The organism is Pelagerythrobacter marinus, from assembly GCF_034375205.1.
GTDB lineage: Bacteria > Pseudomonadota > Alphaproteobacteria > Sphingomonadales > Sphingomonadaceae > Pelagerythrobacter > Pelagerythrobacter marinus.
The window spans coordinates 2,741,849-2,799,084 of sequence record NZ_CP139719.1 but is presented as its reverse complement, the minus strand read 5'-3'; the positions used below and the strand labels follow the sequence as shown (position 1 = coordinate 2,799,084).

The following is a 57,236-nucleotide window of genomic DNA, read 5'->3' as shown; positions in this document are numbered from 1 at the left end:
GCAGCGCCAGCCTGCCGGCATTTCGCGACGCGACCGCCTGGGCGGTCCACGTCCTCGCCTGCGACCAGCAGGACATGTCCGATCGCTTCGCCCGCCGCGGGGTGGACAAGTTCGCCGGCCTGACGGTGACCGACGGGCCCGAGGGCGCGCCGCTGATCGAAGGCTACGCCGCGCGGTTCGGCTGCCGCGCCCGGTTCGAATATGAAGGTGGCGACCACGCGATCTTCCTCGGCGAAGTGATCGATTTCGACCGCAGCGAGGCGGACCCGCTGATCTACCACGGCGGCCGCTACGGCCGGATCATGCCGCGGGGGGCGGACGAGGCCGAGGCGCAGGACCATGCCCGGCTCGCCGCGCTCGGGCTCGCGCGGGCCGATGGCGACAGCTGGCGGCTGACCGAACAGGGCCGGGCGCAGCTCGCCCTGCTCCAGCGGATCGCGCGGCAGGAATAGCGCGGACACCGGTTTCGCAAGGCGCTTGCACATATAACAATATCTTTATATGCGTTTCGAACCATGCGTATCGAAACGATCATGCGGGCGCTTGCCGACCCGACCCGGCTGCGGATCATGCGCCTGCTTTCCGCCATGGAGCTGGCGGTCGGCGAACTCGCGCAAGTCCTGGGGCAGAGCCAGCCGCGCGTGTCGCGCCATGTCGGCATCCTGTGCGATGCCGGGCTGGCCGAACGCCAGCGCGAGGGGAGCTGGGTGTTCCTGCGCGCCCGCGTCGGCAAGGAACGCGGCAGCCCGTTGGGCGAGGCAGTGGCGCGCCTGCTCGCCACGGCCGAACGCGAAGACCCCGATTTCGCCGCCGCCTGCGCCGACGATCGCCGCCAGCTCGCCGCGATCCGCGCCGCCCGCGAAAGCAGTGCCGAAACCTATTTCGCGCGCCATGCCGAGGTGTGGGACGAACTGCGCCGGCTGCACAGTCCGGACGAGCAGGTGGAGGCCGCGCTGGTCGAGGCGCTCGGCGATGCGCCGCTCGGCCGCCTGCTCGACATTGGCACAGGCACCGGCCGGATGGCGGAACTGTTCGCCGAACGCGCAGAGGGAGTCGTCGCCCTCGACAAGAGCCTCGACATGTTGCGCTTCGCCCGCGCCAAGCTGCAGAACCTGCCGTCGGACGCGGTCGAGCTGGTCCAGGGCGATTTTGCCGCCCTGCCTTTTTCCGCGCGCGGGTTCGACACCGTGTTGCTGCACCAGGTGCTCCACTTCGCGCAGGACCCTGCCGCCCCGCTGGCGGAGGCGGCACGGGTCACCCGGCCCGGCGGGCGGATCGCGATCGTAGATTTTGCCGCCCACGACCGCGAGGAACTGCGCGACCGGCACGCGCACGTGCGCCTGGGCTTCACCGACGCCGCGATCGCGTCGCTGCTGGCGGAGGCCGGCTTCGACCCTGCTCCGCCGATCGCGCTCGAAGGCGGGGAACTGGTGGTCAAGATCTGGATCGGCCAGCGCCTCGGCATGCCGGTCGGTACCCGCCAGAAGGCCAGCCGATGAGCCCGACTTTCGATCAGATGCAGGAAGCGCGCACGGCGCTCGACGCGCCGCTTTTCTCCGGCCTCGCGGGCGATATCGACGTGTCGTTCGAATTCTTCCCGCCCAAGACAGAGAAAATGGCCCAGACGCTGTGGGACAGCGTCCAGACCCTGGCGCCGCTGGGGCCGCGCTTCGTCTCGGTGACTTATGGCGCCGGCGGCACGACGCGCGAGCGCACGCACGAACAGGTCGTGCGCATCAGCCGGGAAGCGCACATCCCGGCCGCCGCGCACCTGACCTGCGTCGAGGCGACGCGCGAGGAAATCGACGATATCGCGCGGCATTACTGGGACAGCGGGATACGCCACGTCGTCGCCCTGCGCGGCGATCCGCCCGATGGCCAGTCGCACTATGCCCCCCATCCGGGCGGCTATGCCAATGCCGCGGAGCTGACCGCCGGCCTGAAGGCCGTCGCCCCGTTTGAGATCTCGGTCGCCGCCTATCCCGAGGTTCATCCCGACGCGCGCGACGCCGCGGCCGATCTCGACAACCTGAAGCGCAAGTTCGACGCCGGGGCGACCCGCGCGATCACGCAGTTCTTCTTCGAACCCGAATGCTTCTTCCGCTTTCGCGACAGGGCCGTGGCCGCCGGGATCGACGGCGAGATCGTGCCCGGCGTGATGCCGGTGATGAGCTTCGCCAGCGTCCAGCGCATGGCGACACTGTGCGGCACGGCGATCCCGGGTTGGATGGCCGGGCTGTTCGAGGGCCTCGACGAACGGCCCGCCGCGCGCCAGCTGGTGTCGGCCACGATCGCGGCCGAGCTGTGCCGGCGGCTCTATGCCGGCGGGGTGCGCCAGTTCCACTTCTACACCCTCAACCGCGCCGAGCTGAGCTATGCCATCTGCCACATGCTCGGCCTGCGCCCCGGCGGAGGTGGGCGATGAGCGCGCGCGAACGCCTCGCGGCCGAGGCGGCCCGCCGAATCCTGATTTTCGACGGCGCCTTCGGCACCCAGATCCAGGCCCGCTCGCTGGAGGAGGCGGACTATGCCGGCTCGCTCGGCCTCGATGCCGACCAGAAGGGCAACAACGACATCCTCGCCCTGACCCGGCCCGACGTGATCGCCGACATCACCCGCGCCTATCTCCAGGCCGGGTCGGACATCGTTTCGACCAATACCTTCTCCGCCAACCGCATCAGCCAGGCGGACTACGCGGCCGAATCGCAGGTGGGGGCGATCAACGTCGCCTCCGCCCGCATCGCGCGCAGCCTGGCCGACGAGTTCGAGCAGGCCGATGGCCGGCCGCGCTTCGTCGCCGGCGCGATCGGGCCGACGAACAAGACGCTCTCGCTCAGCCCCGATGTCGAAGACCCGGGCTTTCGCGAGATCGACTTCGATTTCCTGACCGAGGTCTATCGCGAACAGGCCGCCGCGCTGGTCGCGGGCGGGGCCGACTTCATCCTGATCGAGACGATCTTCGACACGCTCAATGCCAAGGCCGGGATCATGGCCGTGCGCCGGCTGGAGCGCGAGCTGGGGCGCGACGTGCCGATCATGCTGTCGATGACGCTGACCGACCTTTCGGGGCGCAACCTGTCGGGGCACACGGTCGAGGCGTTCTGGTATGCGGTGCGCCATGCCAACCCGGCGACGATCGGGCTCAACTGCAGCTTCGGCGCCGAACAGCTGCGGCCGCATGTCCAGTTGCTCTCGGGCATCGCCGATACCCTGCTGATGGCCTATCCCAACGCCGGCCTGCCCAACGAACTGGGCGAATACGACGAGGCGCCCGAGACGACGGCCGCGCTGGTCAGGGGCTGGGCGGAAAACGGGCGGGCCAATATCCTGGGCGGCTGCTGCGGTTCGACCCCCAAGCATATCGCGGCCATTGCCGCCGCGGTGGAAGGGCTTGCCCCGCGCGCGATCCCGGCCCGCGACACGAAGATGCGGCTCGCCGGTCTCGAACCTTTCTCGATCGCGGCATAGAGACCATGCACGACTGTATCATCCGCGAGGCCGGACCGGCCGATATCGAAACCCTGGCGATCGTCGGGGCGGCGACGTTCCTCGAGACCTTCGCCGGCGTCCTCGACGGCGGCGCGCTGATCGAACATTGCCGCACGCGCCATTCGGCCGCGGCCTATCGCGCCTACCTCGATGGCGGCGCGCGCGCCTGGCTGGCGGAGCTGGACGGCGCGCCGGTCGGCTACGCGCTCCTCGCCCGGCCCGAGCTCGAGGCGGCGCGCGCCGGCGACGTGGAGCTCAAGCGGATCTATCTCCTCTCGCGCTTCCACGGCAGCGGGGTCGCGCGCGACCTGTTCGATGCCGTCCTTGGCGCGGCGCGGGGGCACGAACGGCTCCTGCTGGGGGTCAAGGCGGACAATGCGCGCGCGATCGCCTTCTACGGCGGGCGCGGCTTCGCCCGGATCGGCACGCGCCGGTTCGACGTCGGCGGCAAGCTGTACGACGATGTCGTCATGGCGCGCGAGCTGGAGGGCGCGGGCCAGTGACCGATTCCGGATCGTCCCGCTTCGTCAATATCGGCGAACGCACCAATGTGACCGGCTCCGCCCGGTTCAAGAAACTGATCATGGACGGCGATTACGTCGCCGCGGTCGAGGTCGCCCGGCAGCAGGTCGAGAACGGCGCCCAGGTCATCGACGTCAACATGGACGAGGGGCTGCTCGACGCGGTCGAGGCGATGACCACCTTCCTCAAGCTGATCGCGGCCGAACCCGACATCGCGCGGGTGCCGGTGATGATCGACAGTTCCAAGTGGGAGGTGATCGAGGCCGGGCTCAAGTGCGTTTCGGGCAAGCCGATCGTCAATTCGATCAGCATGAAGGAAGGCGAGGCGCAGTTCCTCGAACAGGCGCGCCTGTGCCTCGACTACGGGGCTGCCGTCGTGGTCATGGCCTTCGACGAGGTCGGCCAGGCCGATACCCGGGAACGCAAGGTCGAGATCTGCACCCGCGCCTACGACCTGCTGACGGGGATCGGCTTCCCGCCGGAAGACATCATCTTCGATCCCAACGTCTTCGCGGTCGCGACCGGGATCGAGGAGCACGACCGCTACGCGCTCGATTTTCTTGAGGCCACGCGCGCGATCAAGGCCGCCTGCCCGCATGTCCATGTCAGCGGGGGACTGTCGAACCTTTCGTTCAGCTTCCGCGGCAACGAGACCGTGCGCCGGGCGATGCACTCGGTCTTCCTCTATCACGCGATTCCCGCCGGGATGGACATGGCGATCGTCAACGCGGGGCAGCTCGACGTCTACGACGCGATCGATCCGCAGCTGCGCGAGGCCTGCGAGGACGTGATCCTGATGCGGCGGCCGGACGCGACCGAGCGGCTGATCGCGCTCGCCGAAAGCTACAAGGGCAAGGACGCGAAGGCCGAGAAGGCGGCGCAGGAATGGCGCGGCTGGCCGGTCGAGCGGCGGCTCGAACACGCGCTGGTCAAGGGTATCGACGCCCACGTGGTGGAGGATACCGAGGAAGCCCGGCTCGCCTGCGCCGAGGCCGGGGGCCGCCCGATCGAGGTGATCGAAGGCCCGCTGATGGACGGGATGAACGTCGTCGGCGACCTGTTCGGAAGCGGCAAGATGTTCCTGCCGCAGGTGGTGAAGTCCGCCCGCGTGATGAAGAAGGCCGTCGCCCACCTGATCCCCTATATCGAGGCCGAGAAAGCCGAAGGCGCCCGGGCCAAGGGCACGATCGTCATGGCCACGGTAAAGGGGGACGTGCACGATATCGGCAAGAACATCGTCGGCGTCGTCCTCCAGTGCAACGGCTACGAGGTGATCGACCTGGGCGTAATGGTCCCCTGGGCGAAGATCCTCGAAAGCGCGAACGACAACCAGGCGGACATGATCGGGCTGTCGGGCCTGATCACACCCTCGCTGGACGAGATGGTGACCGTGGCGGAGGAAATGCAGGCCGCCGGCATGTCGATCCCGCTGCTGATCGGCGGCGCGACGACCAGCAAGGTCCATACCGCGCTGCGGATCGACCCGGCCTACGATGGGCCGGTGATCCACGTGCTCGACGCCAGCCGCGCGGTCGGCGTCGCCAGCCGGCTGCTGTCGGACACCCAGCGCGATGCCTTCGTCGGCGATACCGCCGCCGACTACGCGAAAGTGCGCGATGCGCGCGAGGGAAAGAACAAGAGCGTCCTGCTGAGCCTGGAGGAGGCGCGGGCCAATTTCTACGACGCCTATCTCAGCGACAAGCCGGCGCCGCCCGAGATGCCGGGGCTGCACGTCTTCGACGACTGGCCGCTGGCGGACCTGCGCGAATATATCGACTGGACGCCGTTCTTCCGATCGTGGGAACTGCACGGCACCTGGCCGTCGATCATGAACGACGAGGTCGTCGGCGAAACCGCGCGCAGCCTGAAGGAAGACGCCGACCGCCTCCTGGAGCGGATCGTGGAGGAAAAGTGGCTGACGGCGCGCGGCGTCGCCGGGCTGTGGCCCTGCGCGCGCGACGGCGACGACGTGACCGTGCACCTCGGCGACGGGGAGCGGCACGTCGTCCTGCCGTTCCTGCGCCAGCAGGTGAAGAAGTCGCGCGACCGGGCCAACATGTGCCTGGCCGACTTCATCGATCCGGCCGGCGACTGGATCGGCGGCTTCGCGGTCGGCATCCACGGGATCGACCCCTATTCCGCGCGCTTCCGCGAGGAGAAGGACGATTACTCCGACATCCTGCTCAAGGCCCTGGCCGACCGGCTTGCCGAAGCGTTCGCCGAACGGCTGCACCAGCACGTGCGGACCGAGTTGTGGGGCTATGCCCCGGGCGAGCAGCTGACCAACGAGGCGCTGATCAAGGAAGAGTATCGCGGCATCCGGCCCGCGCCCGGCTATCCCGCCTGCCCCGATCACAGCCTGAAACCGATCCTGTTCGACCTGCTCGACGCGCCGGCCAATGCGGGGCTGGAGCTGACGGAGAGCTTCGCCATGTGGCCCACGGCCGCCGTCAGCGGGTTCTATTTCGGCCACCCGGAGGCGCAGTATTTCGGGGTCGCCCGGATCGGGCGCGACCAGCTGGAAGACTATGCCGCGCGCCGCGGGGTCGATCTGTCCACCGCCGAACGCTGGCTGCGGCCCAATCTCGATTGACCGTGGCGCCGGGATCGCGCAGGGAATGATCCGTCGACCGGGGGAGCGATTCCCCGGTAACGTCGCGCGGGAGAGTTCGCGGGCCGGCCGGTCCGCGACGCCGAAGGAGCAACCGCCCCGGAAACTCTCAGGCACCCGGACCGCGCGCCGGACGACACTCTGGAAAGCGCCCTGCCCCGGCAGGGCCACCGAAGGTGTAAGCCGGCGCGCCGGCCAAGCTCTCAGGTTTCCCGACAGAGGGGGCAGGTGAAAGGGCGCTTCGCGGCGAAGCGTCGTCACGCCAGTCGGGACAAGAGATGAGCGAATCCGAAGACCATACCGATCCGGCGAAGCTGCCGCTCGATGCCTGGCACAGGGCACAGGGCGCACGCATGGTGCCTTTCGCGGGTTACGAGATGCCGATCCAGTACGAAGGGATCGTGGCCGAACACGAATGGACCCGCAGCCATGCCGGCCTGTTCGATGTCAGCCACATGGGCCAGCTCCTCGTCAGCGGCGAGGGGGCGGCCGATGCGCTCGAAGCCTTGCTGCCCGGCGACATCGCCGCTCTGAAGCCCGGGCGCCTGCGCTATTCGCTGCTGCTGGACGGGAACGGCGGCATCCTCGACGACCTGATGGTGACCAACGTTACCGCCGAAGGGGGCGAGCCGACCTATTACCTGGTCGTCAACGGCGCGACCAAGTGGGACGATATCGCCCACTTGCGCGAGCACCTGCCCGACGAGATCACCCTCACCCACCTGGAAGACCAGGCCCTGCTGGCGGTCCAGGGGCCGGAGGCGGAAACCGCGCTGCGCCGAGTGTTTCGCGATGCGATGGGCGATCTGAAGTTCATGCAGGGCACGCGCTTCGGCTTCGGCGACATCGATATCGGCATCAGCCGCTCGGGCTATACCGGCGAAGACGGCTTCGAGCTGTCGCTTCCGGCCGAACATGCCGAGACGCTGGCCGGCCGGCTCTGCGCCGAGATCGAGATCAAGCCGATCGGGCTGGGGGCGCGCGATTCGCTGCGGCTGGAAGCGGGCCTTCCCCTCTACGGCCACGACCTTTCGCCCGAGACCGACCCGGTCAGCGCCGGCCTGGCCTTCGCGATCGGCAAGCGCCGCCGGGCCGAAGGCGGCTTCCCCGGCGCCGAACGGGTGCTCCGCCTGCTCGAGGACGGAACCGATCGCCTGCGCGTCGGGCTGGCGCTGGAAGGCCGGCTTCCTGCGCGCGAGGGGGCCCGCGTCTTCGCGGGCGAGATCCCGGTGGGCGAGGTGACCAGCGGCGGGTTCTCGCCCACGCTCGGCCACCCGGTCGCCATGGCCTACGTCGCGCGCGAACGCGCCGCGCAGGGCACCGAACTGGAAATCGAAGTCCGGGGCAAGCGGCTGCCGGCGCGCGTTACGGCGATGCCGTTCGTTCCCCACAAGTACTACCGCGGAGACAAATGATGGCCCGATATTTCACCGAAGAACACGAATGGATCGACGTCGAGGGAGATACCGCCACGGTCGGCATCACCGATTACGCGCAAGGTCAGCTGGGCGATATCGTGTTCGTCGAACTGCCCGCGGTCGGTAGCCCGGTGGAAAAGGAGAAGGACGCGGCGGTCGTCGAAAGCGTCAAGGCGGCGAGCGACGTCTACGCCCCGATCAGCGGCGAAGTGACCGAGATCAACGATTCGCTCGACGGCGATCCGGCGCTCGTCAACTCCAGCCCCGAGGAAGACGGCTGGTTCTTCAAGTTGACCATCGCCGACAAGGCGCAGCTCGAAGGGCTGATGGACGCTGCCGCCTACAAGAGCTTCGTCGACGGTCTTTGAACGCGACAGGAAACCCCCGCCGCCGCGGGGCGCAGGAAAGCAGGACTATGCGTTACTTACCCCTGACCCAGGCCGATCGATCGGCGATGCTCGACCGAATCGGCGTTTCTTCGATCGACGATCTCTTCGTCGACGTGCCGGAAGAGGCCCGCCTGTCGGGGCCGATCGGGGGCCTGCCGCTCCACGCCGGCGAAATGGCGGTGGAACGGCACATGCAGCGCCTCTCGCGCAGGAACCTCGCGGCCGGCGATGCGCCGTTCTTCCTGGGGGCGGGCGCCTATCGCCACCATGTCCCGGCCAGCGTGGACCACGTGATCCAGCGCGGCGAGTTCCTGACTGCCTATACGCCCTACCAGCCGGAAATCGCGCAGGGCACGCTGCAGATGCTGTTCGAGTTCCAGACGCAGGTCGCGCGGCTTTACGGCTGCGCGGTGGCCAATGCCTCGATGTACGACGGCTCGACCGCCTGCTGGGAAGCGGTCGCGATGGCGGGACGGGTCACCCGGCGCAAGCGGGTCGTGCTCTCCGGCGCGCTGCACCCGCACTATGCCGAAGTCGTGCGCACGATGGCCAAGTTCACCGACGACGAGATCGCCGATGCGCTCCCCTCGCTCCAGGGCACGCCCGACAACGAGGGGCTGATTGCCCGGATCGACGACGAAACCTCGTGCGTGGTCGTGCAATACCCCGACATCCTCGGCCGTATTCCCGATCTCGCCGCGATTGCCGAGGCGGCCCATGCCAGGGGCGCGCTGCTGGTCGCGGTCAATACCGAGCCGGTGGCCCTGGGGGCGATCGAGGCACCGGGCGAACTGGGCGCGGATATCGTCGTCGGCGAAGGGCAGGCGATCGGCGTGGGGCTGCAGTTCGGCGGCCCCTATCTCGGCCTGTTCGCGGTGCGCGATGCCAGGCACGTGCGCCAGATGCCGGGGCGGCTGTGCGGCGAGACCGTCGATGCGGAGGGGAAGCGCGGGTTCGTCCTGACCCTCTCCACCCGCGAACAGCATATCCGCCGGGAGAAGGCGACCAGCAACATCTGCACCAACAGCGGGCTCTGCGCGCTGGCCTTCAGCGTGCACATGACCCTGCTGGGCGAGGAAGGGCTGCGCCGCCTGGCCGCGTGCAACCATTCGCTGGCTTGCGAGGCGGCCGACAGGCTGGCGCAGATCCCCGGCGTGGAGCTGCTGAACGACAGCTTCTTCAACGAATTCACCCTGCGGCTGGGCACCGACGCCCGCCAGGTCGTGCGCCGCCTGGCCGACGACGGGGTGCTGGCCGGCGTCTCGCTGGGCCGGCTCTTCCCAGGGGTCGATGCCCTGGAAGACGGGCTCCTGGTCGCGGTCACCGAAACCACAACGCGCGAGGACATCGAGACGCTGGCCTCCGCCCTGCAGGAGGCGCTGGCATGAACGCCCCGAACAAGTCCGGCTGGAAGCCCGAGATGACCGCTGCCGCCGACGGCATGCACGAAGGCCCGGCCACGGCCACCGGCAACCGCGCGCTGATGCTGGAAGAGCCGCTGATCTTCGAGATCGGCCATGCCGAAACGACCGGCGTCGACCTGCCCGAGATCGCGCCGGGCGGACCGAACCGGCTCGGCGGGATGGAGCGGCGCGACCCGATCGGCCTGCCGGGCCTTTCGGAGCCGGAGACCGTGCGGCACTACACCCGGCTCAGCCGGCAGAACTACGCGATCGACCTCGGCCTCTTCCCGCTCGGCTCGTGCACGATGAAGCACAACCCGCGCCTCAACGAGAAAGTCGCGCGCATGCCCGGCTTTGCCGACGTCCACCCGCTCCAGCCGGTATCGACGGTGCGCGGCGCGCTGGAAGTGATCAACGAGCTGGCCCACTGGCTGATCGAGCTGACCGGGATGCACGGCGTGGCGATGAGCCCGAAGGCAGGCGCGCACGGAGAGCTTTGCGGCATCCTGTGCATCCGCGCCGCGCTGGAGGCGCGCGGCGACGCGCGCGAAGTGATCCTGGTGCCCGAAAGCGCGCACGGGACCAACCCGGCCACGGCCGCCTTCGCCGGTTACCGGGTGGAGAACATTCCCGCCAATGCCGATGGCCGGGTGGACCTGGAAGCGCTGAAGGCGCGGCTCGGCCCGGATGTCGCCGGGGTGATGATCACCAATCCGAACACCTGCGGCCTGTTCGAACGCGACATGAAGGCGATTTCCGATGCGGTCCACGCCGCGGGCGGCTTCGTCTATTGCGACGGGGCGAATTTCAACGCGATCGTGGGCAAGGTGCGGCCGGGCGACCTCGGCGTCGATGCCATGCACATCAACCTGCACAAGACGTTTTCCACCCCCCATGGCGGCGGCGGGCCGGGTTCGGGCCCGGTCGTCCTGTCACAGGCGCTTTCGCCGTACGGACCGTTGCCGTTCACCGCGCGCACGGCCGACGGGGTCGTGCACCTGGTGGAGGAAGAGAACGCGGCCGAGTTCGACCATACCAGCGCCTTCGGCCGGATGACGGCCTTCCACGGCCAGATGGGCATGTTCACCCGCGCGCTGGCCTACATTCTCAGCCACGGGGCCGACGGGCTCGCGCAAGTGGCGGAAGACGCGGTTCTCAACGCCAACTACATCCTGCGCAGCCTGGATGACCTGCTCGATGCGCCGTTCGGCGACAGCGGGCCCTGCATGCACGAGGCGCTGTTCGGCGATGGCGGTTTCGCCGAAGGGCTTTCGACGCTCGACCTCGCCAAGTCGCTGATCGACGAGGGCTATCATCCGATGACGATGTATTTCCCGCTCGTCGTCCACGGGGCCATGCTGATCGAACCGACCGAAACCGAGAGCAAGGCCGGCCTCGACCAGTTCATCGAGGCTTTCCGCAGCGTGGCCGAACGGGCGAGGGCAGGCGACGGCGCGATGAAGCAGGCGCCCTACTATGCCCCGCGCCGGCGGCTGGACGAGACGCAGGCCGCGCGCAAGCCGGTCCTCGCGTGGCAAGGGGCGAAAGGGGACTGATCCTGCCGGGGCGCCGCCCTGCCCGCGCGGCTAGCCGATCCCGTCGCTCTTGCGCTCGACCGTGATCTTGATCTGCTGGAGCGAGATGATCGCGACCCAGAACCCGATCACGGCCAGCGCGCTGGAGCCGAGCACGGTGAAGGCCGCCCCTTTCAACCCGTTCCAGCCCATCGCCGTTTCCAGCAGCAGCAGGGCCAGTACCGTGGGCACCGCGCGCACCAGGAAGGCGGTGCCTGCGCGGCCGGCCGAGACGAGCAGCGATTCCAGGCTCGCGCCGACCAGTTCGATCGCGCCGGCAATGGCCAGGATCACCATGGCCCAGTAGACGACGCCGAATTCCGGCCCCGCGATCGCCTCCAGCCCCCAGCGGCCGAAGACCAGCGCGAAGAGCACGGCCAGCGCGCCGCCGATCAGCGCGATATTGGCCATGCGGCGGGCCATGTCGTGCGCCTCGTCCTGCGCGTGGACCAGCTCGGGATAGATCGCCTTCGACACCGTCTGCGCCAGTTGCACCAGCGCCTGGCCCAGTTGCGAGGCGACGCGGAACCCGCCCGCGAAGGCCTCGCCCCCGATCGCGCCGACCAGCAGGATCATCACCTGCTTGCCGCCGACCGTCAGGCTGCCCGACATGTTGGTCGACCACACGAAGCGCCAGGCGCCCGGGTGCTCGCGGGGGAGGCGCCAGAGGCTGATCTGCGAGAAATCGATCTTCTCGCGCCAGGCCGCCGCCGCCCACAGCGCCAGGGCCACGGCCACTTCCGCCGCCGCCCAGGCGAGGATGAAGCCCAGCACACTCGGCATGAACAGCGCGGCCAGGATCGCCCCGAGCGCGCGGATCATCGGCTGCACCGCCTCCGCCGCGGTGGCGCGGCCGAACTGGAAGCGCAGGCGCAATAGCCCGGTCGGGGTCGATCGCATCGAAAGCAGCGAGACGATGCAGTACCCGAACGCCACCCACAGGAGATCGCCGGGCAAGGGCAGCCAGTGCTGCGCGCTCCAGACCAGCGCGGCCGCGATCGCGGTGCCGATCACGACGCTGAGCATGTCGAGCGCGATCGCGAAACCGGTCGCCTCGCCCGCGCCGCGCGGCTCGCTGCCCCAGCGGACGACGAACTGCCAGGTCTGGAAGTTGGCCAGACCGGTGACGGTCTGCCCGATCGCGATGATCAGCGCGAAATAGCCGAATGCCTCCATCCCCAGCGTGCGCGTGGCCAGGGCGAGATAGACGAGGCTGAGCACGGCATTGACCGCGCGGCCGCTCAGCAGCCAGCCGATATTGCGCAACAGCCGACGCATGGCCCGTTACGGCGGCGTCAACCCGCCGCCGCCTCCCGCTTGGCCAGCAGGCGTTCGGTCACTTCGAACGTCCGTTCGTTGTCCACGTCCACCGCGTATTCCCCGCGCGAGAGGACGATGGGGACCAGCTTGAAGCCGAACCGGCGCGATACCTGCGCGAAGAGCTTCTCCTTCGAGCCCCAGCCAAGGTAGAAGCGAACGAGGTTGAGCACGCCGAAAGCCTTGGCGATCCGGCGCGGATATTTCACGAACTGCCCGCCGCCCCGCATGATCTCGGCCGCCGAAAGCGCGCGCTCGCCGCCGATCCAGTAGGTGTTGCAGTTGGAATAGCTGCCATCGGAAAACTGGTAGAAGCGCGATTGCCCTTCCGGGTCCGCCGCCTGGACGTCTTCCTTGCGCGCGAGCGCCGCGGCGGCACCGGCATCTTCTGCCAGGGCCTTCTCGATGAACTCGCTGTAGCCTTCGGGGGTGACGAGGCAGTTGTCGGCAGTGGTGATAAGGAGCGGGAACCGCGCATCCTCCGCGCCCGAGAACACGCTGTCGACCAGGTTGAAGGCGCCGGGCCGGAAGGCCAGCCGCCCGTCGTCCACCAGCTTCGCGACCAGCGGAATGGCGGCGATCTCGTCCGGCTCGTGCGCGACGATGCGGATTTCGCCGACTTGCGGGCAGGCAGATACCGCCTCCACCACATGTTCGATCATCGGCTTCCCGCCCACCGGCACGACGCATTTCTGCGCGACGCCGGCCCGCGCGGCCAGGGGATCGAGAACGCCGGAACGCTTGCCGGCCATGATGAGTGCAGTGACGGTCACGCCCCGCTCCCTAGACCCATGGGCCGGATTGGCAACCCTTGCCAGCCTGCGCGCCGCGCGGCAGGGGCGGCGAATGCGCGTGATCTTCAGCCGCAAGGGGTTCGACAGCGCGGCGGGTGGCGGCGCTTCGCCTATCGTCGATGGCCGCCCGGTCAGCCTGCCGATCCCGGCCGGCGGGCCGTCGCGCACGACCTATGGCGCGCTGGGGTTGGGCGAGCACGTGCGCCGCGCCAGCCGGGGGCGCCTCGGGGCCGGGGATCGCTGTCACCACGACCCGATGTTTCTGCCCGGCGGCACCTGCCTGTTCGGACAATGCGGCGCCGCCCAGACCCACCTGGCCAACCGCGGGGTGGGGCCGGGCGACGTGTTCCTGTTCTTCGGCCTGTTTCGGGACGAGCGCACGGGCGAGCCGCACCACCGCATCTTCGGCTATCTCGCGGTGGAGGAGGTCGTCGCCCTCGCCGATTGCGCGCCGGAGCGGCGGGATGCGCTGCTCCGCCACGATCACCCCCACGCGATCGGCATGAGCGCGACGAACGACACGGTCTACTGCGGCCCGGGGCAGGTGGCGGGGCGGGCCGGCGACGCGCTGCGATTGACCGTTCCCGAAGGCCCGCCTTCGCTCTGGCAGCGGCCGGGCTGGCTCCGCCGCGGGGGGCTCAGCTATCACGACCGCGCCGATCGCTGGTTGCGCGCAGGCCGCCTGAAAAGCGTCGCGCGCGGGCAGGAATTCGTCGCCGATATCGGCCGCCGCAAGGCCCCGCGCGAATGGCTCGCGCGGGTGCTGGACGAGATCAGAGCGACTTGATGATCGCGCTGAAGTCGAGCCCGGCATTGTCCTCGGCGAACTGCTCGTAGAGCTCCTTCGCATGGCGGCCCAGCGGGGTCGAGGCATCGGCGGTTTGCGCCGCCTCCATCGCCAGCTTCAGATCCTTGAGCATCAGGCCAGTGGCGAAGCCGCCCTGGTAGCCCTTGTCGGCCGGGCTTTCGACGCCGACGCCGGGCAGGGGGGTATAGGCATTCAAGGACCAGCAATAGCCCGAGGACTGCGAGCTGATCTCGTAGAACTTCTGCGGGTCGAGGCCGAGCTTCTCGGCCATTCTCATCGCCTCTGCCGTGCCGATCATCGAAATGGCGAGCAGCATGTTGTTGCAGATCTTGGCGGTCTGGCCGGCGCCTGCGTCGCCCGCGTGGATCACGGCCTTGCCCATCGCGTTCAGCACCTCTTCGGCGCGCGCGAAGGCCTTCTCGGTGCCGCCGACCATGAAAGTCAGCGTCCCGCCATTCGCCGCCGCGATCCCGCCCGAGACGGGGGCATCGACCATGTCGTATCCGGCCGCTTCGGCCTTGGCGTTAATCTCCTTGGCGGTGGCGACATCGATGGTCGAGCAATCGAGCAGCACCGCGCCTTCGGGGGCCTTGCCGATCACGCTGTCGGTATAGACCGATTTCACGATCGCGCCGTTGGGCAGCATCGTCACCACGCCTTCGACGCCGCGGACGGCCTCGGCGGCATCGGTGAATGTCGTGCAGCCGTTGTCGCCGGCCGTCGCCAGCGCCTCTTCCGACAAGTCGAAGGCGTTCACCTCGTGCCCCGCCTTCACGAGGTTCGCGGCCATCCCGCCGCCCATGTTGCCGAGGCCGATGAAGGCGATTTTCATGTTCTCATCCTCTTCGCAAACTGCTGCGGATCGTTTTCGGGCGGTTGACGAAGGTGACAGGGCGTCACCCAGATTGTGCCCCACAAGCCATTGATCTGGAGCGCATATTCGCCAAGGTTACACCCGAGCCGTTACCGCAGGTCCTTTCACTATCGCCCGGCCGGTGCCGGACCTATCAGCTGCCCCGCCGCGTAGGAAAGCGCTGGGCCCGGCGAAGCTACCGCCCCTTCCACTTGCCCTCGCGCTTTTCGACGAAGGCGGCCATGCCTTCCTTCTTGTCCTCGCTCGCGGCGAGGATCTGGAAGATGCGGCGTTCGATGACGAGGCCCTGGTCGAGGCTGGTTTCGAACGCGGCGTTGACCATTTCCTTGTTCGCGATCGCGGCCATCGGCGGCATGGAGGCGATCTGCGCGGCGGTCTTCAGTGCCTCGTCGAGCAGGCTCTCGTGCGGCACGACGCGCGCGACCAGGTTGCTGCGTTCGGCTTCTTCGGCGTCCATCATCCGGCCGGTGAGGCACATTTCCATCGCCTTCGACTTGCCCACCGCCCTGGTCAGGCGCTGCGAACCGCCCATGCCCGGCGCGACGCCCAGCTTGATCTCGGGCTGGCCGAACTTGGCGTTCTCGCTCGCGATGATGAAATCGGCCATCATCGCCAGCTCGCAACCGCCGCCCAGCGCGAAGCCGTTGACCGCCGCGATCCACGGCTTGCGCGTCTTCTTCACGATCTCGCTGGTCCAGGGGCTGAAGAAATCCTCCAGATAGAAATCGGCCGCGGCCTTCTCGCTCATTTCCTTGATGTCGGCGCCCGCGGCGAAGGCCTTGTCGCCCGACCCGGTCAGGACCGCGCAGAGCTGTCCCCGGTCCGCCTCGTAGGCGGCGAAGGCGTCGATCAGTTCTTCGAGCACCTTGCTGTTCAGCGCGTTGAGCGCCTTGGGGCGGTCGAGCGTTATCAGCGTGACCGCCCCGTTCGCTTCCGGGCGCTGTTCGACGGTGATGGTTTCGTAGTCGGCCATGCGGCTATCTCCAGTTCGGTCGTCCTGAACCCGCTAGCGGGTCGATGCTTCTATCTTCGCCGCCCCCGCATGGGGCGATGCCGAAAACGCGTTCAGCACGGCGATGTGGCTATTGCAGCGGTGTCCACTCCTCGCTCTCGGGGAGCGGGGCGAAAATGCTGTCGAGCAGTTCCTCGCTCACGTCCTCCGGGCGTGCCGGGTTCCATTGCGGGTCGTTCGTCTTGTCGACGATCACCGCGCGCACGCCCTCGGCAAAATCGGGGCGGGTCAGCACGCGGCTGGCGATGCGGTATTCCATGCGCATGTTGTCGGCGAAGCTCTCGAGCTTTTCACTCTCGCTCAACTGGCGCAGCGCGACCTTGCAGGTCTGCGGGCTCTTGCCGCGCAGCGTGGCAAGCTCCTTGGCCGCCCATTCGCCGTCGTCCGCTTCGAGGCTGGCGAGGATGTCCTCGTAGCGGTCCGAGGCGAAGTGTTTCTTGATCAGCGCGGCATTCTCTTCCAGCCGCGCGGGCGGCGGGGTGGTCGAAAGTTCGGACAGGATGCCGCCGATCCGGTCGGGATGCTCGATGATGCGCGCTTTCGCCTCGGCGAGTTTCTCGGCCGGCAGGTAATGCGTGGCAATGCCCGCCCAGACGCATTCGGCCCCGTCGAGCCGCGCGCCGGTGAGCGCGAGGAACTGGCCCAGCCGCCCGCCGAGGCGCGAGAGGTGCCAGCCGCCGCCGACGTCGGGGAACAGGCCGATGCCGCTTTCGGGCATAGCGAAGCGCGTGTTCTCGGTCGCGACGCGATACTTGCACGGCAGCGCGATGCCCACGCCGCCGCCCATCGTGATGCCGTCCATGAAGGCGACGATCGGCTTGGCATATTCGAACATCTGGTGGTTGAGCCGGTATTCGTCGTGGAAGAATTCGCGGCCGCTTTTCCCGCCGTCGTTCAGCGCGGAATGGCGCAGCAGGTTGATGTCGCCACCCGCGCAGAAGCCGCGCCCTTCGGCATGGTCGAGGATCACCGCCTCGATCGCATCGTCGCCGGCCCATTCGGCCAGCGCCGCGCTCATCGCGTGGCACATGTCGAGCGTCAGCGCATGCAGCGCCTTGGGCCGGTTGAGCGAGAGATGGCCGGTGCGGCCATGCGCGTGGATGTTGAGGTTCTCGGTCATTGGATTTCTCATGTTGCCGCGGGTCGCGGTTACTGGCGCAGCAGGTCCCGCCCCACGATCATGCGCATGACCTGGTTGGTCCCTTCGAGGATCGAATGGACGCGCAGGTCGCGCCAGAAACGCTCGATCGGGTATTCCTTCAGGTAGCCATAGCCGCCGAAGAGCTGCAGCGCGTTGTTGACGACATTGCTGCCGCTGTCGGTCGCGAGCCGTTTCGCCATGGCGGAAAACTTGCTCTTGTCGGGCGCGTTGTCGGTCACCTTGGCCGCCGCGAGGTAGAGCAGCGCGCGTGCCGCCTCCAGCTCGGTCGCCATGTCGGCGAGCATGAACTGGGTGTTCTGGAAATCGGCGATCGGCTGGCCGAACTGCTGGCGTTCCCGGGTGTAGTTCACCGCCTCGTCAAGACAGCGCTGCGCCCCGCCGAGCGAGCAGGCGCCGATGTTGAGCCGCCCGCCGTCGAGGCCCATCATCGCGAAGCGGAACCCCTCGCCCTCGTCGCCGACCCGGTTGGCCACGGGGATCCGCGCGTCCTCGAAGACGACCTGCGCCGTGGGGCTGGCGTTCCAGCCGAGCTTCTTTTCCGGTTTGCCGAAGCTGACGCCGGGGGTGTCCTTTTCCACCACCAGGCAGGTAATGCCCCTGGTCTTGTGCTCCCCAGTGCGGACCATGACGACGTAGACGTCGTTGAACCCGCCGCCCGAAATGAACTGCTTGGTACCGTTGAGCACGTAGTCGTCGCCATCGCGGCGCGCCGTGGTCTTGAGGCCCGCGGCATCCGAACCGCTGCCCGGCTCGGTCAGGGCATAGCTGGCGATCTTCTCCATCGTCACCAGCTGCGGCAGGTACTTTTCCTTCACCGCCTGCCCGCCGAAGCGGTCGATCATCCAGGTCGCCATGTTGTGGATCGAGACATAGGCGCTCGTCGCCGGGCAGCCATAGGCCATGGCTTCCATGATCAGCGCGGCCTCCAGCCGGCCGAGCGCGATTCCGCCGCTTTCTTCCGAGACGTAGATCGCGCCGAAGCCCAGTTCCCCCGTTTTCTGGATCACGTCGCGCGGGAAGTGGTGGTTCTCGTCCCACTCCGCCGCGAAAGGCGTGATATTGTCCGCGGTGAAGCGCTGCGCCATCTCCTGGATGGCGAGCTGGTCGTCGGTCAGCTGGAATTGTCCGGTCATTGGCAGGCTCTGGCTGCGCGGCGCCCGGGGGCGGCCGCGGCTGGGGAAGAAGGGGCGGCGCGGCACCGGCCGGATCGCCGGCCGGGCCGCAGCGCCCCGGTTCGAAACTGCGTCAGCCGCAGGTGACGTCGGTGATCGTCATCGCCTCGTCGTACATCACGTTGACCCGGTCCGGCCGGAAATCCATCGTGAAGGCGGCGCCGGGCGGGCCCCAGCGAAGCTCGCGGGCGCCGGTCGCCTCGACGATCTGCGTGCCGACCCGGCCCGTCGCCTTCTGGCCGACGAACCCGCTCGCGGCATCGGCGTCGCAGGTCCCGGGGGCGCTGCCGGGGTCGCCGGGGGTCGCGCAGGCGGCAAGCGCCGCGGCCGGGGCCAGGGCGGCGAGGGGGTAGAATTTCGACATCATGCGTCTCCTTCGCTCGGGCATTGGGTGTACCGCAGGGGTTCGGGCATCGCGCCTTCGCCATATTCGGTGCGGACCAGTTCGGCGCCGCCCCCGGCGGAAGCGAGCGCCATGTCGCGGGTCCATTCCATTCCCTCGCCGGTAAAGTCGAAGGTGGCGCGAATGGAATCGGCGTCCCGCTCCGCCACCTCGTCCAGCGTGGCTCGCGATTCGTAGAAGGTGACCGACCGGTCATCGATCTCGATCAGCCCCTTGGCATCGCCGCGGGTCGAGGTGCAGTCGGCCGCGACCAGGCCCCAGCGGCCGTGCAGCGCGGCGGGGATGCCGGTGCCGCCGGCCGCATCGAGCGGGGCGGCGCCGTCGCCTATCCCGCCATCGGGTTCGACGGGCATTGCTTCTTCGGAAGCCGCTGGCGCTTCGCCTTCGTCCGCGGGGTTGCCGCAGGCGGCGAGCGCCAGGGCGGGCAGGGCCGCAAGGAATGGAATCGATCGCATCGAATTCTCCTGTCTTCGCTGTTCGGCCGGTGCCCATCGCGCCGGCTGGCCGGCCCGTCAGCCCATCGTCGGGATCACGAAGGCGTTCGATCCGTCGCCCCCGCCGTCGGGCCAGCGCTGGGTGACCGTCTTCACCTTCGTCCAGAACTTCAGGCCTTCGGTGCCGTACTGGTTGGTATCGCCAAAGGCGCTGCGCTTCCAGCCGCCGAAGGAATGGTAGCTGACGGGAACGGGGATCGGCACGTTGATCCCCACCATGCCGACGTTTACCCGCGCGGCGAATTCGCGCGCCGCGTGGCCGTTGCGGGTGAAGATGGCGACGCCGTTGCCATACTGGTGTTCGCTCGGCAGGCGCAGCGCTTCCTCGAAATCGTGCGCGCGCACGATCTGCAGCACGGGGCCGAAGATCTCCTCCTGGTAGGATTCCATCTTCGGGGTGACCCGGTCGAGCAGCGTCGGCCCGACGAAGAACCCGTTCTCGTGGCCCTGCAGCGAGAAGCCGCGCCCGTCGACGACGACTTCGGCGCCTTCGCGTTCGGCCGTGTCGATCCACTGTTCGATCCGGGCCTTGTGCTCGGGGGTGACGACCGGGCCGTAATGCGCGTCGGGATCGTTCGATACCCCCACGCGCAGCCCCTCGATCGCGGGGACCAGCTTCTCGCGCAGGCGATCGGCCGTGTCCTCGCCCACGGGCACGACGACCGGCAGCGCCATGCAGCGCTCCCCCGCCGACCCGAAGGCGGCGCCGGCGAGGTCGTTGACCACCTGGTCGAGGTCCGCGTCGGGCATGACGATGCCGTGGTTCTTCGCCCCGCCCATGGCCTGGACCCGCTTCCCGTTCTCGACCCCGCGCCTGTAGACATAGTGCGCGATGTCGCTGGAGCCGACGAAGCTGACCCCGGCGATGTCGGGATGGTCGAGGATCGCGTCGACCATTTCCTTGTCGCCGTGGACGACCTGCAGCAGCCCTTCGGGCGCGCCGGCCTCCAGGAACAGCTCGGCCAGGCGGACCGGCACGCTCGGGTCGCGCTCGCTCGGCTTGAGGATGAAGGCATTGCCCGCCGCGATCGCCATGCCGAACATCCACATCGGGATCATCGCGGGGAAATTGAACGGGGTGATCCCGGCCCCGATGCCCAGCGGCTGGCGCATCGAATAGACATCGATGCCCGGGCCCGCGCCGATCGTGTATTCGCCTTTCAGCACCTGCGGGATGCCGCAGGCGTATTCGATCACCTCCAGCCCGCGCTGCACGTCGCCCTTGGCATCGTCGACCACCTTGCCGTGTTCGCTGGAAAGCATCTCGGCCAGGTCCTGCATGTTGGCCTCGATCAGTTCCTTGAAACGGAACATGACGCGCGCGCGCTTCTGCGGATTGGTCATGGCCCAGCCGGGCTGGACGTCCCTGGCCGCCGCGACCGCCCGGTCGAGCAGCGCGGCATCGCCCAGCGCGACCTCGGCCTGGACCTCGCCGGTCGAGGGGTTCCAGACCTGGTGCTTGCGCCCCGAGCCGCCGCCGGCGCCCCCGACTACGAAATGATCCACCTGGCGCATGGCTGTCTCTCCTTCCGGGCTATGGCTGCTGCTCGATCTGGCGCGGATCGTGCCGATTGCAAGCGGGCAGACAACCTTCAATCCTGCAGGTAGAGGCTGCAGGGATGCAGGATATCAACTGGAACGACCTGCGCGTGTTCCTCGCCGTGGCCGAGGCGGGGCAGATCGCGCGCGCCGCGCGGACGCTGCGGCTCGACCCGACCACGCTCGGCCGCCGGCTGCGGCGGCTGGAACGGCAGCTCGAAACCCCGCTGTTCGAACGCACGCGCGAAGGGCAGACGCTGACCAAGGCCGGGGAGGGCCTGCTGGCCAAGGCCGAGGCGATGGCGCGCGCGGTGCGATCGATCGACAGCGTGCGCCAGCGACGCTCGGGCCTCGGCGGCAACTTGCGCCTCAGCGTGTCGGAGGGGTTCGGCAGCCGCTTCCTTACCCGCTATCTCCCCGCCTTCGCCCGGAGCCACCCGGACCTGTCGATCGAACTCGTCGCCAGCAGCGGGTTCCTCAGCCCGTCGCGGCGCGAGGCCGATCTCGCGGTCATGCTGTCGCGGCCGCAGGCGGGGCCCGTCATCGCGCGCAAGCTGGCCGATTACAGCCTGCGGCTCTACGCCAGCCCGGATTACCTTGCCCGGCACCCGGCTCCCGCGCAGCCGGCCGACCTCGCGCGCGGCCATCGGCTCGTCAGCTATATCCCGGAACTGCTCTATGCGCCCGAACTCAACTATCTCGACGATTTCCACGCGGGCCTGTCGGCGGATATCCGATCGACCAGCATCAACGCGCAAAGCCGCCTGATCGAGGAAGGAGCCGGGATCGGCGTGCTCCCGTGCTTCATCGGCGACCAGGCCCCCGGGCTGGTGCCCGTCTGCCCCGACCGCGCGATCGTGCGCAGCTTCTGGATCGTCACCCATCGCGACATGCACGGCCTGCCACGGGTACGCATCGCGCGCGACTGGCTGCTCGAATGCGTGCGCGCGGGCCATTCGCTGCTTATCCCCGATTGACCGGCGCGCCACCTTCAGGCAAATGCGCGCCTTCCCGGAGCGCGGGTGTAGCTCAATGGTAGAGCAGCAGCTTCCCAAGCTGACGACGAGGGTTCGATTCCCTTCACCCGCTCCAGCCCATGGGGATCTTGGCGCGGCGGTGCATTGCGAAGAACTGCGGCGAGGTGGCTGGCCGCGGCGGTTCTGGGGATGCCACGGCCCCGGTGCAGAATCCTGCGCGTTCAGAACATGTCTGCGAAACGCCCGGCTATGCGGATGCGCTGCAGATGGCGCCGTTCCGGCGGTTCAGCCTGCCTTTCCGACCTTGCGGATGACTGCCACGCTCCCGATCGCGACCACGCGGTCTTCAACGTAGATCGTCGATTCGGCGACGACGCGGCGCCGGTCGTGGTGGCGCACCCGGCCCTCGGCGATGATGGTTTCGGTGTCCTCGCCGATCGGGGCGAGGTAGCGCAGCTGAAGATCGACGGTCAGCAAAGTTTCGCCCACGTCGATCATGGTCAGCGCGGCACCGGCGCCTGCGACGTCGATCAGCGATGCAGCGACACCGCCGTGGATCGTGCCGGTGAAGTTGGCCAGGTGGCTGCCCGGGCGGCAGGCGAACCGCATCCGTCCCCGCTCGGCCGACAGCGGCGTGACCCCGAGGGTTCCGACGAAGCCCGCGACCAGGCCGGCATCGACCCATCGCCGTGCGATTTCCAGCCCGCTGAGGCTGAGGTCGAGATCGAACTGCGGCAGAATGCCGGTGAGGCTCCCCGATGTCATCGCGGATCGATCCTGTGTCCTGCGGTCAGAGTTGCGAAGCGGTCCACGGCAGCTTCGTACTGCTGCTCCAGCTCGGCCACGATGTCGGCCACGGGCTGGATCGCGCGTATGGTCTGCAGGCCCTGCCCCGCGGCCCAGGTATCCTTCCACCGTTTGGCGGGCGACTGGCTGGAATCGTAATTGCGCTCGCCCGGCGGGCGGCCGAGATCGTCGGGATCGAGGCCGTTCGCCACCAGGCTGGGGCGAAGCCACGAGGCCGCCGTTCCGGTGATGGCGTCGCTGACCACGAGATCCCCCGTCCCGTGATCGACGATCATCTGCTTGTAAGCCTCGGGCGCCAGGCTCTCGCGCGAAGGGATGAACCGGGTGCCCATATAGATCGCATCGGCCCCGGCGGCGATCGCGCCGGCGATGCCTGCGCCGCTGGAAATCGCTCCGCCGACCACGATTGGCCCGTCGAAGAATTCGCGCACCGTCGCGATGAAAGCGAACGGCGACAATTGCCCGGTGTGTCCGCCCGCGCCCGCGGCGATGCAGGCGAGGCCATCGGCGCCGGCATCGGCAGCTTTCCTGGCCAGCGCGAGATTGACGACATCGGCGATCACCATCCCGCCGTAACCTTTGACCACCTCCATCACCGGGCGGGGCGAACCCAGCGCCGTGATGACGATCGGCGGACGATATTCGGCGACGAGCTTCAGATCTTCGGCAAGCCGGGCGTTGCTACTGTGGGTGATGAGGTTGACGGCCCAGGGCGCTGGCGTTCTCTGCGCCGTTTCACTGGCAGCGGCCGCCAGGGCGCCCGCAATCGAACCCATCCAGACGTCGAGATCGCCGACCGTGCGGCAGTTGGTGGTCGGAAAACTGCCGACCACGCCGGCCCGGCATGCGGCAACGACCAGGTCGACCCCGGACACGAGGAACATCGGAGCGGCGAACACCGGCAGCCGCAGCGAAGGCGGCAGCTGCGATCGGCCTGATTGCTGCGTGCCATGACGTGGCAGTTCGTGGTTCAACTCGTCACCCATGATGTTTCGCCTTGCAAAGCCGCTCGTCAGGCCGCGGAAGCCCAGGGGCCGCGTTCCAGGATGGTCACGACGGTCGCCGCTTCTTCGCCGCGAAGGAACCCGCCGCCATTTTCCGCAAGGCCCATACGCGCGCCTTCGATTTGCCCGCTGCCCGCTTCGCCCCGCAACTGCAGCGCCAGATCGTGCAACTGGATGATGCCCGTCGCACCGACCGGATGGCCTTTCGACAACAGGCCGCCCGATGCATTGACCGGCTGGCGGCCGCCCAGGGCGAAATCGCCCCTGGCCAGCCGTGCGCCCACCGTTCCCGGTTCGGCCAGGCCGAGATTCTCGATCTGCTGCAGTTCTGCATAAGCGGTCGCATCGTGGACTTCGACGCAGTCGATATCCTGCGGCTCGACGCCCGCCTCGCGATAGGCGGCAATTGCCGTCAGGCGGCCGATGTGCTGTTCGAAATCGTCCGTCTCCCGATCGACCCCGCTTCGCAAAGCGCTCGCGCGGATCGTTACGGCGCGCGCTTTCGCGCTTTCGAGGCGCTTCAGCCCGGCCGCATTGCACACCACCGCTGCCGCCGCACCGTCGCTCAGCGGCGCGCACATCGAGCGGGTGAAGGGAAACGCGATCGGCTTGTCCGCCATCACTTCCGCGACAGTCATGGGCTCGCGGTATTGCGCGCGCGGATTATGCCGGGCGTGGGTGTGGTTCTTGGCCGCGATCGCGGCAAAATCTTCCTGGCGCGTTCCGAACCGATCCATGTGCGCGCGCGCCTGGGCGGCGTAGAGATCCATGAATATGCTTCGGCTGCCCGCGCTCCGATCGTCGGCATCGCCGCCCAGGGAACGGACGAAGGCCTTGGTCGCGGGCATGTCGTGGATGTCCGTCCCGCCTTCGAATGCGGCGGCCATCGCTTCGGGGCGATCGGGAAAGACCATCTTTTCCGCGCCCACGACCAGCGCGATATCGGCCATTCCCGCCTTGAGGTGAGCCATTGCCTGGATCAGCGCGGAGGACCCGCTGGCGCAGGCATTCTCGATATTGACCACCGGTACGCTTTCGAAGCCGAGCGGTCGCAGCGCGATCTGGCCGCGCACGGTGTTCTGCCCTTCGAGCATCGGCTGGCGCGTGTTCGAGAACCAGGCCGCATCGATATCGCCGACGTCGGCGCCTGCATCTTTCAGCGCAGCCTCCACCGCCTCGCGCACCAGCGCCTTGACGCTGGTGTCGGGACGCTTGGCGAGGCGGGTGCAGGAAATGCCCGCGATATAGACCGGCTCGGTCATTCGGGGCGGCGCCGCTGGACGATGCGGAAGCGGGAGGCGGCGAACGCGAGATCGGCCAGGCAGGCATTGCCGGCCGGGTTCAGCCCGGTGACGTGATAATCGCTGTAAGCGGCCGCGAAGTTGATCCACATCGTGCCGTGCAGGTTGATCGACAGGTTCGCACCCGCTTCCTCGTAAGCGTCGGTCGAGCGGGCAATGAAGTCCTCGTCGGTCGAATAGAGATAAGTGGCGATCGTGCCGTTCTCTTTCGCGAGCCGCGTCGCCTGGGCAACGGCATCGTCGCCGTCGTCCGTGGGCACCACGAACAGCACGGGACCGAACTGCTCGTCGGCGTAGAGCGCCTCGGCCTCCTTCGGAATGATTGCGACCAAGGGGGACAATGTCCGCGCGTCCGGATAGTCGGGATGGGCATAGGGCGAAGCTTCGCGCACGATTTCAACATCGTCGCGCCCGGCCAGTTCCTCGCGCACCCGCGCCACCACGTCCATGCTCAATTCGGCCTGTACCGCGCCCATGACACTGGCGGCGGCAGCAGGGTTGCCGACGAGCGCGTCAATTTCCGAAGCCAGCGCCTCGGCAACATCGCGCGGGCTCGCTTGCGACGTACCGGCCGCGATCCCGTCACGCGGGACGAACACGGTCTGCGGGCTGGTGCACATCTGGGCCGAGAACAGGGCGGTCGAGCGGGCGATTGCGCGGGCGCTTTGCGAAAGATCCGCGACCGAATGCATGACGACGCTGTTCACGCCGCTGGTCTCGGTAAACAGCGCCTTGCGCGTTATCGTGCTTTCGAGATGCGAGCCGTAGCGCGCGCTGCCGGTGAAATCGATGATCTGTACCGCAGGATCGGCGATGAACTGTTCCGCCACCGGTTCTTCGACCGTATCGGTCGCGAGGGTCACGACGTTGGGATCGAAGCCGAAGTCTTCCAGCACTTCGCGTGCGACAGCGACGGTCATCGCCACCGGAAGGATCGCGATCGGGTGCGGCTTCATGATCGCCGGATTGCCTGTCGCCAGGTTGGCGAACAGCGCCGGATGCGCGTTCCAGGTGGGGAACGAGGCGCAGCAGATCACCAGAGCAAGCCCGCGCGGCATGATCGTGTAGCGCTTGTCCAGCGCCACGTCGTCGGGGCCGAACTTGCGGCGCCAGACCGCCTTCGGCGTCACGTCGCGCATCGCCTTTACCGCGTAAGCGAGCGCTTCGATGCCGCGGTCGAGAGCATTGGGCCCGCTGCCCGCGAACGCCTGGACATAGCTTTGGCCCGCGACGTGCATGATGCCGTGGGCCATTTCGAAGTTTCGATCGTACAGCCGCTGGGCGATTTCGAGGCAGACCATCGCGCGGGTTTCGAAATCGACCTTGCGCCAGCTGCGCAGGGCCGCGCTGCCGGCTGCGATGAGCGCCGCCGGTTCGCTGCGCGGATAGGTAATGCCCAGGGCTTCGCGCGTGTAGGGCGACACTTCGTTGCCGATCCATTCCGCGATGCCGGGCTGGTCGATCTCGTAGCGGGTGCCGAGAAGCCGTTCGAACGCGGCGCGTCCCGCTGCCGGCTTCTCCGCGCCGTGGATCTTGCTGGAGGGGGAATCCGAAAACGGGCTCCAGCTTTCGCGCGTGGCGACCGCTTCGATCGCGCGTTCCAGGGTGGCGCCATGTCGTTCCGCCAGCTGCTCGTAAGCCGCGTTGTCGGGTGCGGCGGACTTGCTCGCCATAATGCTCGGTCCTTCGTCAAATTCGAAAAATGGGGCGGTGCGCGGGGAGGCGGTGGCTACAGCCTTCCGCCACCCGTCGCGATCTCGCTCAAGCGGTGATCTTGTCTCCGTCGGCCCAGGTCGCGTGGAACCCCGCCGGCACGCGAGCGGGCAGCGGAATGCGGGCGATCGGTCCCTCGGAGAACCTCTTGGCATCGAGGATCAGCACTTCGGATGCGCCGCTTTCGATGTGCGTGACGTACGTGATGACGTAGCCGTCGTCTTCGTCCCTCGCGTTGGCGCGCGGGGCGAAGACGGGTTCCGATCCGCCCAGCTGGTCGCCGAAGAGGTATTCCTCCCTCGCGCCGGTTTCCAGGTCGTACTTGATCAGGCCCTCGAACCGCTGAAGATCCTCGTTTGCCATCGCGACGTGGTACGACCAGCGGGTCTTGCGCCCGGCATAGGCCTGGTTGATGGCGGGAAATTCGCTCAACCGGTCGTCGAGCTGACGCGAGGTGATCTCGCCCGTCTTCATGTTCATCCGCCATTCCCAGGCATAGGCGTGGAGCGCCAGGATGTTGACCATGCCGCCGAACTGCCCGTGCGCGGGGTTCGGCTTGAAGTTGTTCGGCGTCATCCGGCAGGCGACCATGACGACCTCGTCGCCTTCCTCCCACGAATTGGCGACGTGATAGAGATAGCAGGGATCAGTCTCGAACCATTTCACGTCTTTCGCAGTGCCATTGCGCGGCACGACGCCGAACCGGGCACCGCGCTGTTCGGTCCTGATCTGCCACATGCCGTTGCGAATCCCGCTGTCCGTGAACACGACCGGCAGATCGTGCAGGATCACGTAGTTCTCGGTGAACCCCATGTCGTGCGGCAGGCGCGGGCCGGGCAGATCGATCTTGGCGAAATGGGTAAGCTCGTTCTCGGCGCTGACCACGCCGAAGCTCATCCAGGGTTCGTAGAGCGAATAGTCGAAGAACAGGAACTCGCCCGTTTCGGGATCGACTTTCCCGTGCGCCGATACGTTGCGCGGCAGCTTCCCGCCGAAATCCTCGTTGCCGACGGTCTCCAGCGTGCGGGCGTCGAGTCGCACGGGTGTGCCGGAGATATACCACAGGGCCATCAGCTGCCCGTTGTGCATGACCAGGTCGGTGTTGGCCGTGTCCTTGTAGACCTTGTTCGGCCGGTCGCGATTTGCCGGCACCAGGACCCCGCGCGCATCCGCCCCGTCGCCCTTCATGTCGGCGACATTGTCGTCCGACAGGACATAGCGATTGCGATATTCGGCCTTTCCGTTTTCGAAGTAGATCGAATGCACCATGCCTTCGCCGTCGAACCAGTGATGCGGCACGTCGGGAATTTCGAAGGGGTTGGGGCCATTGCGCACATAGGCGCCCCACAGGTCCGTCGGCAGCTCACCGATCACGTCGAGGTCGGTCGCGGTAACCTCTTCCAGCTGAGGGGCATAGAAACCCTGGACGTAAGGGTTCAGCGCGTTGACGTTTCCCTCTGCGAGACTGGGGGCATTCATGGCGACTCTCCTTTGGAAGGCAAGTAACGAAAATGGTCTAGTAATGCAAGCTATGACGTCTTGCGCGGCCAGGGGAAGAAACGCGGGGTGCGCTCGCAGTAGGCTTTCCACGCCTCGCCGCGGGTTCGGCGCATGTGCGCTTCCTTGAACGGGCCGGCCGATCCGAACCCCATGAACCAGGTCGCGAACAGCGGGCCGACGATCGTCAGCCAGCCGAAGGGGTGGGCCAGTGCGCAGAGGAAATATCCCCACCACATCACCGCCTCGCCCAGATAGTTGGGCTGGCGAACGATGCTCCAGGCACCCGTGTCGAGAATCTTGCCGCGATTGCCCGGATCGGCGCGGAAGCGGGTCAACTGACGATCGGCGACCGCCTGCAGCGTGAAGCCCATCAGCCATACGCCGCCCCCGATGACCGCCCATACGAGCGAAAAGTCCGCCACCACGGCAAATGCAAGCGGGGCGGCCCATAGCCAGAGCGTCACGCCCTGCAGGGCATAGACCTGACACAGGCTCCACCACGACCATTGCGTGCCGAACGCCTGACGCCAGGCGGCATAGGGCTGCCGTTCTTCCGCGTGATTCTGGGCATGCGTCTGAACGACCAGGCGAACCGCCCAGAGCGATACCAGCGACAGAATCACCGGGGCCATCCCCGCGCCCGTACCCGCTGTGCCGGGAGACGAGGATAGAAACGCGGTCCAGGCAACGACGGTCGGCGCCAAGGGATAGGCGATGTCCATGAAGCCGTGGTTGCGCTTTGCGCTGCCGAGCACCCAGGTGACGAAAAGCAGCGTTGCGGCTGCCAGACCGCCCGCAAACCAGGCGGAAAGCGCTTCGCCAAGCGCGCCATCCCTGACGGCCATGCCAAGCGCGAACAGTGCGGCGGGGATGCCGGCCAGCGTGAAATGCCAGGCCTTGCCTTTGGTCTTCTTCGGCATCTTTGCCAGCCAGGCGACCGCCAGCAAGAGCAGGGCCCCAAGAACAATAGCGTCGATGGCTGGCAATGCACTTCTCCCGATAGCTTCGGCACGCATTAAACTTTTTAGGTCTTTTAATGCAAGGGACAATCTGGTGAAGTGTGCGGAGTTGCTTCTCACGCGCAAAGCGCTCTACATCGAAAGCGAATGACGAACCCTCCCTCTGTACGTGCGCTGATTACCGGCAATCCCGTGGCGCTCGCCCACGCAGTCGTCGGCGATGCGTGGACGCAGCTCATTCTGCGGGAGGCATTTTACGGGGTCCGCCGGTTCAACGAATGGTCCGACGCGCTGCACATTCCGCGCACAGTGCTGTCGGGACGCCTCAAGCGGCTGGTCGACAACAAGTTGCTGGAAAGCGTCGTGCCGGAAGGGCGCAAGCGTGCCGAATATCGACTGACCGCGATGGGGGTCGATCTTTTCGGGATCGCGCTGATGCAGGGCCGGTGGGAGCGCGATTACGCGCCGTCGCCCATGCAGTCGCGTTACGACATGGTGTTTTACGATGCGGCGAGCGGGGAGCGGCTCGACCCCGTGGTGCTCAACGGCGTCGGCGGCGCGACGATCGATCCCTATCAGGTGGGCTGGGAAGCCGGCCCCGGGCTGGTTGAGCGCGAGGCCCCGGCGCAGCGGCGCTGGAGAAGCAAGCCGCCGCCGATCGATCGGCCGATGATCGACCGCTCGGTCAAGATCATCGGCGATTACTGGAGCTGGCTGGTCGTCGGCTGCGCGTTCTTTCGCCTGCGCCGGTTCGAGGAAATCCTGTCAGCGGCCGGCATGGCGCCGAACATCCTCTCGGACCGGCTGTCGCGCCTCGTCGCAGGCGGCGTGCTGGAGAGGCACGCCTACCAGTCCGGCCCTGAACGATTCGAATATCGCCTGACCCAGTCGGGCAGGGGCCTCTATCCGGTGGTCCTGGCGACCCACGGGTGGTCGCTGCGCTGGCTGTGCGACGCTGCCGACCCGCCGCTCTCGCTGATCGACCGCAAGACCGGCGAGCGCCTTCATCCGGTAGTCTGCGACAGCCGCACCAAAATGCCGATAGCGGCAAAGGCCACGCGCTGGGTGATGCAGAACCCCGCATCCGCCCGCCGCGCGCTGCCTGACGCCGACTGACGCGCGCGCCGAGCGCGACCATCCGCCCGACCGCGGGCACCGCCATCCGCGATGGACATCCTGCACCGCCAGCCCGGAGCGAGGGGGCGGCGGGCGCTGCCGCTTCGTGCAGCGGGGTGCAAAGAGGTCGCTTGCAGTTAAGTCCATTTACGATATCTAACCCGCGGAAATCGATTCCGGTCCCAACGGAACGATCGAGGGAGAGCCCATGAAACGCGCGACCACATTGTATCTCGGAACGGCCCTGGCAACGGTTGCATGGCCAATGGCTGCAACAGCCCAGGACGCAGGGAATGCGGAGGTTGACGGCCCTGCGGAGCCCGCTGAGAGCGTGGCGGGCGAGAACGATCCCTTCACCATCGTCGTGACTGCACAGCGTCGCGAACAGGATCTCAACCGCGTCCCCATCTCGATAGAGGTGCTGGGTGGGGACAAGCTGGCCGACACCGGGATCAGTACATTGGAAGAAGTGACCCTTAGCGTCCCGAACTTCCAGATCACCCAGACCGGCCTGACCACCCAGACCTATATCCGCGGGATCGGGTCGGGCAACGACCCGGCTTTCGAACAGTCGGTTGCCCAATACGTCGATGGTGTCAGCTACGGCCGCGCCCAGCTGACACGCGCCCCGTTCTTCGACCTTGAGCGGGTCGAGGTCTTGCGCGGTCCGCAGTCGATCCTGTTCGGCAAGAATTCCACGGCCGGCGCTCTCAACATCATTACTGCCGAGCCGACCGACCTGGTGGAGGCCGGGCTCACGGCCACCTACACCCCGGCGTTCGACGGCGTTGAAGGGCAGGCGTTCGTTTCGGGACCGCTGGCGCCCAACCTGGCCGGGCGGATCGCGGTTCGTGGCCTGAGCGAAGACGGGTTCGTCTACAACACCGTCAAGGATCGCGACGAGCCCCAGCGCGAGGAACTGGCCGGTCGCGGCACGCTGCAATACGATGCCGGCGCGTTCAAGGCGACGCTGAAAGGCGAGTACTCGACCTTCGACGTCACCGGCAGGAACCTGCTGGTCAGCCAGGATGTCGCCACGCGCACGCTGCCCAATGGCGCACCGCTCGACTTTGCGACCGCGCTGGCGGGGGCGGGGCTCCCGGGCGTGCTGCAGGATACCTCGTTCAATTACCGCCGGCAGGCCGACGCGGACGATTACGACCGCACCGACTTCTGGAACGCGACGCTGACCACCGAGACCGAGCTGGGCGACTCGCTTCTGACCACGGTGACCGGCTATCTCGGGTATGACCGCACAACGAGCGTCGACCTCGACTTTACCTCGGCCAGCATCCTGGGCGCGCTTACCCGCGAGAATTACGAGCAGATCAGCCAGGAAGTTCGCGTCACCACGCCCGACGATCGCACGCTGAGCGTCGTGGGGGGTGCCTATTTCGAGCACAACCGGCTCGAATACTCGGACGTCACGAGCTTCGGCCCGAACCTCGCCAACCTCGGCTACGGCGTCATCTCGGACCTCGGCGTTGCACGCGATTTCGAACAGACCAGCACCACTTATGCCGTATTCGCGCAAGTCCAGTGGCGGGTGAGCGACAGGCTGCGGGTCATCCCCGGATTGCGCATCGCAATCGACGACAAGACCGCCAGCCGCACGCTCGTCGCGCGTCAGGGGGCCTTCAGCTTCGATGGCCCACTGGTTACCGCGCCGACACCGATCGTGGTCCTGCAGAGCGCGCTCGGCTTCTCGCTCAACAATCCCGGCGTGGGGACCGGGCATGACCTGTCCCGCAGCAGATCGGAAAGCAATGTCGTGCCTTCCATCGCGCTGGAATTCGACGTTACCGACGACGTTCTGCTCTTCGGGTCCTATCGCGAAGGCTACAAGGGGTTCGGGTTCGATGCCCGCTCGAACAACAACCAGTCGTTCGGTTTCGACGATGAATATGTGAACGCCTACGAAGCCGGTATTCGCGCCAGCTTTGCGAACAATGCCGCTTCGGTCGGCCTGACGCTGTATCGTTCGACATATTCGGACCTGCAGATCAGCCAGTTCGACGGCACGGTCGGTTTCAATGTCGGCAATGCGGGCAAGACGCGGACCCAGGGCGCGGAAGCGACTGCGCGCTACACCATTGCCCCGGGTATCGCCTTCAACCTGTCGGCGGCCTATCTCGACTTCGAATATCTGGATTTCCGGCGGGGCAACTGCGCGTTCGGCGAAACGCCGGATGGCGACGTCGTCAACGGGGTGCCGCTGTGCGACTATACTGGTGAACGCGGCCGTTTTACCCCGAAGTGGAACCTTTACGGCGGGCTGAACGTCGATCGGCCGCTGTTCGGCGATATTCGCCTGAAGGCCAATGCGGACGTATCCTATACCGGCGAACACAACGTCCACGACAATCTGGACCCGGCGGGGATCGTCGATGGGTACACGATGGTCGACGCGCGGATCGGGTTCGGCACCGACAGGTGGACGATCGCCGCGGTGGGCCGGAACCTGCTTGACGAGCGGTTCCGGACATATGCCGCACAAGTGCCTTTCGCCAGCAATGTCGGGGCGAACACGCAGTATGCGACGGCATCGCGGCCGCGTTCGGTGGCCGTGCAGTTGCAGCTTCGTTACTGACAGGCGGACGATGCCCTCGAAGGCGCTGACGTTCTATGGCCGCTTCCTGCCGTCGTTCACCCGTATCGGATATGTCGCCCGGGGGCTGCCTTTGCGGCCCCCGGCCGGCTCTCTCGCCGGGCAGACATGGCTGGTTACCGGGGCGACCGGCGGGATAGGCCGGGCCGTCGCGATGCGCGCCGCGCGACACGGCGCGCGCGTCATGGCCGCAGGGCGCGACCCGGCGAAGCTGGCGATGTTGGCGCGCGCATCGGAGCGGATCGAACCGGTGCAGCGCGACCTGTCGCGGGTATCGGAAAATCTCGGCCTGGCGGAAGAATGCGGCAGCATCGACGTGTTGATCAACAACGTCGGCGTGCTGGCGACGGCGTATGACACGACGGCAGAAGGGTTCGAGACGAGTTACGCCACCAGCCTGCTCGGCCACTTCGCGCTGACCGAGGCGCTGATCGATGCGGGCAAGCTCGATCGCGCCGCGATCGTCAACGTGACATCGGGCGGCCTCTATAACGCCCCGCTCGATACGGCGCTGCTGAATCTCGACCGCGGCGCCTACAACGGCTTTCTCGCTTATGCGGCGAACAAGCGGGCCCAGCTCGCGCTTGCCGATCATTGGGCCGGGCGCATGGGGTGTGCCTATGCGATGCACCCCGGATGGGTGGCGACCGCAGGCGTTTCCGATGCCCTGCCGTGGATGGATCGCTGGCTTGGCCCCCTGCTGCGATCGCCGGATCAGGGGGCCGACACGGCGATCTGGCTCGCCAGCAAGCGGCCAGCGCCCCGGCCTGACCGGGTCTGGTTCGACCGGGCCGCGCGTACCGCACACCATTATGCCCACACCAAAAACGCCCGTTCCGGGATCGACGATCTGCTGGCGAAGCTGCAGGCGGACGTTGCCCGGGCAAAGGACGGCGAATGACAGCCAACAGTGAACTGGTCGTACGCTTCTTCGACCACTGGCACGCGGCGCGGATCGACGACATGGTCGCCATGTTCGCGCCCGATGGCCGCTTCCATTTCTCGGCCACCACCAAGCCGCCGGCGGTGGGGCATGACGAGATTCGGAAGTTCCTGACGGATTACAGCGATCTGACCGTGACGAAGCGTCTGCGGATCAATGCGATCGCCGAGGCGGGACCGGACGTGTTCTACGAAGCGGTCGAAGACTTCGATCTCGCGAACGGGCGGCGGGTCATCACGCCTTATGCGGGGGTGGTGCGCGTGGAGAACGGCCGCTTCACCGACTGGCGCGACTACTTCGACCGGACGACGATCGACGGCCAGGCCGCGGGCGAACACGGCCTGCCGCCCTACGCGCACGAACTGCTCGAACGCCCGGGAGATCGATCGGCATGACCGTGAAGCCACCCGCGACCGTGCTGCTCGGCGATTTCATCCTTTATGCCATTGCGCGACATGGCGCTGCGCCAGCCTTCATCGACGATCGCGGGCAGACGAGCTACAGCGAATTCGGCGCCATGGTCGCCCAGGCGCTGGCACGGCTCGAAGCGCTCGGGCTGCCCGAAGGGGCAACGATCGCCCAGCTCAGCGAGAACTGCACGCGCCAGTATGCGCTCATGGCCGCAGCCTACATCGGCGGCTACCGCTCGCTCACCCTCCACGCGAAGGGCGGGCGCGAGGACCAGGCGTATATCCTGCAGGACAGCGGCGCGGCTGTTCTGGTTGGCGGAGAAACCATGATCGCCGCGGCGATCGAGCTTGCCGCGATGGCGGGCATCGCCTGCTATTCGCACGAGGCCTGCACCGGGGCGGAGCGCTTCTGGCCCGATGGGGCGTCAGCGCAGCCCCTTCCCGCGCGAGCGAAGGGCGAGGCAGAAAGCATCATCCGCTTCGCTTATACGGGGGGCACCACCGGGCGGCCCAAGGGCGTGATGCTGTCCAACCGCGCCCTGGCCGCCAACACCGTCATGGCGTTGACCCGGATCGACTTTCCCTCGCAGATCCGGTTCCTGTGCCCTGCGCCGATCTCGCACGGCGCCGGCTCGATCGTTCTGCCGACGCTGATCCGGGGGGGCACGGTCATCCTTCAGCGCGAATTCTCGACGGCCGGATTTGCCGCCGCCGCCAGGCGGCATCGGGCCACGGTGAGCTGGATGGTGCCGACGATGATCGGGGCGCTGCTGGACGATCCGCAGTTGCCGGATGACGCGCTGGAAACCATCGAAACGCTGATCTACTCGGGCGCACCGATGGAACCTGCCCGCGTGATCGAGGCGGTCGAGCGTTTCGGCCCGATCTTCGTGCAATGTTACGGGCAGAGCGAAGCGCCGAACACGCTGCTGATACTCGACAAGGCGGCGCATCGCGAGGCGCCGGACGCTGCGGGAACCCCGTTTCCCTTCATCGAGGTCGAATTGCGCGACGAACAGGGGGCAGTGGTCGAACCCGGCGAGGTCGGGGAAATCTGCGTGCGCGGCCAGCTTGTAATGAGCGGCTATCACGCAAGGCCGGAAGAAACGGCCGAGGCCCTGCAGGACGGTTGGCTGCGCACCGGCGATCTCGCCCGGGTGGGGGCGGACGGTCGGTATCGCATCGTCGGGCGGGCAAAGGACATGATCATCACCGGCGGGTTCAATGTCTTCCCCGCCGAAGTCGAAGCCATCATCGCGCGCGACCCGGCGGTATCCTCCGTCGCGGTGTTCGGCACGCCGGACCGCAAATGGGGCGAGAGGGTCACGGCGCTGCTGGTGCCGAGAGCGGGCTGTGATGTCGATCCCGACCGCCTGCGCGCCGCCGTTCGCGAGGCGAAAGGGCCGGTCCACGTGCCCAAGGCCATCTTCACCACCGACGCTCTGCCCAAGACCGGCCTTGGCAAGCCCGACAAGGTGGCCATGCGCCGCCTCTACGCCGAGGGGGCGGGCTAGGTCGTAGGCTCATAAATTTCGATCGGTGGGAAGCCCGATTGCGGACATTGGGACCAAACAGCTAGTCTGCTGGCTTCATTAGAATTTGGAGGGTGTTTGATGGAATTTCCGAAGGGGTCGCTCAATCTCTACGTTACAGAGCTTGGCGAACCATCAGAGAATGCACTTCGGATAGTGGTGGCGGAGGGACTGCTTGGAGAAACCACCGCCATAGAGTTTGCGGGTCACGACTTGGGTGAAGGGCGACCAATAGAAATTACAGATGCCTCCCGCCACTTCGAAATTTGGTGGGACAGCTATGTGGCCTATGCGGTTAGAGATGAAAGCTATTGGAAGGAAGAGAAGGGCGAACCGCCCTTAGGCGACCACCTTGACAGACGGTATGGCACCGCTTTTCAACGCTACGTTTCTGAGACTACCTTCGCAGATGACGAATACCCTGGCCCACTAGAGCACTGGTGCCTGACAACCCTAAATCACATTGTTGATGTGATTAGCGTCGGCCCTCCCAGAATAACCCAGCGCAGCTAGTGACCGCTTTCCACCCTATCTCTGCCGTTCGGCTAATGATTCTACGGGTTAGTCCCGCTCTCTGATACTGGCGTAAAAGTCCGCGAAGGCGGCTTCTCCTCCCTCCATCTCGCGATAGGGCGCAAGTCCCGAGATTCCTTTGGCGTTTCTGGCGAGCCAGGCCGTGTCGGCGTCCGCACTTCCGCCACCGGCCCCTTCGACCATCGCGGCCCGGCGGAAAATGCCGCCGCCGCAGACCCAGATCTGCCCGTTCACGTCGCAGCCGGGGGACGCGAGCCATGCCGCGGCCGGGGCGGCGCGGTCGGGGGACAGACGCGGGTCGGCCTCGCCGTCTTGCGCGCCGGTCATCTTGGTCGCCGCGTATGGGGCAATGATATTGGTTCGAATGTCGGTGCGAGCCAGTTCGAGCGCGAGCGAACGGCCATAGGCGATCAGCGCGGCTTTCGATGCGGCATAGGGGGCTCGTCCGCGCAATCCGTGCAGCCCCGCAGACGATGCGACCAGCACGATCCGCCCGGCTGGCGATTGTTGCAGATGGGGCAGCGCCGCCTGCACCAGAGCCGCATTGGCGAAGAAGTTGATGTTCAGGACATCGCGCAGATCGGCCGGATCGCTGTCCGCCACTTTGGCGGCGGGGCCGGAGATTCCGGCGTTCAGGATAATGGCGTCGAGCCTGCCGAACTGATCGATGGCGCTGCCGACGATGGCCGCCGCCGCGCCTTCGGGCTCGACCGAATGTTCGTCCAGCCCGGCGCGGTGCCCGGCAGCCTGCAGATCCTCGACCAGTGCGGCTGCCGAGCTGGGCCGGTCGGGATGGACCCGATTGTTGACCAGGACGGTGTCGCCCTCTGCCGCGCAGGCCCAGGCGAATGCCGCCCCCAGCCCGGCGCCTGCCCCGGTGACGAGCGTGACGCGATCGGAAGCGTCGGTGCGATCGGTGATTGCCATGTCCGCGCCCATCACAGCTTCGCCAGGACGATGGCGCGCAGTTCGTCGCGAACCACCTTGTTCATCGCATTGCGGGGCAGGGCATCGACCGTCACGAGGAATTCGGGCCGCTTGAAAATGGCGACTTCGCGTTCCTCCAGCCAGGCTGTCACATCGGTGAGGCTGGGGTTTTCGCCCTCGTGCGGGACGACGGCGACCGCGATGCGTTCCCCCAGCCGGTCGTCGGGCACGCCGACGGTCGCGGCTTCCCTGATCTGGGGGAGGCCGACCATCAGATCGTCAAGCTCGGCCGGGGAAATGTTGACCCCGCCGCGCATGATGATCTCCTTCGACCGGCCCTGGAACTGATAGAAGCGGTTGCCGGGCCCGGCGATTTCGAACAGGTCGCCGGTGCGATAATAGCCTTCGCTGTCGAACGCGCCCTGGTTCAGTTCGGGCGCGCGCCAGTATCCGTCGAACACCATCGCGCCGCCCAGCCGCAGTTCCCCGACCGATCCGGGCTCGGTAATTTCCTCTTCGGTTTCGAGATCCACCAGGCGCGATTTCATGATCTGCGCGGTGCGGCCTTCCCAATCCGCCCCTTCGGCGCCGAAGCGGGGGAAGAAGCGGGCGCGCTCCGCCGCATCGGGCACCGAATGCTGGTTGGAAAAGAGCGAGGCCCCTTCGTTCGATCCGAAGATGTTTGCGATTTCGATCCCGTAGCGATCGCGCCACCCCTCGATCAGCCAGGGCGAAAGCGGCGCGGAGCCCGAGCCGACGGTGCGCAGCGCCGAAAGGTCGAACTTGGCCAGCAGATCGGGTTGCTTCAGCAGGGCGCCCAGCACGGCCGGCGGGGCGATCGTGTAGCTGACTTTCTCCTGCTGCAACTGGGTCAGGAAGGTGCCCACGTCGAAGGGGTGGTGGAGCACCAGCGTGCCGCCGCAGCGAAGCCAGGGCATCACGAGGCCGCCGATCGACCCGATGTTGACGAGCGGGAACGGGTTGAGCACCGTATCGCCGCTCTGCATTGCGGTCGCTTCCACCATCACGTCCCCGTTGAGAACCCAGTGATTGTGATTGCGGGGCACGCCCTTGGGCTGGTTTTCGGTGCCCGAGGTCCAGCAAATGGTGAGCACTTCGCCCGCCTCGACGGGATTGTCGCTGCGATACCGGGCCAGCGCCGCGCGATCGGCATTGCGCATGGCCTCGTCCAGCGCGATCGCACCGGGGGCCTTTGCGCTATCGACGGCGCCGAACAGCATCAGCTTCACATCGCGGTCCGCGCAGATCTTCGCCGCCAGCGCGGCCTGGTCATGATCCTGAAAGCGGGGCACGGTCAGGAAAGCGGCGGGCTCTACCTTGCCGAACACGTGGGTCAGCTCGTGCTGGCGATACTGCATGACCACGGGGCTGAGGATCAGGCCCAGCCGCGCCGCGGCGAGGAATGTCACCACGGCATCGATCGTGTTGGGCAACTGCGAAACGATCCGGTCATCCTTGCGCAGGCCGTGATCGCGCAGCGCGGCGGCGAGCCGGTCGACACGCTCATCCAGTTCGGCCCAATCGACGCGTTGCGGTGCCTCGCCGTCCAGTGCCTCGCGGTTGGGCGGGTCGATCACCGCGAGCGGGGCATGCGTGCCGGCCATCGTCTGCAGCAGCAGCGCATCGACGGTGATGCCGGACCACCAGCCCTTGGCTTCATACTCGGCGATTCGCGTTTCGGGGGTGACGTACATCAATCTCTCCAGCTTGGCCGCCGGCATGCCTCGGCGTTATAGCAACTATTGTAAGCATACTAATTTGATGCCACAAGTAGGGTCGAGCATGCGCGATTTCGAACCGCGTAAAGCGCACGCGCGGCCGGCCTTCCTTTCCGCCGGGACCTAACCGAACCACAGAAGGCAATCGAACAGGAACGTAGTCATGGAAGTTTATATCGCCGATGCCGTCCGAACCCCGCGTGGCAAGGCCAAGCCCGACGGCGGGCTGGCAGAACTTAGCCCGCATGGACTGGCGACGACGCTGATCGACGCGCTGGGAGAACGGACCGGGATCGGCCGCGAGAACGTGGAGCGGCTTGCCCTCGGTTGCGTCGGCCAGGTGGGTGCCCAGGGCGGGCACCTGGCCCTGACGACGAAGATCGCCGCGCGCCTTCCCGAAGGCACGGTGACCCATACGCTCAACAACTTCTGCGTCTCGGGCCTGACCGCCATTGCCGAGAGCGCGAATGCGATCGCCGCAGGGCAGGCCGGCCTGGCCCTGGCCGGCGGGGTCGAGATGATGTCGCAAGTGCCATTCATGGCGGACAAGGCCGATTATTACACGGCGCGCGAGTTCGCCGCCCGCGATCGGTACATCCCCGTGGTCCTCGCGGCCGAACGGCTGAGCGTGCGGGAGAATATCGACCGTGAGACGATGGATCGCGCGGCGATCGTATCGCAAGGGCGGGCGGCCGCTGCCGAAAGCGACGACGCCCTCAACGCATCGCGTATCGCGCAGCCCTCGCTCGATCGCGACGAGACGGTTCGACCGATCGATGCGGACAAGGCGGCCGCGCTGCCCCCTGCCTTCGCTGCGATGGGGGAACAGTATGCCGAGCCGCTCGACGGGGAAGCGCTCGATTACCGGATGACCGTCGCCCATGCCCCGCCGATGGCGGACGGGGCGGGGATTGCCATGCTCGGCACCCGCGAGCAGGTGGCGAACCCGCGGGCACGGATCGTGGCCTTCGCCGAAGCGGGGGGCGACGTGCGCGATTCCCTCCTCGGCGGGTTTGCCGCGATGGAGCGGGCGCTCGAAAAAGCGGACCTGTCACTTGCAGATATGGACCGTATTGAGTTCATGGAAGCCTTCGCGGTTACGATCGCCAAGCTCGAACGGGACTATGCCGTCGACATGGACAAGGTGAACGTCGGGGGCGGCCATCTGGCGAAGGGGCATCCCATGGGCGCGACCGGCGCCATCCTGCTGTCGGCGTTGCTCGACGCGCTCGATGCGTGCGAGGGGCGATACGGGCTGGTGGTGACGACCGGCGCCCAGGGCGTGGGCGCGGCGATGATCGTCGAGCGGCTCGCGCGCTGAACAGGCGCATTCGCGCCCGGCTTTTCGGAGATTTGCGATGGTATACATTCTTGGCGGCGCGCAGACCGATTTCGCTCGCAACTGGGCGCGCGAAGGGACCGACATGCTCGGCGCCTTCGGCGAGGTGGTGCGCGCCGGCCTCGACAATGCGAAGCTCGACGCGGGCGAGATAGAGACCGGCCATGTCGGCAATTTCGTCGGCGAGCTTTTTGCCGGCCAGGGCCTGCTCGGCGGATTCTTCGCGATGGTCGATCCCGCCTTCGATGGCCTCCCCACCGCGCGGCACGAAGCGGCCTGCGCCTCGGGGAGCATGGCCATCCTCGCCGCGATGTCCGAGATCGAGGCGGGGCGCTACGATCTGGCATGTGTCGTCGGGATCGAACAGATGCGCAATGTCGGCGGGCGGCAGGCGGCGGATCACCTCGGCGCCGCCTGCTGGCGAGGGCACGAGTTCGAAGATACCGATTTCGTCTGGCCCCGCGCATTCTCTGACCTCGCCCAGGAATACGACGACCGCTACGGGTTGAAGTACGAACACCTGATGCGGATTGCCGAAATCAACTTCGGCAATGCGCGCGCCAACCCCAATGCGCAGACCCGCAAGTGGGAGTTCACCGACGACAGCTTCACCCCGAACGACGCGGCGAACCCCGTCGTGGAGGGGCGAACACGGAAGATGGATTGCGGCCAGATCACCGATGGCGCGGCATCGGTGTTTCTGGCTTCGGAAAGGCGGGCCGCCGAATATGCCAGCAGGCGCGGCATGGCTCTGGAGGATCTGCCGCGGATCAGCGGATGGGGGCACACCTCCGCCCCGATTTCCTATCGCCGGAAGATCGAGGCAAGCGCGCGGGACGACTATGTCTTCCCACAGGTGCGGCGGGCCATCGAAGCCGCACGCACCCGCGCCGGCGTTTCCGACATCGGCCAGATCGACGCGGTCGAGACCCACGATTGCTTCACCACCACCGAATACATGGCGATCGATCACCTCGGCATTACGGCGCCGGGCGAAAGCTGGAAGGCGATCGAGGACGGCAGTATCGAGATGGGGGGACGCATTCCGGTCAACCCCTCGGGCGGGCTGATCGGCCTGGGCCATCCGGTGGGCGCGACCGGCGTCCGCATGGCGCTCGACGCCGCGAAGCAGGTGACGGGCGCGGCCGATGGCTACCAGGTCGAAGGTGCGCGCCGCGTGCAGACGCTGAATGTCGGTGGATCGACGACGACAACTGCAAGCTTCATCGTCGAGCGTCCCGGGCGCGGCTGATCCCGAGATGTCACTGGCGCCGCCAGAACCGTTTGCGCCCAGGGCGGCGACGAGGGAGCGATTGCGCGCGGCTCGTCGATAGAGCGAGCCCGCCTGGCCCTGTCCGTCTTCGTGCCTGCCCATCTCCCCGGTGCGCGACCCCCTGACAACGTTGACAGAAAGCGCTCGCTCCCATAAATCGGTGTCTGTACGGCGCGCGGGGAAGCGGTCGGCGAGGGAGGGTAATGGTGGCGAGCGACACGGCGGCCGTGGCGGCGGAGCATGTTTCGGCGGGCGGTGCGCGGCCGGCGGAAGGGCAGGGGCACGTCCATGCGCCGAGCCTGCCGCCTTTCGTCTTCGCGCTGTTCTTCATCTTCGGCGGAATCACCAGCCTCAACGATGTGCTGATTCCCAAGCTGAAGGAGCTGTTCACGCTCAACTACACCCAGGCCATGCTGGTGCAGTTCTGCTTTTTCGCCGCCTACCTGGTGATCGGCATTCCGGGCGCGAAACTGGTCAAGCGGATCGGCTACATGCGCGGGGCGGTCGCGGGGCTGATGACGATGACCGCGGGCTGCCTGCTGTTCATTCCCGCCAGCACCACCGCCCTCTATCCGCTGTTCCTGCTTGCGCTGTTCATCCTGGCAAGCGGGGTGGTGATCGTGCAGGTCGTGGCGAACCCGCTGATCAGCCTGCTCGGCCCGCAGGAAACCGCGCATAGCCGGCTGACATTCGCCCAGGCGTTCAATTCCTTCGGCACTTTCGTCTTCCCGCTGGTCGGCGCGGGGCTGATCCTCGGCCAGCTGGCCGACGTCTCGGCGGAGGACTTCGAAGGCGCCGCGCTGGCGGCCTACCGCACAGCCGAATCGGCGATGATCGTGAAGACCTACCTCGGCCTCGCGCTGGCGATCACCGTGGTCGCGGGCGCTGTCTGGCTGTTCCGCAACCGGCTGCAGGGCGAAAGGCACGAGGCCTCGAGCGGGCTGGCGGGGCTGGACCTGCTGAAACGCCCGCGCTTCGGCTTCGGGGCGCTGTGCATCTTCCTCTATGTCGGCGCGGAAGTCGCGATCGGCTCGATCGTGATCAACTACCTGATGCTCGACGACGTACTGGGCGAGCCCGAGCACGTCGTCGGATGGATGGTCGCGCTCTACTGGGGCGGGGCGATGGTCGGCCGGTTCATCGGATCGGCCCTGCTGCGGGTGATCAGTCCGGGCAAGATCCTCGCCGCGGTGGCGGCCGGCGCGATCGCGCTGATCGCGCTCTCCACCAACAGCAGCGGGACGCTGGCCGCCTACAGCCTGCTGGCGATCGGGCTGATGAACGCGATCATGTTCCCGACCATATTCTCGCTCGCCTGCGAGCGGCTCGGGAGCCGGGCTGCCGACGGGTCGGGCATCATCAACGTCGCGATCTTCGGCGGTGCGGTCATCCCGCTGGCTACCGGCGCGCTGGCCGACCTCAGCGGCAGCCTGGCGTTCTCGCTCGTGCTGCCCGCGGCCTGTTATGCGGTGATCGCGGCTTTCGGGATCTACGCGCGACGACCGGCAGCCGCCTGATCGCGGCGCAACGCCGCGGATTGCCTTGTCGGCCCCGGACCGGCAAGGCTGGCGCGTGATGGTCCCGGCCCAGCCCTGCACGCGCAGCGCGATCCTCCTCCTCGCCGTCGCGTTGGCCAATGCCGGCGGCGTGATCGCCTATCTCCCGCTGTTCAGCCTTCTCCTGCCCATGCGGGTGGAGGTGCTGGACGAAGCGGCCAAGATCGACCTGCTCACCGCGACGGCGATCGTCGGCGGGATCGTTGCCAGCGGGGCCAACGTGTTCTTCGGCTGGCTGAGCGACCTCTCGGCTGCGCGGGGCGGGGGCCGCCGGCGCTGGGTCATGGGCGGGCTGGCGGCGCTCGCGCTGTCCTACGTGGTTCTCGTCCTCGCCCGCACGCCGGTGCAATTGGTCCTGGCGGTCGCCTTCGCGCAGGCGGCGATCAACGCGGTCCTGGCCCCGCTGTTCGCGATCGTCGCCGAAGAAGTCCCCGCCCGCCGCAAGGGGCTGGCGGGCGGATTGCTGGCGCTGGGAAACCCGGTGGCGGCGGCCTTCTCGGTCGTTCTCCTGGCCGCGTCCGGCCTGGTCGAGATGGCGCGGTTTGCACTCGTGCCGGCGGCGGCGCTCGTCCTGATACTGCCGCTGCTGGCCCTGCGGCCGGAACGGCAGGCGCTCGCGCCCGAACTCGCCGTGCCGTGGGACCGGCGCGACATCGTGATCGCCTCGATCTCGCGCCTCCTCGTCCAGCTGAGCTGCGCCACGCTCACGCTCTACCTGCTCTATTACTTCAAGACGCTGGTGCCGGCGGGCAGCGACGCGGCCGGGCTGGTCGGCACGGTGCTGACGATTTCCTACATCATCCCCCTACCGGTGGCGCTGGCGCTCGGCCGCTGGTCGGATCTCTCGGGCAGGCGCAAGCCGTTCCTGTGCGGGGCCGCGCTGGTCGGGACGGCGGGCCTGCTCGGCATGGCGGGGGCAGACAATGCCTGGCAGGGCGCAGCGGCGTTCTGCATCTATGCCACCGGGACCGCGGTGTTCCTGAGCCTCCATGTCACGTTCGCGATGCAACTGCTTCCCCGCCCCGATCGCAGGGGGCGCGACTTGGGGCTGGTCAACCTGACCAACACCGCCCCGGCGATCGTCGGGACGCTGATCGTGTGGCAGCTTGCCGCGCCGCAGGATTTCACGCCCGTCCTGCTGGCGTTCGCGGCGATCAAGGGCATCGGTGCGATCGTCATCCTCGCGGTGCGCGAGCGGCCGCGAATGCCGGCCCGCTAGCCGCGGCCTCGCGCGGGCATCAATCGGTGGAGCAGCCCGCCACGACGTCGGCTTCCGACAGGCTGCCGAGCGCGACCCGCGCGAGGCTGAAACGCGCCGCCCCATCGGTCACCAGGCGAAACGGTGCGCTGATGCCGGCCATGTCGGCGCCCGCCGCGCGAAAGCACTTCAACGGCACGCCAAGCGTGCGCCATTCGCCGGTCGGCAGGGCGCTGAACGCGTCGATGGCCACGGGCGTGCCGCATTCCTGCCCCTCGCAACGCACGGCCATGTCCAGCGGCTGCGCCAGCGGCGCATCGAGGCGCACCGTGGCCAGCAGCAGGACGTCGCCATTCGTCTGCCGCGTCAGGTCTATCGGGTCGAACGTTCCCAGTTCGATCGCGGTGCCTGCCGGATCGGCCGCGATGGTGAAGCTTCGCGCGCCTTCCTGCACCTCGTGATCGGTCGCCGCGATTCGCACGCGGCCCGACAGCGCTTCGGCCGGGACGGTCGTGACCCGCAGCGAATCCCCCCCATCGGCGCGGGTGACGGTAAGCGACCAGGCGGAAGCCGGCACGCCGCGTTCGAAGAACACGCCGCCATTGCCCCCGTCGTCGGTGACGCCGCTGTCTTCGGCCAGCGGCGCCCATGGGCGGGGGCCGTCGGCGTAGCGCAGGCCGTATCCGAACGGGAACAGCGTCGGGCCGCCGTGCCGCGCCGTCGCCGGCCAGGCCGCCGGCAGCAGCCCGCGGAAATCGTGCCGGGGCGCGCCGTCCTCGCCCGCGAACAGCACGTCGGCCACGCCCCCGCCCTCGGACCCGGGCAGCCACGCGGTGACGAAGGCGTCGGCGGCATTGAGCGCCTCGTTCACGTAGAGCGGCCGCCCGGTGACCATGACGGCCACGACGGGGATCCCCTGCGCGCGCAGCTTGCGCATCGTCTCGATCGGCCGGCGCAGCTCGGGCCGTAGCTGGAGCGAGGCGATGTCGCCCTGGAACTCGGCATAGGGCGTTTCGCCGAAGACCACGATCGCCGCGTCGGGCCGCTGGCCATAGTCGCCCTCGACCGACAGTTCGGCATGGCCGCCGGCGGACGTCACCGCGCTCTCGATCCCGTCCCAGATCGAGGTCGCGCCGGGGAACAGGCTGTTGTCGAGCCCGGTGCCCTGCCAGCTCAAGGTCCAGCCGCCCGACTGGCGCGCGATATCGTCGGCCGCGTCGCCCGCGACGAGGATGCGCGCATCCGGCTTCAGCGGCAGGACGCCGGTGTTCTTGAGCATGACCAGCGACTTGCGCACCGCCTCGCGCGCGACCGCGCGGTGGTCGGCCGCGCCGAGCAGTTCGTACTGCCCGGAGAGCGGCCGCTGCGAAGGCTTCCCCATCTCGAACAGGCCGAGCCGCTGCTTGACGCGCAGAACGCGGGCCACGGCATCGTCGAGCCGCTCCATCGGTATCGTGCCGTCGCGCACCTGGGCCAGCGTGCTGCGATAGAGGCTGCGCCAGCTGTCGGGCGCCATGAACATGTCGATCCCGGCCGCGACCGCCTTCGGGCAGCTCGCGTTCGTGCAACCGGCGACCTGGCCGTGGGCGTTCCAGTCGGTGACCACCAGCCCGCCGAAGTTCATCCGCCCCTTCAGCACGTCGGTCACCAGCCCGCGATGGGCCGAGAGCTTGACCCCGTTCCAGCTGGAGAAGCTCGTCATCACCGTCGCGACGCCGTTCTCGATCGCCGGGATATAGGGCGCGCCGTGGACCAGCCGCAGCTCCAGCTCGGAGATCGCGGCATCGCCCTGGTCCTTGCCGTCGGTGGTCGCGCCGTCGGCGAGGTAGTGCTTGGTGCTGGCGGCGACGTGCGGGCCGGCGAGGATGCGCGCGGTCGAAGGCGGCCCCTGGAGCCCGCGAATCATGCTGCCGACATAAGCGGCGACCAGCGCGGGGTCGGAGGAATAGCCCTCGTAAGCGCGGCCCCAGCGAAAATCCTGCGGCACGGCGACGGTCGGGGCGAACGTCCATTCCTGCCCGGTGACGCGGATCTCGACCGCGGTGACCCGGCCGATCCGCTCGATCAACTCAGGGTCGCGCGCTGCGCCGAGGCCGATGTTGTGGGGAAAGATCGTCGCGCCGACGATATTGCTGTGGCCGTGGACCGCGTCGGTGCCCCAGACGATCGGTATCGCCGGTTCGCCCGCGGGGACGTCCATCGATGCCTCGTGGAACGCGTCGGCCAGCGCCAGCCAGTCCTGCGGCGGGGCGAGGTCGTTGCCGCCCGGGCCCGAGTTGCCGCCGTTGAGGACCGAGCCGAGCCGGTACTCGCGCACTTCGGCGGGGGTGACGCTGGCGATGTCGGCCTGGATGATCTGGCCCACTTTCTGCTCCAGCGTCATCCGGGCGAGCAGGTCCTGGACCTCGGCCTCGTCCTGCGCGGTCAGGACGACGGGGAAGGCCACTTCGGGCCACCGCTCGGGATGGACGGTCGCCTCGGGCGGCAGGGCCTGGGCCGATTCGCCCGCGTCCGCAGCGCCCGTCTCGGCGCCCGTCTCCGCGCCCGAGCCGGTGCCCGGGCCGGCGGTTGCGAGCGCGGCGGCGGCCGCGGTCGATAGAAGCGTCTTCGAAAGCATGTATCCCCATCCCATCCGGCCGCGGCCGCCCGTCGTTCTCCTCGGGTCGAGCCGGGTCTGACAACCTTGACAGAAAATATCGCGGAAGGTCGCGATTTTTCCGCTAGTGACAGGTGCTGTTTGACAACGTTGACAGATTTATGCAACCAGTAAAGTCGCATTGGGTCGCCGGTGCCCGAGTCGGGCCAGGCGATCGGCGCATCACGAGAGAAATCCGCACGCAAAGATGCGGTTTTGGGAGGATACTGAAATGCACAGCCGGAGTTCACGAAACCGTTCCACGTTCCTGGCCGCCGCATCGGTCCTGGCCCTGGGCGCTGCCACCCCGCCGGCCTTCGCCCAGGCGGCGGACGCGGCCGACACCGGCCGGCAGGCGGCCCCCGAAACGGCTGCCCAACCGGCCGCGGAGCCGGGCGGCGACGTCATCGTCGTCACCGGCTTCAGGGCCTCGCTCGAGAGCGCGCTCAACGCCAAGCGCGAATCGAACCTGATCATCGAATCGGTCACGGCCGAGGATATCGGCAAGTTCCCCGACCAGAACGTGGCCGAATCGCTCCAGCGCCTGCCGGGCATCCAGATCGACCGCGAGAACGGCCAGGGATCGAAAGTCCGCATCCGCGGGCTGGAGCAGAACGTCACCCTGCTCAACGGCGAGCTCTTCGTCAGCGGGCTGGAAGTCTACAAGGTCGGCGAAGGCAATTATAACCGCAACGACAGCCTCGAAGGCGTGCCGTCCGAGCTGATCGGCGGGATCGAGGTGTTCAAGTCCCCCAATGCCTCGCTGCTGGCAGGGGGGCTGGGCGGCATCATCAACCTGAAGACGCGCAACCCGCTGAACCTGAAGGACGGGCTGACGCTGGCCGGCAATGCCAAGATGAGCAAGGGCAGCGAGATTTCCGGCTGGGAGCCGGCGGGCGCCGCGGTCCTTGGATACAATTTCAACGACCGTCTCGGCGTGATCGCCTCGTTCAGCTACGAGAAGACGAACAATCACGTCAACGTTCTGGGCGGCGACAACCGCGGCAACTGGGCCTTCGACGAGGGGCGCCGCGACCGCGACACCGTGCCGACCAACTATTACGCGCCCGAGTACCGCTACGTCACCGATCGCGACCAGTATCGCCGGCGCTGGGGCGCCTCGCTGGGGATCACCTATCGCCCGACCGACACGCTCGAAGTCAGCGCGCAATATTTCCATTCGGACCTGAAGATCGACACGCGCGAAGCCTCGGTGAAGTTTCCGTTCGGCCAGGGCGAATCGCAGGGCCTCGTCGGCGATTACACGATCAACGACAACGGCGTCCTGCTGGAGGGCACGGTCCGCGCCCAGTCGGCCGAGGCGATTTCGTTCGTCGACGTTTCGAACATCAAGTCCGACAACCTGCAGTTCGCTGTCGATTGGGACAACGACACCAATTTCCGCGCCTCGATCATGGCCAACTACGCCTCGTCGAGCATGGAGCGCGAGGTTGCCAACAACGACGTGCGCTATACCGCCTACGGCGTGCGCGGGCCGGGCACTTCGGGTCCGCAGCCCGGTTTCACGCCCAACGACGCCGCGCCGCCGACGTTCGATTTCACTTACGCCAACGGCGATTTCCCCAGCTTCGGGATCGCGCCGAGCAGCCCGCAAGACCTGTTCAGCAACCCCGAATACGGGTTCTTCAAGTCGCACTGGGCCTTCGGCGACCGGTCGGACATCGACGGGCATTCGCTGCGGGCGGACTTCGCCTACGACGTCGACGACAGCTTCGAGGACACGGTCACGCTCAGCGCCGGCTTCCGCTATGGCCAGCGCACGGTCGATTTCGTTTCCGGCCGCTACCTCGCCGATTACAGCGGCAAGGGCGAGATGGATGCCACCGCGATCCCGGAAGACGAGCGGGTCGAAGGCTATTCGTACAACTGGACGCCCTACGGCTATTTCCAGGACGGCGCGATCGGGTACAAGATCTGCGACCTGCCCGAACCGAACAAGCCGGCCGCTTTCGCCGGGTGCAGCCGCTTCGGCAACTCGCCGGCGCTGATCACCCCCTACCAGACGCCGGTGAGCAATCCCGAGCGGGTCGAGGCGATCGAGAACTTCGCCGGCGGCGGCCGGGTCCAGGGCGACACGGTGCTGGTGGCCGACCGGTCGCAGATGACCAATGCGCTCGAATGGATCCAGGCGCTCTATCCGGACACGCCGTTCACTTTCTTCGAAGACCCGCTGCAGACCTACCGCGTGAAGGAGGAGACCAAGGCCGGCTACGTCATGGCAGACGTGGGCGGGGTGGACGATCCCTATCACGTCAACGTCGGCCTGCGGGTCGTCAACACCAAGCTGACGGTGGACCAGAACCAGCCGGCCAATGCCGATCCCAGTTACTGGGGCACCGACAGCTGGAACGGCGTGCTGCGCGATTTCACCACCAATACCGTCGTGCGCAGCTATACCGATTTCCTGCCCAGCGCGAACGCGGTGTTCGACGTGAGCGAGGGGACCAAGGTGCGGTTTTCGGCCGCGCGCGTGGTCGCCCGCCAGCCGCTCGTCTCGCTGGGCCAGGGCTTCTCGACCCAGTTCACCCGCGACCCGGCGGACGACCTGTTCAAGTTCACCAACGGCTCGCGCGGCAACGCGGAGCTCGATCCGTTCCGCGCCTACCAGTTCGACCTCGGGGTGGAACACTACTTCGGCGACCAGGGCCTGCTGTCGGCGGGGCTGTTCTGGAAGGAAGTGGACAGCTTCATCGTCAACGAAACGGTGGCGGTCTTCGTCAACGACCAGGGCGGCGGCCGCATGGGGCCGGTCTCGCAGCCGGCGAACGGTTCGGGCGGCCGGGTCAAGGGGCTGGAACTGGCGGCGCAGTACGCGTTCGATTTCGGCCTCGGCTTTACCGCGAACTACACGTTCTCGGACACCGAGACAGACTTCAGCACCGATTTCACCGACAGCCTGCCCCTGCCCGGGGTCTCGAAGCACTCGGCCAACGGCCAGGTCTATTTCGAACGCTACGGCTTCGCCGCGCGGGCCAGCTACAGCTGGCGTTCGAAGCAGTACATGGGCAACTTCGGCTTCGCCGACGGCTCGGTCACGCGGACGCTGGGCATCTACCAGAAGGCCTATGGCCAGCTCGACGGGCAGATCAGCTACAGCGTGACCGACAATTTCGAGGTCTTTGCCGAGGCGATCAACATCACCAAGGCCGATACCAGCGTCTACCTGCAGTTCCCCGAGCTGCCGTTCCGTTACCAGTCGGGATCGCGCCGGATCTACGGCGGGGTGAAGTTCACTTTCTGAGTTTTCGGTCCTCCCCGAAAACCGGTGGCGGCCCTTGCTTGCAACGGCCGCCATCGCGTTTTCCGGCGGGGGGGCGAACAGGAGCCGGCAGGGAAAGACGGGACAGGGAAGGCCGGGAAGCCAGGGCCGGGAAGCCAGGGCCGGGAAGCCAGGGGGCAAGCCATGACGGGTAACGCGACGGGCGGTGACGCGACGGGCGGCGCGGGGCCGCTGCGATCGATCTGCATCGTCGGCGGGGGCACGGCGGGCTGGTCCGCCGCGGCCCTGCTGGCCCGGGTGCTGCGCGGCAGCGGCTGCCGGATAACGCTGGTCGAATCCTCGGCCATTCCCACGGTCGGGGTGGGCGAGGCGACGATCCCGCCGATCTTCGATTTCCTGCACAATATCGGCGCGGACGAGGTGGAATTCATCCGCCGCTGCCAGGCGACGTTCAAGCTGGGCATCCGCTTTCGCGACTGGCTGCACCGCGGGCACGAATACTGGCACCCGTTCGGCAGCCTGGGCGTGACGATCAACCGGCGCCCCTTCCACCATTTTTACTGCCGCACCCTTGCCGAAGGGCACGGCGAAACGCTGGCCGACCTGTGCCCCGCCGCCGCGCTGGCCGAGGACGGCAAGTTCGCCTTCCCTTCGCCCGACGGGCAGTGGCCGGGCGGCGCCGTCGCCTATGCGCTGCATTTCGACGCCGGGCTGGTCGCGGCCTTCCTGCGCGACCATGCCGAGCGCGCGGGGGTCGAGCGGCTCGACCGGCGGATCGTCGGCGCGCGGCGCGGCGAAGGGGAGACGATCGCGGCGATCGCGTTCGACGACGGCACGGCGCTGTCGGCGGATTTCTACATCGATTGCTCGGGCTTTCGCGGCCTGCTGATCGAGGAAACGCTCGGCGCCGGGTTCGAGGACTGGAGGCACTGGCTGCCCTGCGACCGGGCGATCGCCGCGCCCACCGCGGCGCAGGCCCGGCGCGCGCCGCACACGCTGGCCACCGCGCGAAGCGCGGGCTGGCAATGGTGCATTCCGCTGCAGCACCGCACCGGCAACGGCCTCGTCTATGCCAGCGACTTCATCGACGATGCCGATGCGGAGGCGGAACTGCTGGCCGGGCTGGACGGCGAGCCGCTGGCGCAGCCGCGCGTGCTGCGCTTCACCGCCGGTCTGCGCCGGCGCGCCTGGGTCGGCAACTGCCTTGCGATCGGGCTCGCGGCGGGCTTCCTCGAACCGCTCGAATCGACCAGCATCCACCTGATCCACACCGGGCTCAACCGGCTGCTGGACCTGTTCCCCGATCGCGGTTTCGACCCCGCGCTGCGGGCTGCCTACAACCGCGACGTCCACCGCGAATACGCGCATATCCGCGATTTCCTGCTGCTGCACTATGCCCCCAACCGGCGCGAGGGCGAGCCGTTCTGGGACCACATGCGCGGCCTCGCCCTGCCCGATACGCTGGCCGAGAAGATCGAGCTGTTCGAACGGACCGGGCGGATCGCCGCGCGCCAGCGCGAGCTGTTCGCCGACATCAACTGGTTCTACGTCATGCACGGCATGGGGCTGGTGCCGGCGGCGATCGACCCGCTGGCCGGGGCCGTGCCCGCAGCCGAAGTGCGCGAGGTGATCGGGCAGTTGCGCGGCGCGATGCAGGCCTTCCGCCGCGCGGCGCCGACCCACGATGCAATCCTGGCACGCTTGCTCGACCCGGCGGAAACGCGGCGGCCGGCGTTCGGCGTGGGGGCCGGCTGGGCCGGGCGCTGATCGGGCGCTGACCGGGCGCTGATCGGGCGGGGGGACCGCCGGGGTGCGGGCGGGCCGGGCGCGCGCCGATCAGGCCGCGGGCGGCGGGGCGACGGTGAGGCGTTCGACCAGGCTGTGCGTGTGGACCACGGTGGGGCCGGGATCTTCGCCCGCCAGTTCGCGCAGCAGCATGTCGGCCGCTGTATGGGCCATCTCGACGACCGGCTGGCGCACCGTGGTCAGCCGCGGCCAGACCACGCGCGCGATTTCCGAATCGTCGAACCCGGCCACGCTCAGGTCTGCCGGCACGTCGAACCCCAGCTCGCGCGCAGCCGACATCGCGCCCACGGCCATGTCGTCGTTCTGCGCCAGGATCGCGGTCGGGCGCAGCTTGCGCGAGAGGATGCGCCTCGTCGCCTCGTAGCCCGATTCGAAGCTGAAATCCCCGGTTTCGACCAGTTCGGGCAGGTAGGCGACCCCCGCGTCCTCGAACGCGGCGCGATAGGCGGCCAGCCGCTGTTCGCTGACCGGGTGGGCCGGGTCGCCCTTGATGATCGCGATCCGCCGGTGGCCCTGGCCGATCACGTGTTCGGCGATCTCGCGCCCGGCGGCGATGTCGTCCATCGTCGTCGACAGGCCCACGCCTTCGCGCGATTGCGGGGTGATGCGGGCGAAGGGCACGCGCGCCTGGAGCAGCCCGTCGAGCACCTCGGGATGGTCGGCCGCGGGCGGGGCCAGGATCACCCCGTCGAGCGCGGCGGAGCGGATCGTGGCGACAACGTCCTGCGGGTGGTCGCCGACCGATTCGACCGGCAGCACGATCAGGCGGTAGCGTTCGCCGTGCAGCCGCTCCAGCGCGCCGCGCTGCAGCTCGACCACGTAGCTCGGGCTGGGTTTTTCATAGACCAGCCCGATCAGGTAGGATTGCCGGCGCACAAGCCCCTGAGCCATGACATTGGGGTGGTAATTCAGCGTTTCCGCCGCGCGCAGCACCTTCTTGCGCAGCGCCGGCGTGATGTGCGGTTCGTTGTTGAACACGCGCGAGACGCTCTTGGGCGACACTTGCGCCAGCTTGGCGACATCGACGATCGTCGAACGCTTCTTTCCGCGGGCCATCGACGGTTTCGTGGCGCAGTTGTCTCACGCTGTCAACGCGCGGGGCGGGGGCCGGGGCCGATGGTTGGGCCGATGGTTGGGCCGATGGTTGGGGCGGTGGCCGGGCGGCAGGCGCGCGGCGTCACGGGGCGGCGGGGGGAATCCCGTCGGGCAGCAGGAACAGCGGCAGGATGCGGGTGACGAGATCGCGCATCGCGCGCTCGTCCTGGTCGAGCATCTCGCGCAAGTGGGGGCCGATCACCGCGTCGCCGAACGCGCTGACCGCCATCATCAGCACGGCGGCGCGCACGCGGGCATCGGCATTGTCGTCGTTCGCCTGGCCCATGATCGCCTCGACCAGGGCGCGGACCGCGTCGCGCACCGGGGCGAGCTGCTCGACGTCGCCCGACAGGATGATCCAGGCGGCCAGCTGCCCGGCGCCGCCCCGGTCGAAGGCGTCGAACACCTTGTCCGTCACCGTGCGCGGGGCGGCCGCGTCGGTCTTGAGCAGCTCGACCACGTTGTCGAGCGCATCGGTGAGATCGCGGATCATCTTGCCCATCAGCGAGGACTGCAGGCTCGCGGCGGAGCCGAAATGGTGCAGGACATTGGCGTGCGACATGCCGATCGCCGCGCCGACATTGGCCACGGTGACGGCCGACGGCCCGCGATCGAGCAGCAGCCTTCGCGCCGCGACGAGGGCCTCCTCGCGCACTTCGTCGCCCATGCGCTTGCGCCGCCGGACCCGCGGAACTTTCGGGTCTGCCATCTGCCCCTCCATGACCAGCCGGCCAAATCCGGCCTAGATGCCTGATAGCACATACAGAAGTGCCCGCGCGCGTCACCCCCTGTCTGCGTCTTGCAGGCCTCGCCTTTACATTTACATCAATGTCAATTAAATGGGGCTTCGAAGACAAGGAGGTTTGCAAATGGCCTGTTCACGAACACCCGACGACCTGGCGATCCGCAAGCGCAACTGGAAATTCGGCCGGGGCGAGGCGCAACGGCGCTGGTGGCACGGGGGCGACCCCGGGCGCACGGCGTTCTTCAACGCCCTGTCCTCGACCTTCCCGGTGGGGGAGAAGTTCTTCATGACCGCGGTGCGCCACTATCGCGACGACGCCCCGCCGGCGCTGCGCGAACAGATCGACGATTTCATCTACCAGGAATCGATGCACACGCGCGAACACGTGTTCTTCAACAAGCAGGCACGCGAGGCGGGGTTCGACATCGCCCCGGCGGAAGACCGCGCGGCGCGCACGATCGCCTGGGCCAGGCGGCGCCCGCCGATGATGCAGCTGGCCGCGACCTGCGCGCTGGAGCACTTCACCGCCACGCTCGCCAACGCGGTCCTGTCCGACCCGGCGCACCTCGAAGGCGCCGACCCGGAGGCGCAGCGCATGTGGCGCTGGCACGCGATCGAGGAAATCGAGCACAAGGCGGTCGCATACGACACCTGGCTCCACGCCTCGCGCCATCTGCCGCGCTGGCGGCGCTGGCTGCGGCGATCCTTCGCGATGGGGGCGGCCACCGTCCGCTTCCACTATGTCGTCTTCGCCAATACGGCCGGCCTCCTGGCGCAGGACGGGCGCAACGACTGGCGGACCTGGGCCCGGCTGCTGCGCTATCTCTACGGGCGCGGCGGGGCCATGCGCCTGCTGGTATCGGGCGCGGTGGGATACATGCGCCCCGGCTTCCACCCGTGGCAGCACGACGACCGCGCGCTGGTCGCCCGCGCGCTCGAGACGCTCGCTCCGCCCGCAGACGGAAAGGCGCCCGCATGAAACGCCTCGTTGCGATTGCCGCGCTGCTCGCCGCCGCTGTCCCGGCCGCGGCCAGCGCGAGCCCGATCACCGGCCTGTGGGCCACGGGCAGCGAGGGCGGCAAAGTCGAGATCTACCGCTGCGGCGAGGCGCTGTGCGGCCGGATCGTCGATGCCCGCCGCCTGCGCGCGAACCCCGACTTGCGCGACGTGCGCAATGCCGACCGCTCGCTGCGAAACCGCCGGCTGAAGGGTCTGGTCGTCCTGCGCGATTTCCGCGGCGGCCCGCGCGAGTGGAAGGGCGGCCCGGTCTACGACCCGGAATCGGGCGACGGCGCGGCCACCGGCTACCTGACGCTGCGGGCCGACGGCAAGCTGGAGGTCAAGGGCTGCAAGGCCGCGATCTTCTGCCGCACCAAGACCTGGACCCGCCTGCGCTGAGCGCCCCCGCCGCGCGCTGGGGGTGGCGATGCCGGTCAGCTCTCGCGGCGATAGAGGGTCACGCCCTCCGGCCCGCCGAAGGCATAGGACAGGCGGCAGAAGACATAGGCTTTCTCGACCGCGCCGAGCGAGAACGAGGCCGAATTGGGCACGTCGAGCTTCCAGTTGCCGGAGCGCCGCAGCGCCCCGGGCAGGACGAGCGCCACGTGGCCGGGCGACCCGGTGCTGACGGCGATCACCGCCGCCCCCTCGCCTGCCGCCTCGCTCGCCCGGCGCAGCGCGGCCTGGCTGGCCGCGGGGCCGAGGCTGCGCCAGCGCGACTGCGGCGCGGCCACCTTCGCCGCGATCTCGTTGGCGGTCAGCCAGCCGCCCGTGGGGCGGACGAAGTCGTCCACCCCGAATTCCTCCTGCAGCACCTTGCCGACGAAGTAGTTGCACGCCGCCCGATCGGCGAGCGGTCCGTCGACCGGGTGGTCGGGGCACGAAAGGTATGCGCCGAGCCGCGTATAGAGCGCGCGCTGCGCCGGGGTATCGAGCCAGGCCTGCGGATCGCCGTCCATGCACGAAGACGCCGCGGCCAGGGCCGGCTGCCCGGCCAGCACGAGCGCGGCCAGCGCGGTGCCGGCGCGCCGCCGGTGCATCACGGCCGGCGACCCAGCGTGACCCACCGGCTGGAAACCGCCGTCTGCATGGGGGTCGATGCGGGCACGTCGATATAGCGGACATTGATGTGATCGCCCGGTTCGCGGGCGGCCAGCAGCTTCTCGATGTCGGAAATGCTGCTGACGGTCTGCCCGTCGAAATCGACGACCCACATGCCCGGCTGGAAGCCCGCCTTGTGCAGCGGCCCCTGCGGCTCGATGCACGACAGCACGGTAACCTGGCGCGGCTGCGGCGGCATGTAGGGGCGGAAGATCGGCACCGTCATGTTGCCGGCTTCGCACAGCCCCATCGCGGCCTTCCACTCGCGGCCCGCCTCGATTGCCACGGGCACCGTCGTTTCGCGCTGGACCGTCTGCGTGCGGTAATCCAGCCATTCCTTGTGCTGTTCGATTTCCGCGGTGGTGTTGACCACCCGCCGAAAATTGTCGGTGCGCTGGTGGCTGCTGTTGGAAAAGCGCATGCCGTGGGCGATGAAGCCGGCATAATCCTGCGCGGACAGCGCGGCGGCCGCCTTGTCGATATCGACTTCGGCCATTTCATCGTCGTTGGCGATGGCGGTCGCATAGTCGCGATGCAGCTTGGCCAGGTCGTCCTTGCCCGATGCCTGCGCCTGTTCGGCCGCCTTCATGTGCCGGTCGAACAACTGCTGCTTGCTGAGCGCGGGGAAGAACGCGGCCTCGAAACTGTCGAGCATGTCGTCGGTCGCGTCGTAGGTCACGACGCGGGTGCCTTCCATCTGCTCGACGTTGGCATTGGACGTGAAGTTCTCTTCCAGCGAGGTCTTCAGCCGCGACCGCCGGCTGCCGAAGCCGAGAACCTGCCAGCCCGACGAAGTCCGCTTGGTCTTGGCGCGGCGCGTTTCCTCCACGAACTGGCGCAGGACCTGGCGGACGTCGTAGCGCCCCTCCACCACCGAGGTTTTCGCATCGAGGAAGCGATAGCCGACGTTGACCTCGAAATCGCCGGCCGCGATCTTGTTCTGCTGGTAGAGCGTGGGCGCGGTCACCGTCAGCGAGGGCATCGAATTGCCGAAATTGACCAGCGAGCCGGAATAATCGCGCATGGCGATCACTTCGCCGTCAACCAGCAGTTGCACCCGCACTTCGTTGAGGGTCGCCGCGTACGGCTGATACCCTTCGTAGGCCTTCGCGTATTGCCCGAGCTTGTCGTAGAACGGCTTGTACTGCTGATAGGCCTGGAACACCAGGTTGCCCACCGCCGGGTTTCCGGCCAGCG

At 67.7% G+C, this 57,236-nt stretch carries 48 protein-coding genes, 1 tRNA gene and 1 riboswitch (2 of these 50 running past the window's edge); of the genes, 27 read left to right on the top strand and 22 right to left on the bottom strand.

Going from position 1 to position 57,236, the window contains the following annotated elements:
• The 10 genes from T8T98_RS13650 to gcvPB all read left to right on the top strand — a co-directional run.
• Positions 1-452, top strand: the 3' portion of a protein-coding gene (locus tag T8T98_RS13650; RefSeq protein WP_251104774.1) for a flavin reductase family protein. The gene continues 163 nt to the left of window position 1, outside the view; only the last 452 of its 615 coding nucleotides appear in the window; its start codon lies beyond the left edge, outside the window; its stop codon occupies positions 450-452.
• A gap of 63 nt (positions 453-515) precedes the next feature.
• Positions 516-1,499 (top strand): ArsR/SmtB family transcription factor, encoded by a 984-nt coding sequence (locus T8T98_RS13645; RefSeq protein WP_251104775.1) that lies wholly within the window; start codon positions 516-518, stop codon positions 1,497-1,499.
• Positions 1,496-2,425: a methylenetetrahydrofolate reductase gene (gene metF / locus T8T98_RS13640; protein ID WP_160734142.1), complete on the top strand. Its 930-nt coding sequence runs from the start codon at positions 1,496-1,498 to the stop codon at positions 2,423-2,425. The genes T8T98_RS13645 and metF overlap by 4 nt, the downstream gene beginning before the upstream one ends.
• Positions 2,422-3,468: a homocysteine S-methyltransferase family protein gene (locus T8T98_RS13635; protein WP_251104776.1), complete on the top strand. Its 1,047-nt coding sequence runs from the start codon at positions 2,422-2,424 to the stop codon at positions 3,466-3,468. The genes metF and T8T98_RS13635 overlap by 4 nt, the downstream gene beginning before the upstream one ends.
• Positions 3,469-3,473: 5 nt before the next feature.
• Positions 3,474-3,992: a GNAT family N-acetyltransferase gene (locus T8T98_RS13630; RefSeq protein ID WP_160734140.1), complete on the top strand. Its 519-nt coding sequence runs from the start codon at positions 3,474-3,476 to the stop codon at positions 3,990-3,992.
• Positions 3,989-6,604 carry a methionine synthase gene (gene metH, locus T8T98_RS13625; protein ID WP_251104777.1) on the top strand — a complete coding sequence of 872 codons (2,616 nt, stop codon included), beginning with the start codon at positions 3,989-3,991 and terminating at the stop codon, positions 6,602-6,604. Before T8T98_RS13630 ends, metH begins: the two co-directional genes overlap by 4 nt.
• Positions 6,605-6,661: 57 nt before the next feature.
• Positions 6,662-6,757: riboswitch (glycine riboswitch) on the top strand.
• Positions 6,758-6,900: 143 nt separating this feature from the next.
• Entirely contained in the window at positions 6,901-8,037 is a 1,137-nt protein-coding gene (gcvT, locus tag T8T98_RS13620) for a glycine cleavage system aminomethyltransferase GcvT (RefSeq protein ID WP_251104778.1), read from the top strand.
• Positions 8,037-8,408 (top strand): glycine cleavage system protein GcvH, encoded by a 372-nt coding sequence (gene gcvH, locus T8T98_RS13615; protein ID WP_251106038.1) that lies wholly within the window; start codon positions 8,037-8,039, stop codon positions 8,406-8,408. The genes gcvT and gcvH overlap by 1 nt, the downstream gene beginning before the upstream one ends.
• Before the next feature lie 47 nt (positions 8,409-8,455).
• Complete coding sequence (gcvPA, locus tag T8T98_RS13610; RefSeq protein ID WP_251104779.1) at positions 8,456-9,817, top strand: aminomethyl-transferring glycine dehydrogenase subunit GcvPA; 1,362 nt, start codon at positions 8,456-8,458, stop codon at positions 9,815-9,817.
• The gene (gcvPB, locus tag T8T98_RS13605) at positions 9,814-11,388 is read left to right on the top strand and encodes an aminomethyl-transferring glycine dehydrogenase subunit GcvPB (protein WP_251104780.1); all 1,575 of its coding nucleotides are present in this window, start codon (positions 9,814-9,816) and stop codon (positions 11,386-11,388) included. The genes gcvPA and gcvPB overlap by 4 nt, the downstream gene beginning before the upstream one ends.
• Positions 11,389-11,418: 30 nt before the next feature.
• Here the strand turns inward: gcvPB and T8T98_RS13600 are convergent, their stop codons facing one another.
• Positions 11,419-12,684 carry a lipopolysaccharide biosynthesis protein gene (locus T8T98_RS13600; protein ID WP_160734134.1) on the bottom strand — a complete coding sequence of 422 codons (1,266 nt, stop codon included), beginning with the start codon at positions 12,682-12,684 and terminating at the stop codon, positions 11,419-11,421.
• A gap of 17 nt (positions 12,685-12,701) precedes the next feature.
• Positions 12,702-13,496: an NTP transferase domain-containing protein gene (gene mobA / locus T8T98_RS13595; protein WP_251104781.1), complete on the bottom strand. Its 795-nt coding sequence runs from the start codon at positions 13,494-13,496 to the stop codon at positions 12,702-12,704.
• A 73-nt stretch (positions 13,497-13,569) separates the two neighbouring features.
• On the opposite strand from mobA, the gene T8T98_RS13590 reads away from it, so the two are divergent.
• Positions 13,570-14,304 (top strand): Nmad3 family putative nucleotide modification protein, encoded by a 735-nt coding sequence (locus T8T98_RS13590; protein WP_251104782.1) that lies wholly within the window; start codon positions 13,570-13,572, stop codon positions 14,302-14,304.
• Here T8T98_RS13590 and mmsB read toward each other — a convergent pair.
• From mmsB to T8T98_RS13555, 7 genes are all read right to left on the bottom strand, one after another.
• Entirely contained in the window at positions 14,291-15,157 is an 867-nt protein-coding gene (gene mmsB / locus T8T98_RS13585; protein WP_251104783.1) for a 3-hydroxyisobutyrate dehydrogenase, read from the bottom strand. The genes T8T98_RS13590 and mmsB overlap by 14 nt on opposite strands.
• 217 nt (positions 15,158-15,374) lie before the next feature.
• On the bottom strand, positions 15,375-16,172 hold the full coding sequence (locus tag T8T98_RS13580; protein WP_251104784.1) for an enoyl-CoA hydratase-related protein: 798 nt from the start codon (positions 16,170-16,172) through the stop codon (positions 15,375-15,377).
• 109 nt (positions 16,173-16,281) lie between these two features.
• Positions 16,282-17,331: an enoyl-CoA hydratase/isomerase family protein gene (locus T8T98_RS13575; RefSeq protein ID WP_251104785.1), complete on the bottom strand. Its 1,050-nt coding sequence runs from the start codon at positions 17,329-17,331 to the stop codon at positions 16,282-16,284.
• 29 nt (positions 17,332-17,360) lie between these two features.
• Complete coding sequence (locus tag T8T98_RS13570) at positions 17,361-18,506, bottom strand: acyl-CoA dehydrogenase family protein (RefSeq protein ID WP_251104786.1); 1,146 nt, start codon at positions 18,504-18,506, stop codon at positions 17,361-17,363.
• A 112-nt stretch (positions 18,507-18,618) separates the two neighbouring features.
• Positions 18,619-18,912 carry an I78 family peptidase inhibitor gene (locus T8T98_RS13565; protein WP_251104787.1) on the bottom strand — a complete coding sequence of 98 codons (294 nt, stop codon included), beginning with the start codon at positions 18,910-18,912 and terminating at the stop codon, positions 18,619-18,621.
• Complete coding sequence (locus T8T98_RS13560) at positions 18,909-19,403, bottom strand: hypothetical protein (RefSeq protein ID WP_251104788.1); 495 nt, start codon at positions 19,401-19,403, stop codon at positions 18,909-18,911. The genes T8T98_RS13565 and T8T98_RS13560 overlap by 4 nt, the downstream gene beginning before the upstream one ends.
• Positions 19,404-19,460: 57 nt before the next feature.
• Positions 19,461-20,957 carry a CoA-acylating methylmalonate-semialdehyde dehydrogenase gene (locus T8T98_RS13555; protein WP_251104789.1) on the bottom strand — a complete coding sequence of 499 codons (1,497 nt, stop codon included), beginning with the start codon at positions 20,955-20,957 and terminating at the stop codon, positions 19,461-19,463.
• A gap of 104 nt (positions 20,958-21,061) precedes the next feature.
• Between T8T98_RS13555 and T8T98_RS13550 the strand changes: the two genes are divergently transcribed.
• Together T8T98_RS13550 and T8T98_RS13545 are read left to right on the top strand one after the other, a co-directional pair.
• A complete protein-coding gene (locus T8T98_RS13550) occupies positions 21,062-21,958 on the top strand; it encodes a LysR family transcriptional regulator (protein ID WP_160734125.1) in 897 nt (298 codons plus the stop codon).
• A 41-nt stretch (positions 21,959-21,999) separates the two neighbouring features.
• Positions 22,000-22,073, top strand: a tRNA-Gly gene (locus T8T98_RS13545).
• A gap of 170 nt (positions 22,074-22,243) precedes the next feature.
• Here T8T98_RS13545 and T8T98_RS13540 read toward each other — a convergent pair.
• From T8T98_RS13540 to T8T98_RS13515, 6 genes are all read right to left on the bottom strand, one after another.
• A complete protein-coding gene (locus T8T98_RS13540; RefSeq protein ID WP_251104791.1) occupies positions 22,244-22,723 on the bottom strand; it encodes a PaaI family thioesterase in 480 nt (159 codons plus the stop codon).
• Positions 22,720-23,751, bottom strand: a complete 1,032-nt coding sequence (locus T8T98_RS13535; RefSeq protein WP_251104792.1) for an NAD(P)H-dependent flavin oxidoreductase — start codon at positions 23,749-23,751, stop codon at positions 22,720-22,722. The genes T8T98_RS13540 and T8T98_RS13535 overlap by 4 nt, the downstream gene beginning before the upstream one ends.
• Before the next feature lie 26 nt (positions 23,752-23,777).
• Positions 23,778-25,031: a thiolase family protein gene (locus tag T8T98_RS13530; protein WP_251104793.1), complete on the bottom strand. Its 1,254-nt coding sequence runs from the start codon at positions 25,029-25,031 to the stop codon at positions 23,778-23,780.
• Positions 25,028-26,743 carry a phenylacetic acid degradation protein PaaN gene (gene paaN, locus T8T98_RS13525; protein WP_251104794.1) on the bottom strand — a complete coding sequence of 572 codons (1,716 nt, stop codon included), beginning with the start codon at positions 26,741-26,743 and terminating at the stop codon, positions 25,028-25,030. The genes T8T98_RS13530 and paaN overlap by 4 nt, the downstream gene beginning before the upstream one ends.
• Positions 26,744-26,831: 88 nt before the next feature.
• Entirely contained in the window at positions 26,832-28,262 is a 1,431-nt protein-coding gene (locus tag T8T98_RS13520) for a carotenoid oxygenase family protein (protein ID WP_251104795.1), read from the bottom strand.
• A gap of 50 nt (positions 28,263-28,312) precedes the next feature.
• On the bottom strand, positions 28,313-29,269 hold the full coding sequence (locus T8T98_RS13515) for a DUF1295 domain-containing protein (protein ID WP_251104796.1): 957 nt from the start codon (positions 29,267-29,269) through the stop codon (positions 28,313-28,315).
• 120 nt (positions 29,270-29,389) lie between these two features.
• Between T8T98_RS13515 and T8T98_RS13510 the strand changes: the two genes are divergently transcribed.
• The 6 genes from T8T98_RS13510 (at position 29,390) to T8T98_RS13485 (ending at position 36,364) form a co-directional block, all read left to right on the top strand.
• Entirely contained in the window at positions 29,390-30,358 is a 969-nt protein-coding gene (locus T8T98_RS13510; protein WP_251104797.1) for a winged helix-turn-helix transcriptional regulator, read from the top strand.
• A gap of 265 nt (positions 30,359-30,623) precedes the next feature.
• Positions 30,624-32,948, top strand: a complete 2,325-nt coding sequence (locus T8T98_RS13505; protein ID WP_251104798.1) for a TonB-dependent receptor — start codon at positions 30,624-30,626, stop codon at positions 32,946-32,948.
• Between the two features lie 10 nt (positions 32,949-32,958).
• Positions 32,959-33,867: an SDR family NAD(P)-dependent oxidoreductase gene (locus T8T98_RS13500; protein WP_251104799.1), complete on the top strand. Its 909-nt coding sequence runs from the start codon at positions 32,959-32,961 to the stop codon at positions 33,865-33,867.
• The gene (locus T8T98_RS13495) at positions 33,864-34,304 is read left to right on the top strand and encodes a nuclear transport factor 2 family protein (RefSeq protein ID WP_251104800.1); all 441 of its coding nucleotides are present in this window, start codon (positions 33,864-33,866) and stop codon (positions 34,302-34,304) included. Before T8T98_RS13500 ends, T8T98_RS13495 begins: the two co-directional genes overlap by 4 nt.
• On the top strand, positions 34,301-35,833 hold the full coding sequence (locus tag T8T98_RS13490; protein ID WP_251104801.1) for an AMP-binding protein: 1,533 nt from the start codon (positions 34,301-34,303) through the stop codon (positions 35,831-35,833). The genes T8T98_RS13495 and T8T98_RS13490 overlap by 4 nt, the downstream gene beginning before the upstream one ends.
• Positions 35,834-35,932: 99 nt before the next feature.
• The gene (locus tag T8T98_RS13485; RefSeq protein WP_251104802.1) at positions 35,933-36,364 is read left to right on the top strand and encodes a hypothetical protein; all 432 of its coding nucleotides are present in this window, start codon (positions 35,933-35,935) and stop codon (positions 36,362-36,364) included.
• Positions 36,365-36,412: 48 nt separating this feature from the next.
• Here the strand turns inward: T8T98_RS13485 and T8T98_RS13480 are convergent, their stop codons facing one another.
• Positions 36,413-37,312 carry an SDR family NAD(P)-dependent oxidoreductase gene (locus tag T8T98_RS13480; protein ID WP_251104803.1) on the bottom strand — a complete coding sequence of 300 codons (900 nt, stop codon included), beginning with the start codon at positions 37,310-37,312 and terminating at the stop codon, positions 36,413-36,415.
• Between the two features lie 11 nt (positions 37,313-37,323).
• Complete coding sequence (locus T8T98_RS13475) at positions 37,324-39,054, bottom strand: class I adenylate-forming enzyme family protein (RefSeq protein ID WP_322295698.1); 1,731 nt, start codon at positions 39,052-39,054, stop codon at positions 37,324-37,326.
• Positions 39,055-39,214: 160 nt separating this feature from the next.
• On the opposite strand from T8T98_RS13475, the gene T8T98_RS13470 reads away from it, so the two are divergent.
• The 4 genes from T8T98_RS13470 (at position 39,215) to T8T98_RS13455 (ending at position 44,438) form a co-directional block, all read left to right on the top strand.
• Positions 39,215-40,372 (top strand): acetyl-CoA C-acyltransferase, encoded by a 1,158-nt coding sequence (locus T8T98_RS13470; protein WP_251104805.1) that lies wholly within the window; start codon positions 39,215-39,217, stop codon positions 40,370-40,372.
• 37 nt (positions 40,373-40,409) lie between these two features.
• The gene (locus T8T98_RS13465) at positions 40,410-41,642 is read left to right on the top strand and encodes an acetyl-CoA acetyltransferase (RefSeq protein WP_251104806.1); all 1,233 of its coding nucleotides are present in this window, start codon (positions 40,410-40,412) and stop codon (positions 41,640-41,642) included.
• Between the two features lie 224 nt (positions 41,643-41,866).
• Entirely contained in the window at positions 41,867-43,180 is a 1,314-nt protein-coding gene (locus tag T8T98_RS13460) for a sugar MFS transporter (RefSeq protein WP_251104807.1), read from the top strand.
• Positions 43,181-43,238: 58 nt separating this feature from the next.
• The gene (locus tag T8T98_RS13455) at positions 43,239-44,438 is read left to right on the top strand and encodes an MFS transporter (protein WP_251106039.1); all 1,200 of its coding nucleotides are present in this window, start codon (positions 43,239-43,241) and stop codon (positions 44,436-44,438) included.
• Between the two features lie 19 nt (positions 44,439-44,457).
• Here T8T98_RS13455 and T8T98_RS13450 read toward each other — a convergent pair whose 3' ends face one another.
• Positions 44,458-47,034 (bottom strand): glycoside hydrolase family 3 protein, encoded by a 2,577-nt coding sequence (locus T8T98_RS13450; protein ID WP_251104808.1) that lies wholly within the window; start codon positions 47,032-47,034, stop codon positions 44,458-44,460.
• Positions 47,035-47,284: 250 nt separating this feature from the next.
• Here T8T98_RS13450 and T8T98_RS13445 point away from each other — a divergent pair, with 250 nt between their 5' ends.
• A complete protein-coding gene (locus T8T98_RS13445) occupies positions 47,285-50,314 on the top strand; it encodes a TonB-dependent receptor (RefSeq protein ID WP_251104809.1) in 3,030 nt (1,009 codons plus the stop codon).
• A 162-nt stretch (positions 50,315-50,476) separates the two neighbouring features.
• Positions 50,477-52,060, top strand: coding sequence for a tryptophan halogenase family protein (locus T8T98_RS13440; RefSeq protein WP_251104810.1), 1,584 nt, complete (start codon positions 50,477-50,479; stop codon positions 52,058-52,060).
• Positions 52,061-52,129: 69 nt separating this feature from the next.
• Here the strand turns inward: T8T98_RS13440 and T8T98_RS13435 are convergent, their stop codons facing one another.
• Positions 52,130-53,155, bottom strand: coding sequence for a LacI family DNA-binding transcriptional regulator (locus T8T98_RS13435; RefSeq protein WP_160734120.1), 1,026 nt, complete (start codon positions 53,153-53,155; stop codon positions 52,130-52,132).
• Between the two features lie 121 nt (positions 53,156-53,276).
• Positions 53,277-53,903, bottom strand: a complete 627-nt coding sequence (locus T8T98_RS13430) for a TetR/AcrR family transcriptional regulator (protein ID WP_202389093.1) — start codon at positions 53,901-53,903, stop codon at positions 53,277-53,279.
• Positions 53,904-54,063: 160 nt separating this feature from the next.
• Here T8T98_RS13430 and T8T98_RS13425 point away from each other — a divergent pair, with 160 nt between their 5' ends.
• Entirely contained in the window at positions 54,064-54,918 is an 855-nt protein-coding gene (locus T8T98_RS13425) for a metal-dependent hydrolase (protein WP_251104811.1), read from the top strand.
• The gene (locus T8T98_RS13420; RefSeq protein ID WP_251104812.1) at positions 54,915-55,337 is read left to right on the top strand and encodes a DUF2147 domain-containing protein; all 423 of its coding nucleotides are present in this window, start codon (positions 54,915-54,917) and stop codon (positions 55,335-55,337) included. Before T8T98_RS13425 ends, T8T98_RS13420 begins: the two co-directional genes overlap by 4 nt.
• Before the next feature lie 35 nt (positions 55,338-55,372).
• On the opposite strand, the gene T8T98_RS13415 is transcribed toward T8T98_RS13420, so the two are convergent.
• Both T8T98_RS13415 and T8T98_RS13410 read right to left on the bottom strand, forming a co-directional pair.
• The gene (locus T8T98_RS13415) at positions 55,373-55,978 is read right to left on the bottom strand and encodes a hypothetical protein (protein ID WP_251104813.1); all 606 of its coding nucleotides are present in this window, start codon (positions 55,976-55,978) and stop codon (positions 55,373-55,375) included.
• Positions 55,978-57,236: the 3' portion of a PDZ domain-containing protein gene (locus T8T98_RS13410; protein ID WP_322295697.1), read on the bottom strand. It continues 415 nt past the right edge of the window; the window shows 1,259 of its 1,674 coding nt (coding positions 416-1,674); the start codon falls outside the window, past its right edge; it ends in the stop codon at positions 55,978-55,980. The genes T8T98_RS13415 and T8T98_RS13410 overlap by 1 nt, the downstream gene beginning before the upstream one ends.

Coding starts and splice junctions, on each gene's coding strand:
- T8T98_RS13480 (WP_251104803.1), bottom strand. CDS start 37,312: ATGGCAATCACCGATCGCACCGACGCTTCCGATCGCGTCACGCTCGTC.
- T8T98_RS13500 (WP_251104799.1), top strand. CDS start 32,959: ATGCCCTCGAAGGCGCTGACGTTCTATGGCCGCTTCCTGCCGTCGTTC.
- T8T98_RS13520 (WP_251104795.1), bottom strand. CDS start 28,262: ATGAATGCCCCCAGTCTCGCAGAGGGAAACGTCAACGCGCTGAACCCT.
- T8T98_RS13495 (WP_251104800.1), top strand. CDS start 33,864: ATGACAGCCAACAGTGAACTGGTCGTACGCTTCTTCGACCACTGGCAC.
- T8T98_RS13575 (WP_251104785.1), bottom strand. CDS start 17,331: ATGACCGAGAACCTCAACATCCACGCGCATGGCCGCACCGGCCATCTC.
- T8T98_RS13570 (WP_251104786.1), bottom strand. CDS start 18,506: ATGACCGGACAATTCCAGCTGACCGACGACCAGCTCGCCATCCAGGAG.
- T8T98_RS13580 (WP_251104784.1), bottom strand. CDS start 16,172: ATGGCCGACTACGAAACCATCACCGTCGAACAGCGCCCGGAAGCGAAC.
- T8T98_RS13445 (WP_251104809.1), top strand. CDS start 47,285: ATGCACAGCCGGAGTTCACGAAACCGTTCCACGTTCCTGGCCGCCGCA.
- T8T98_RS13465 (WP_251104806.1), top strand. CDS start 40,410: ATGGTATACATTCTTGGCGGCGCGCAGACCGATTTCGCTCGCAACTGG.
- T8T98_RS13600 (WP_160734134.1), bottom strand. CDS start 12,684: ATGCGTCGGCTGTTGCGCAATATCGGCTGGCTGCTGAGCGGCCGCGCG.
- T8T98_RS13460 (WP_251104807.1), top strand. CDS start 41,867: ATGGTGGCGAGCGACACGGCGGCCGTGGCGGCGGAGCATGTTTCGGCG.
- T8T98_RS13565 (WP_251104787.1), bottom strand. CDS start 18,912: ATGATGTCGAAATTCTACCCCCTCGCCGCCCTGGCCCCGGCCGCGGCG.
- T8T98_RS13535 (WP_251104792.1), bottom strand. CDS start 23,751: ATGGGTGACGAGTTGAACCACGAACTGCCACGTCATGGCACGCAGCAA.
- mmsB (WP_251104783.1), bottom strand. CDS start 15,157: ATGAAAATCGCCTTCATCGGCCTCGGCAACATGGGCGGCGGGATGGCC.
- T8T98_RS13415 (WP_251104813.1), bottom strand. CDS start 55,978: ATGCACCGGCGGCGCGCCGGCACCGCGCTGGCCGCGCTCGTGCTGGCC.
- T8T98_RS13630 (WP_160734140.1), top strand. CDS start 3,474: ATGCACGACTGTATCATCCGCGAGGCCGGACCGGCCGATATCGAAACC.
- T8T98_RS13645 (WP_251104775.1), top strand. CDS start 516: ATGCGTATCGAAACGATCATGCGGGCGCTTGCCGACCCGACCCGGCTG.
- T8T98_RS13550 (WP_160734125.1), top strand. CDS start 21,062: ATGCAGGATATCAACTGGAACGACCTGCGCGTGTTCCTCGCCGTGGCC.
- T8T98_RS13590 (WP_251104782.1), top strand. CDS start 13,570: ATGCGCGTGATCTTCAGCCGCAAGGGGTTCGACAGCGCGGCGGGTGGC.
- gcvPB (WP_251104780.1), top strand. CDS start 9,814: ATGAACGCCCCGAACAAGTCCGGCTGGAAGCCCGAGATGACCGCTGCC.
- T8T98_RS13475 (WP_322295698.1), bottom strand. CDS start 39,054: ATGCCGGCGGCCAAGCTGGAGAGATTGATGTACGTCACCCCCGAAACG.
- T8T98_RS13540 (WP_251104791.1), bottom strand. CDS start 22,723: ATGACATCGGGGAGCCTCACCGGCATTCTGCCGCAGTTCGATCTCGAC.
- T8T98_RS13510 (WP_251104797.1), top strand. CDS start 29,390: ATGACGAACCCTCCCTCTGTACGTGCGCTGATTACCGGCAATCCCGTG.
- T8T98_RS13490 (WP_251104801.1), top strand. CDS start 34,301: ATGACCGTGAAGCCACCCGCGACCGTGCTGCTCGGCGATTTCATCCTT.
- T8T98_RS13560 (WP_251104788.1), bottom strand. CDS start 19,403: ATGCGATCGATTCCATTCCTTGCGGCCCTGCCCGCCCTGGCGCTCGCC.
- gcvPA (WP_251104779.1), top strand. CDS start 8,456: ATGCGTTACTTACCCCTGACCCAGGCCGATCGATCGGCGATGCTCGAC.
- gcvT (WP_251104778.1), top strand. CDS start 6,901: ATGAGCGAATCCGAAGACCATACCGATCCGGCGAAGCTGCCGCTCGAT.
- paaN (WP_251104794.1), bottom strand. CDS start 26,743: ATGGCGAGCAAGTCCGCCGCACCCGACAACGCGGCTTACGAGCAGCTG.
- T8T98_RS13505 (WP_251104798.1), top strand. CDS start 30,624: ATGGCTGCAACAGCCCAGGACGCAGGGAATGCGGAGGTTGACGGCCCT.
- T8T98_RS13435 (WP_160734120.1), bottom strand. CDS start 53,155: ATGGCCCGCGGAAAGAAGCGTTCGACGATCGTCGATGTCGCCAAGCTG.
- T8T98_RS13470 (WP_251104805.1), top strand. CDS start 39,215: ATGGAAGTTTATATCGCCGATGCCGTCCGAACCCCGCGTGGCAAGGCC.
- T8T98_RS13440 (WP_251104810.1), top strand. CDS start 50,477: ATGACGGGTAACGCGACGGGCGGTGACGCGACGGGCGGCGCGGGGCCG.
- T8T98_RS13425 (WP_251104811.1), top strand. CDS start 54,064: ATGGCCTGTTCACGAACACCCGACGACCTGGCGATCCGCAAGCGCAAC.
- T8T98_RS13555 (WP_251104789.1), bottom strand. CDS start 20,957: ATGCGCCAGGTGGATCATTTCGTAGTCGGGGGCGCCGGCGGCGGCTCG.
- T8T98_RS13450 (WP_251104808.1), bottom strand. CDS start 47,034: ATGCTTTCGAAGACGCTTCTATCGACCGCGGCCGCCGCCGCGCTCGCA.
- gcvH (WP_251106038.1), top strand. CDS start 8,037: ATGGCCCGATATTTCACCGAAGAACACGAATGGATCGACGTCGAGGGA.
- metF (WP_160734142.1), top strand. CDS start 1,496: ATGAGCCCGACTTTCGATCAGATGCAGGAAGCGCGCACGGCGCTCGAC.
- T8T98_RS13485 (WP_251104802.1), top strand. CDS start 35,933: ATGGAATTTCCGAAGGGGTCGCTCAATCTCTACGTTACAGAGCTTGGC.
- T8T98_RS13530 (WP_251104793.1), bottom strand. CDS start 25,031: ATGACCGAGCCGGTCTATATCGCGGGCATTTCCTGCACCCGCCTCGCC.
- T8T98_RS13635 (WP_251104776.1), top strand. CDS start 2,422: ATGAGCGCGCGCGAACGCCTCGCGGCCGAGGCGGCCCGCCGAATCCTG.
- T8T98_RS13455 (WP_251106039.1), top strand. CDS start 43,239: ATGGTCCCGGCCCAGCCCTGCACGCGCAGCGCGATCCTCCTCCTCGCC.
- T8T98_RS13430 (WP_202389093.1), bottom strand. CDS start 53,903: ATGGCAGACCCGAAAGTTCCGCGGGTCCGGCGGCGCAAGCGCATGGGC.
- T8T98_RS13420 (WP_251104812.1), top strand. CDS start 54,915: ATGAAACGCCTCGTTGCGATTGCCGCGCTGCTCGCCGCCGCTGTCCCG.